General features: G+C 50.2%; 53 protein-coding genes (2 of these 53 cut by a window edge). 6 read left to right on the forward strand and 47 right to left on the reverse strand.

Annotated elements, in window-relative coordinates; all coding sequences use genetic code 11:
- The 11 genes from ACTNDI_RS05755 to argJ form a co-directional block, all read right to left on the reverse strand.
- On the reverse strand, positions 1-155 hold the beginning of the coding sequence (locus ACTNDI_RS05755) for a ComEC/Rec2 family competence protein (protein ID WP_441099816.1). The gene continues 2,350 nt to the left of window position 1, outside the view; only the first 155 of its 2,505 coding nucleotides appear in the window; the start codon lies at positions 153-155; its stop codon lies off the left edge, out of view.
- A gap of 528 nt (positions 156-683) precedes the next feature.
- A complete protein-coding gene (locus ACTNDI_RS05760; RefSeq protein WP_441099817.1) occupies positions 684-1,622 on the reverse strand; it encodes a GerMN domain-containing protein in 939 nt (312 codons plus the stop codon).
- A 16-nt stretch (positions 1,623-1,638) separates the two neighbouring features.
- Positions 1,639-3,084: a sensor histidine kinase gene (locus tag ACTNDI_RS05765; RefSeq protein WP_441099818.1), complete on the reverse strand. Its 1,446-nt coding sequence runs from the start codon at positions 3,082-3,084 to the stop codon at positions 1,639-1,641.
- A 39-nt stretch (positions 3,085-3,123) separates the two neighbouring features.
- On the reverse strand, positions 3,124-3,759 hold the full coding sequence (locus tag ACTNDI_RS05770) for a DUF6320 domain-containing protein (protein ID WP_441099819.1): 636 nt from the start codon (positions 3,757-3,759) through the stop codon (positions 3,124-3,126).
- Between the two features lie 27 nt (positions 3,760-3,786).
- Positions 3,787-5,070: a hypothetical protein gene (locus ACTNDI_RS05775; protein WP_441099820.1), complete on the reverse strand. Its 1,284-nt coding sequence runs from the start codon at positions 5,068-5,070 to the stop codon at positions 3,787-3,789.
- Positions 5,071-5,073: 3 nt separating this feature from the next.
- Positions 5,074-5,715, reverse strand: coding sequence for a hypothetical protein (locus ACTNDI_RS05780; protein ID WP_441099821.1), 642 nt, complete (start codon positions 5,713-5,715; stop codon positions 5,074-5,076).
- Positions 5,716-5,878: 163 nt separating this feature from the next.
- A complete protein-coding gene (locus ACTNDI_RS05785; RefSeq protein WP_441099822.1) occupies positions 5,879-6,568 on the reverse strand; it encodes a response regulator transcription factor in 690 nt (229 codons plus the stop codon).
- Between the two features lie 30 nt (positions 6,569-6,598).
- The gene (locus ACTNDI_RS05790) at positions 6,599-7,384 is read right to left on the reverse strand and encodes a helix-hairpin-helix domain-containing protein (protein ID WP_441099823.1); all 786 of its coding nucleotides are present in this window, start codon (positions 7,382-7,384) and stop codon (positions 6,599-6,601) included.
- Between the two features lie 139 nt (positions 7,385-7,523).
- Positions 7,524-8,711, reverse strand: a complete 1,188-nt coding sequence (locus tag ACTNDI_RS05795; protein WP_441099824.1) for an aspartate aminotransferase family protein — start codon at positions 8,709-8,711, stop codon at positions 7,524-7,526.
- A complete protein-coding gene (gene argB, locus ACTNDI_RS05800; protein ID WP_441099825.1) occupies positions 8,701-9,594 on the reverse strand; it encodes an acetylglutamate kinase in 894 nt (297 codons plus the stop codon). The genes ACTNDI_RS05795 and argB overlap by 11 nt, the downstream gene beginning before the upstream one ends.
- Before the next feature lie 26 nt (positions 9,595-9,620).
- Positions 9,621-10,844, reverse strand: a complete 1,224-nt coding sequence (argJ, locus tag ACTNDI_RS05805) for a bifunctional glutamate N-acetyltransferase/amino-acid acetyltransferase ArgJ (protein ID WP_441099827.1) — start codon at positions 10,842-10,844, stop codon at positions 9,621-9,623.
- Between the two features lie 403 nt (positions 10,845-11,247).
- Between argJ and ACTNDI_RS05810 the strand changes: the two genes are divergently transcribed.
- From ACTNDI_RS05810 to ACTNDI_RS05820, 3 genes are all read left to right on the forward strand, one after another.
- Positions 11,248-11,409, forward strand: coding sequence for a hypothetical protein (locus tag ACTNDI_RS05810; protein ID WP_441099828.1), 162 nt, complete (start codon positions 11,248-11,250; stop codon positions 11,407-11,409).
- Positions 11,410-11,616: 207 nt separating this feature from the next.
- A complete protein-coding gene (locus ACTNDI_RS05815; protein WP_441099829.1) occupies positions 11,617-12,855 on the forward strand; it encodes an argininosuccinate synthase in 1,239 nt (412 codons plus the stop codon).
- Positions 12,856-13,099: 244 nt separating this feature from the next.
- Positions 13,100-13,741, forward strand: coding sequence for an orotate phosphoribosyltransferase (locus tag ACTNDI_RS05820; RefSeq protein WP_441099830.1), 642 nt, complete (start codon positions 13,100-13,102; stop codon positions 13,739-13,741).
- Between the two features lie 108 nt (positions 13,742-13,849).
- Here ACTNDI_RS05820 and ACTNDI_RS05825 read toward each other — a convergent pair whose 3' ends face one another.
- The 7 genes from ACTNDI_RS05825 to ACTNDI_RS05855 all read right to left on the reverse strand — a co-directional run bounded on the left by ACTNDI_RS05825 (position 13,850) and on the right by ACTNDI_RS05855 (position 21,922).
- Positions 13,850-14,416, reverse strand: coding sequence for an HD domain-containing protein (locus ACTNDI_RS05825; protein ID WP_441099831.1), 567 nt, complete (start codon positions 14,414-14,416; stop codon positions 13,850-13,852).
- A 179-nt stretch (positions 14,417-14,595) separates the two neighbouring features.
- The gene (gene guaB / locus ACTNDI_RS05830) at positions 14,596-16,056 is read right to left on the reverse strand and encodes an IMP dehydrogenase (RefSeq protein WP_441099832.1); all 1,461 of its coding nucleotides are present in this window, start codon (positions 16,054-16,056) and stop codon (positions 14,596-14,598) included.
- Positions 16,057-16,319: 263 nt separating this feature from the next.
- The gene (locus ACTNDI_RS05835) at positions 16,320-16,820 is read right to left on the reverse strand and encodes a DUF6106 family protein (RefSeq protein WP_441099834.1); all 501 of its coding nucleotides are present in this window, start codon (positions 16,818-16,820) and stop codon (positions 16,320-16,322) included.
- A 267-nt stretch (positions 16,821-17,087) separates the two neighbouring features.
- On the reverse strand, positions 17,088-18,926 hold the full coding sequence (locus tag ACTNDI_RS05840; protein ID WP_441099835.1) for a DHHW family protein: 1,839 nt from the start codon (positions 18,924-18,926) through the stop codon (positions 17,088-17,090).
- Positions 18,927-18,938: 12 nt separating this feature from the next.
- Positions 18,939-20,303 carry an MBOAT family O-acyltransferase gene (locus tag ACTNDI_RS05845; RefSeq protein WP_441099836.1) on the reverse strand — a complete coding sequence of 455 codons (1,365 nt, stop codon included), beginning with the start codon at positions 20,301-20,303 and terminating at the stop codon, positions 18,939-18,941.
- Between the two features lie 15 nt (positions 20,304-20,318).
- On the reverse strand, positions 20,319-20,810 hold the full coding sequence (locus ACTNDI_RS05850) for a DUF4358 domain-containing protein (RefSeq protein WP_441099838.1): 492 nt from the start codon (positions 20,808-20,810) through the stop codon (positions 20,319-20,321).
- 170 nt (positions 20,811-20,980) lie between these two features.
- The gene (locus ACTNDI_RS05855) at positions 20,981-21,922 is read right to left on the reverse strand and encodes a GDSL-type esterase/lipase family protein (protein WP_441099839.1); all 942 of its coding nucleotides are present in this window, start codon (positions 21,920-21,922) and stop codon (positions 20,981-20,983) included.
- 516 nt (positions 21,923-22,438) lie between these two features.
- Between ACTNDI_RS05855 and ACTNDI_RS05860 the strand changes: the two genes are divergently transcribed.
- Both ACTNDI_RS05860 and ACTNDI_RS05865 read left to right on the forward strand, forming a co-directional pair.
- On the forward strand, positions 22,439-23,551 hold the full coding sequence (locus ACTNDI_RS05860) for an ABC transporter ATP-binding protein (protein WP_441099840.1): 1,113 nt from the start codon (positions 22,439-22,441) through the stop codon (positions 23,549-23,551).
- Between the two features lie 339 nt (positions 23,552-23,890).
- Positions 23,891-24,958 carry a PucR family transcriptional regulator gene (locus tag ACTNDI_RS05865; RefSeq protein ID WP_441099841.1) on the forward strand — a complete coding sequence of 356 codons (1,068 nt, stop codon included), beginning with the start codon at positions 23,891-23,893 and terminating at the stop codon, positions 24,956-24,958.
- A gap of 242 nt (positions 24,959-25,200) precedes the next feature.
- Here the strand turns inward: ACTNDI_RS05865 and groL are convergent, their stop codons facing one another.
- The 15 genes from groL to mtaB all read right to left on the reverse strand — a co-directional run bounded on the left by groL (position 25,201) and on the right by mtaB (position 42,465).
- Positions 25,201-26,826 carry a chaperonin GroEL gene (gene groL, locus ACTNDI_RS05870; RefSeq protein WP_441099843.1) on the reverse strand — a complete coding sequence of 542 codons (1,626 nt, stop codon included), beginning with the start codon at positions 26,824-26,826 and terminating at the stop codon, positions 25,201-25,203.
- A gap of 230 nt (positions 26,827-27,056) precedes the next feature.
- Positions 27,057-27,332: a co-chaperone GroES gene (locus ACTNDI_RS05875; RefSeq protein WP_441099844.1), complete on the reverse strand. Its 276-nt coding sequence runs from the start codon at positions 27,330-27,332 to the stop codon at positions 27,057-27,059.
- A gap of 556 nt (positions 27,333-27,888) precedes the next feature.
- Positions 27,889-28,695: a GTP-sensing pleiotropic transcriptional regulator CodY gene (codY, locus tag ACTNDI_RS05880; RefSeq protein WP_441099845.1), complete on the reverse strand. Its 807-nt coding sequence runs from the start codon at positions 28,693-28,695 to the stop codon at positions 27,889-27,891.
- Positions 28,696-29,252: 557 nt separating this feature from the next.
- The gene (topA, locus tag ACTNDI_RS05885) at positions 29,253-31,391 is read right to left on the reverse strand and encodes a type I DNA topoisomerase (RefSeq protein ID WP_441099846.1); all 2,139 of its coding nucleotides are present in this window, start codon (positions 31,389-31,391) and stop codon (positions 29,253-29,255) included.
- Between the two features lie 292 nt (positions 31,392-31,683).
- On the reverse strand, positions 31,684-32,919 hold the full coding sequence (gene dprA / locus ACTNDI_RS05890; RefSeq protein WP_441099847.1) for a DNA-processing protein DprA: 1,236 nt from the start codon (positions 32,917-32,919) through the stop codon (positions 31,684-31,686).
- Positions 32,916-34,490: a YifB family Mg chelatase-like AAA ATPase gene (locus ACTNDI_RS05895; RefSeq protein WP_441099849.1), complete on the reverse strand. Its 1,575-nt coding sequence runs from the start codon at positions 34,488-34,490 to the stop codon at positions 32,916-32,918. The genes dprA and ACTNDI_RS05895 overlap by 4 nt, the downstream gene beginning before the upstream one ends.
- A 654-nt stretch (positions 34,491-35,144) precedes the next feature.
- Positions 35,145-36,386, reverse strand: coding sequence for a peptidase U32 family protein (locus ACTNDI_RS05900; protein ID WP_441099851.1), 1,242 nt, complete (start codon positions 36,384-36,386; stop codon positions 35,145-35,147).
- A 99-nt stretch (positions 36,387-36,485) separates the two neighbouring features.
- Positions 36,486-37,142, reverse strand: coding sequence for an O-methyltransferase (locus ACTNDI_RS05905; RefSeq protein ID WP_441099853.1), 657 nt, complete (start codon positions 37,140-37,142; stop codon positions 36,486-36,488).
- A 273-nt stretch (positions 37,143-37,415) separates the two neighbouring features.
- A complete protein-coding gene (locus ACTNDI_RS05910; RefSeq protein ID WP_441099855.1) occupies positions 37,416-37,874 on the reverse strand; it encodes an endolytic transglycosylase MltG in 459 nt (152 codons plus the stop codon).
- 35 nt (positions 37,875-37,909) lie between these two features.
- A complete protein-coding gene (locus ACTNDI_RS05915; protein WP_441099856.1) occupies positions 37,910-38,239 on the reverse strand; it encodes a YlbF family regulator in 330 nt (109 codons plus the stop codon).
- A 1-nt stretch (position 38,240) separates the two neighbouring features.
- Complete coding sequence (locus ACTNDI_RS05920; protein ID WP_441099858.1) at positions 38,241-39,908, reverse strand: ribonuclease J; 1,668 nt, start codon at positions 39,906-39,908, stop codon at positions 38,241-38,243.
- A 24-nt stretch (positions 39,909-39,932) separates the two neighbouring features.
- Positions 39,933-40,187, reverse strand: a complete 255-nt coding sequence (locus ACTNDI_RS05925) for a DUF1292 domain-containing protein (protein WP_441099859.1) — start codon at positions 40,185-40,187, stop codon at positions 39,933-39,935.
- A 13-nt stretch (positions 40,188-40,200) separates the two neighbouring features.
- The gene (gene ruvX / locus ACTNDI_RS05930) at positions 40,201-40,653 is read right to left on the reverse strand and encodes a Holliday junction resolvase RuvX (protein WP_441099861.1); all 453 of its coding nucleotides are present in this window, start codon (positions 40,651-40,653) and stop codon (positions 40,201-40,203) included.
- Positions 40,653-40,925, reverse strand: coding sequence for an IreB family regulatory phosphoprotein (locus ACTNDI_RS05935; protein ID WP_441099863.1), 273 nt, complete (start codon positions 40,923-40,925; stop codon positions 40,653-40,655). The genes ruvX and ACTNDI_RS05935 overlap by 1 nt, the downstream gene beginning before the upstream one ends.
- A 202-nt stretch (positions 40,926-41,127) precedes the next feature.
- Complete coding sequence (gene mtaB, locus ACTNDI_RS05940) at positions 41,128-42,465, reverse strand: tRNA (N(6)-L-threonylcarbamoyladenosine(37)-C(2))-methylthiotransferase MtaB (protein WP_441099865.1); 1,338 nt, start codon at positions 42,463-42,465, stop codon at positions 41,128-41,130.
- A 66-nt stretch (positions 42,466-42,531) separates the two neighbouring features.
- Here mtaB and ACTNDI_RS05945 point away from each other — a divergent pair, with 66 nt between their 5' ends.
- The gene (locus ACTNDI_RS05945; protein ID WP_441099867.1) at positions 42,532-42,771 is read left to right on the forward strand and encodes an HPr family phosphocarrier protein; all 240 of its coding nucleotides are present in this window, start codon (positions 42,532-42,534) and stop codon (positions 42,769-42,771) included.
- A gap of 692 nt (positions 42,772-43,463) precedes the next feature.
- Here ACTNDI_RS05945 and thiI read toward each other — a convergent pair.
- The 14 genes from thiI to ACTNDI_RS06015 all read right to left on the reverse strand — a co-directional run.
- Positions 43,464-44,654 carry a tRNA uracil 4-sulfurtransferase ThiI gene (gene thiI, locus ACTNDI_RS05950; protein ID WP_441099869.1) on the reverse strand — a complete coding sequence of 397 codons (1,191 nt, stop codon included), beginning with the start codon at positions 44,652-44,654 and terminating at the stop codon, positions 43,464-43,466.
- 139 nt (positions 44,655-44,793) lie between these two features.
- Positions 44,794-45,951: a cysteine desulfurase family protein gene (locus ACTNDI_RS05955; protein ID WP_441099871.1), complete on the reverse strand. Its 1,158-nt coding sequence runs from the start codon at positions 45,949-45,951 to the stop codon at positions 44,794-44,796.
- Between the two features lie 119 nt (positions 45,952-46,070).
- Complete coding sequence (locus ACTNDI_RS05960) at positions 46,071-46,811, reverse strand: 16S rRNA (uracil(1498)-N(3))-methyltransferase (RefSeq protein WP_441099873.1); 741 nt, start codon at positions 46,809-46,811, stop codon at positions 46,071-46,073.
- Positions 46,812-46,826: 15 nt separating this feature from the next.
- The gene (prmA, locus tag ACTNDI_RS05965) at positions 46,827-47,786 is read right to left on the reverse strand and encodes a 50S ribosomal protein L11 methyltransferase (RefSeq protein ID WP_441099875.1); all 960 of its coding nucleotides are present in this window, start codon (positions 47,784-47,786) and stop codon (positions 46,827-46,829) included.
- A gap of 475 nt (positions 47,787-48,261) precedes the next feature.
- Positions 48,262-49,416 carry a molecular chaperone DnaJ gene (dnaJ, locus tag ACTNDI_RS05970; RefSeq protein ID WP_441099877.1) on the reverse strand — a complete coding sequence of 385 codons (1,155 nt, stop codon included), beginning with the start codon at positions 49,414-49,416 and terminating at the stop codon, positions 48,262-48,264.
- Between the two features lie 105 nt (positions 49,417-49,521).
- Positions 49,522-51,411, reverse strand: a complete 1,890-nt coding sequence (gene dnaK, locus ACTNDI_RS05975; protein ID WP_441099879.1) for a molecular chaperone DnaK — start codon at positions 51,409-51,411, stop codon at positions 49,522-49,524.
- Between the two features lie 38 nt (positions 51,412-51,449).
- The gene (gene grpE / locus ACTNDI_RS05980; RefSeq protein WP_441099950.1) at positions 51,450-52,127 is read right to left on the reverse strand and encodes a nucleotide exchange factor GrpE; all 678 of its coding nucleotides are present in this window, start codon (positions 52,125-52,127) and stop codon (positions 51,450-51,452) included.
- A gap of 182 nt (positions 52,128-52,309) precedes the next feature.
- Positions 52,310-53,404 (reverse strand): heat-inducible transcriptional repressor HrcA, encoded by a 1,095-nt coding sequence (gene hrcA / locus ACTNDI_RS05985; protein ID WP_441099881.1) that lies wholly within the window; start codon positions 53,402-53,404, stop codon positions 52,310-52,312.
- A 545-nt stretch (positions 53,405-53,949) separates the two neighbouring features.
- Positions 53,950-54,309, reverse strand: coding sequence for a cupin domain-containing protein (locus ACTNDI_RS05990; protein WP_441099883.1), 360 nt, complete (start codon positions 54,307-54,309; stop codon positions 53,950-53,952).
- Between the two features lie 96 nt (positions 54,310-54,405).
- Positions 54,406-54,894 (reverse strand): deoxycytidylate deaminase, encoded by a 489-nt coding sequence (locus ACTNDI_RS05995; RefSeq protein WP_441099885.1) that lies wholly within the window; start codon positions 54,892-54,894, stop codon positions 54,406-54,408.
- Between the two features lie 131 nt (positions 54,895-55,025).
- Positions 55,026-55,655, reverse strand: a complete 630-nt coding sequence (gene upp, locus ACTNDI_RS06000) for a uracil phosphoribosyltransferase (protein ID WP_441099887.1) — start codon at positions 55,653-55,655, stop codon at positions 55,026-55,028.
- Positions 55,656-55,853: 198 nt separating this feature from the next.
- Positions 55,854-56,288: a ribose 5-phosphate isomerase B gene (gene rpiB / locus ACTNDI_RS06005; RefSeq protein ID WP_441099889.1), complete on the reverse strand. Its 435-nt coding sequence runs from the start codon at positions 56,286-56,288 to the stop codon at positions 55,854-55,856.
- A gap of 74 nt (positions 56,289-56,362) precedes the next feature.
- The gene (locus ACTNDI_RS06010) at positions 56,363-57,439 is read right to left on the reverse strand and encodes an L-threonylcarbamoyladenylate synthase (RefSeq protein ID WP_441099891.1); all 1,077 of its coding nucleotides are present in this window, start codon (positions 57,437-57,439) and stop codon (positions 56,363-56,365) included.
- 3 nt (positions 57,440-57,442) lie between these two features.
- Positions 57,443-57,671, reverse strand: partial view of a hypothetical protein gene (locus ACTNDI_RS06015; protein ID WP_441099892.1) — the end only. Its footprint extends 422 nt past the window's final position; only the last 229 of its 651 coding nucleotides appear in the window; its start codon lies beyond the right edge, outside the window — the gene reads right to left on this strand; the stop codon is at positions 57,443-57,445.

Below are 57,671 nucleotides of genomic sequence, written 5' to 3' on the forward strand. Positions count from 1 at the left end.
TCTCCGGAGCAGCTGGCAGTCGTTCCAGACTCAAGAACGCTTTGCGCGCTCTCCGGAATCTTAGGGCGTCCAAAAACAGGGATTCCTGCAAAGCGACAGAACAGAATCCCCAGAATCAGCAGCACACAGGCAATACAGACAGGCCGGTATTTCAAATTCCATCACCCCCGATTCCATCATCGTGTCATTACACCGATGCCTTGAAAAAATGTGAAAATGAAAAGCTGCGGAAACGAAAAAATGTCAAAACATAAAAGCAGAAATAAAAGATCAAATTGGAACATATGAAATGCACGAAAGAAACTGCAGCGCAATGATAAAAGCCGCTTTCATTAAGAAAACAAGGGAAGAGAAGAAAAAGAGAAAAAAGAAAAGCAGAAAACGAAAAACAAAACGAAAGCAAAACAAAATTGAAAAGTAATCAGAACGGCTGATGTGTTGACATAAGTAAACCATAGCACCCGGCCGTAAAAAACGCAATATGCGATTCTCACAAAACCGCAGCAATCCGTAACTTATACAGTGTGTGGCACAATATATCATATGGCCGTCTACCGCATAAGTACAGCCGCAATGTTCTTGGCCCACGGAGAGCCTTCTCACCAGTGGGCAAGAACATTAACGATGACAACAGGTATGAGCATGAAGTGACGCGTCAGCGGCACGAGAATACAAATATGCCGTCACGAAGAAATCAGATCCTGGTTTCTGGTATACTGCACACTCAGATCCATGCTGTTGCGAAAAACGGTGTCACTTTCGCCGTCGATCGAGAACTGAACCTTCTTGGTATTACAGGTCTCCGCCAGTGAATTCACAATAGCATAGATGGGAATCTCCTCACTGATACTCAGAATTGAATTCTGAACACTGTCATCAAAATTCACGTAGCAGATTCCCGCCTGCGAAATAACACTGAGCACCTGTGTGTCCGTGGAAAATACCGGATAGTGCCCCTCCTCAGAAGGGCCCTGAATCAGCTCTTCCACAACAGCCTTTTCCACCGGCTCATTACTGCTGTAATAGACCTTCCTCGTTTCCGGAAGCAGCTTCGACCCGGTCTGATCCGTAAAATACAGCGTCATTTCCATCTCCTGGTAGGCATTGATATTCTTTCCGGCATTATCCACAAAACTGTCATCCGTCAAAGCGCCAACCGCATTGCCGCTGCTGTCCGTAAGATCTTTGCCGTCCACGGTAAACAGGATTTTGTCGACACCGTCAATCTGGGCAAAGCTCCGCACGAGGCCGCCTATGCAAAGCACTTTCCTCGTCTGCGCCTGGTCCTGAAAGCCCGCGCCCAGGTCAAGCGTGAGTACCTGATCACTGAGCTTATAATTCTGAATCTTCACTCCGTCCGGCAGAAGGAGAACATCCCCCTTATTTTCCGGCTTCTGTGCCTGCAGGGCAATCATCTCAACAACCTGTCCTTCTGTATCCGGTTCATTGAAGTGATATTCCACCCAGTTGATCCGGTCCTCGTCCTGATTCAGATAATAAAGATACGTCTTCTGAGCAGAAGCGCTGGGCTGAACGCCCGATGAACTGCTGACCGTCGATCCGCAGCCCGCCAGAGAGGCGATAAGGCTGAGAATCATCAGGCAGCTGAGAATCTTCTTCATTCGTCCATTGCCTCCTTTAAACGATGTGAACCAGCGGAATCCGTATGGAAAAAGTGGTTCCCTCTCCAAGCTTGCTCTTGACACGGATTGCTCCGCGATGCATGACGATAACCTTCTTTGTGATCGCAAGTCCCAGACCCGTTCCTCCGATCTCACGGGAATGGCTCTTGTCCACGCGGTAGAAACGCTCGAAAATATTGTTCAGGGATTCCTCCGGTATTCCGATTCCGTTATCTACGATCGTCGTATAACAATATTTCCGATCCGCATTCAAGGAAACTCTCACCCATCCGCCCTCCGGCTTATTGTATTTAATGGCATTTTCGATAATGTTTGTAAATGCCAGAGAGATTTTGGTCTCATCCACCTGGGCTGTTATCGGACGGAAGCTGTCAAGAATCAGTTCCACATGAGCCTTATCGGCGATTGGTTTCAGCCGCTTGATAATCTGCTCCAGTTCTTCATTGATATTCACATCCGTAATATTCAGGTCTGCGGATTTCTTGTCCATTTTCACAAGCGCCAGAAGATCCGTGATGATGGAGTTCTCCCGGTCTATCTCCGCCGAGATGTCCTTCATGAAATCGCGGTACTCCTCAATGGGAGCATCCGGGTTCTGATTCAGAACATCCGCCAGCACCTTCATCGAAGTAAGCGGCGTCTTCAGCTCATGCGACACATTCGACACGAATTCCTCACGGCTGTCATCCACCGTCTTCACCCTCGCCAGCATCCGGTTAAAGGCATCAGTGATCAGTTTCGTCTCGCGATAATCATTGACGGAAATGCTCTCGTCCTGATACCCGTCCGTAATTCCCTCAATCGATCGGGTGATTTTCTGCAGAGGCTTGACAAGCATTCCCGAAAGAATATAGCCGAGAATCAGGATAACGACCGTGATAATTGCGAGAATCATCGTACCCCGTTCCTCCAGAATTCCCTTGCTGATGCTGATCTCCGTGGTTGATACACTGACCAGCAGGACTCCGGTCGTCTCTGCGTCTCTGCTTTTCTTGTCCGGATCCTTGATCCGGAACGTCAGCTCAATGTACTTGTTTGCCTTGTCGTAATGACTGGTTTCCTTTCCGTTCAGGCAGTCCGTAACCTCCTGTGACAGAGAATATTTCCCGTTGTCAATATTAAAGGTATCCATGACGATTCTGCTGTCGCGGTTGATGACGAGGATTCGTCCCCCGTAGATTCCGGTGAGCATATTGAACTCCCCGTTAATCACATCATCACTGGTATCGGACAGATAATTCCGGTTAAAAAGCTGATCCACCAGTATTTCGCATTGATTTTTGACCATCACGGTTCTCTGGCTCACCGCGCGGTTCTCATAGCTCTGTACGATAACACTTTCCACGATAATGGAGGGCACAATGCCCATGATAAAAAGAAGTATCATGATATAAAACCGGATACTTCTGTAAAAAGCAAAATGCTTTATCTTTTTTTTCATAAAAAACTCCAGGTCCTGACGTCTTCTCCTGATATCCGGTCAGATGTTAAAGTATCTGGATGACGCCGATGTGAAATCCTTCCAGCGGAAAATCAGAATCCCGAGAAACATCAGGATACAGGCCGAACTGCTGATTACCGCAGGTATCTGAAAACAATTTATATGTTTCAGCAGAAAAATCCACTGCAGCTGTGAAAGCACCGTATCCATCAGAAGATAGAGTACAAATTCCTGCAGTGCCATTTTCAGCCCCATACCGATCAGTATTGTAGTCACCATAACACCGACGAAGGCGACCGGCATGACCCAGTGGATCGACCACTTATGCCACCCCGTTACCGCATCGATCACAAGACTCAGAAAAATACCGATAATCACCTGCACCTGCATGGTTTTCAGCGCATTGTTCCTGTAGTACATGGTCACGCAGATATCCATAAAGCCTACCACCGCACTCAGTACCGAGAGCGGAATCCATGACGGAACACCTCCCATTATATAAATCATTGCCCCGTCCGAGATCAGGAACACAATCAAAAGGAAGGCTGCAAGTTTCACCGCACTGAGACGGCTGAATTTTCTCTTCGGAAGCGACGGAAAAGCCGGATTTTCCGGTTCCCCCGAAAGCGGTCCTCCGCAGAGCGGACAGCAGCGCTTGTTTCCCCTGATCTTCACGTGGCATCTGCCGCATTCCTGCATTCCTCACACCCCCTCGTCACAGTCATTACTCGCGATTTCCACCGGAACCCCCAGCTGTACCAGCCTGCGGAAAAAATTCATGGCAACCGGATGTCTCTCAAAGCTGGAGACAACACCGAATACCATCCAGTCCTCATATGTGCTGACGCACAGAAATACCGTCTTGCAGGACATAAAACTCGAGAATTTCTCAACATACGGAGACATTTCTGCGGGAAGTCTCACAACACCTACGTTTGAAACTGAGGTTGTAACTCCTGTATTCATCCGATATGCGATTCCCTGCAGTGCCACATTTTTGATAAACAGAGGAATCACGCGTACCGCAAGATTATGTTCCAGCGCAGAATAAGAATTCATGGTCTTCCGGACGTTCTCCTCCGTCAGCTGTTCTGAAAATTCTCTGCTGACCGGATCCATAATGCTCTTCAGGGTACCATCATAATCGCCCGCATAGTAAACCACCTGGATGACGCCGAAAAAGTTCCGGCTCGTCTCTGACGGGAAAAACTGACGAAGATTGACCGGTACGCTGACCACGATCGGACGATTATACTCCGAATGCTTCATCTCCTTCAGAATAGCCTCAATCCAGAGGGCAGTGGTCAGAATACCGACGGTCGCATGGTTCTCATGCGCAACCCTGAGAATCTCTCTGACAGAGACTGTTCCCTCCAGAAGATGTTCTTCCAGATTTGCGTCCTGAATACCCCTGATCTGGTAGGCCTTCACCGGAAACATCTCACGCAGATAGTTTCTCTTCTTCCGTTCACCCTTTTCATAATACTTGCTGAAAGCGTCAAGCTGTTTCTCCATCACCGATCCCTGATCTGACCGGGAAAGAGACCGGTCAAGACCATGCCTCAAAATCAGGTAATTGGTCACAAGTGACTCAATAAACATGTATCCCCCGGTTCCGTCGGAAAGGACATGAAAAATCTCGACATTGATTCTTCTGTGAAAATAGCTCACCCGGTACAAAAAATTTTTCTTCCCGGGAATATAAAGTGCCTTCAGCGCCGGTATATCTTCTTCCCGTACTTTTTCACATCCCGGAAGCTGGTCCATATAATACCAGAAGATCCCCTTCCGCAGGCAGCAGTTCATATACGGAAATTCCCTCATGGTTTCTTCCAGCGCCTTCTGAAGGATCTCCGGATTCACCTCTTCCTTCAGCTCACAGACGAGCCGGAAAACCCTGGTATCCGCGCCGACCATGGTCGACGGTATCAGCTTTGCCGCATTATCCAGCCGATACCATTCCCCTGCTTTATGTTCTTTCTCCATATATCAACCTCTGTTCTGCACAAGATTAATCCCGTTTCCGCCTCCCGCTGTGTTTCCGGAAGTATTCGAGCTGTCTTCCTCCGTATAAATATTCCCCGATTCATCCATCCAGTTCCCGGATCCCAGCGGAGAATATACATTCTGATTCTCGTCGTACCACGCAACTCCGCTGTCGTAGGTAACCGTCACCGTATTGCCGTTCCCGTCGGATAGCACTGCAGTATCTCCCTTTACGGCAGAATCGTCCGTCCCGCTGTCCGAGGAAGAAGACGATGACTCCGCACTCTCTCCGGAAGAATTCCTGTCAGAATTACCAACGGAAGGCAAAGAAGCGGATGATGCAGCAGAAGATGTCTGCACCATTTCTCCGGATCCCGCTGTTCCGACTCCGGCAGTGGAATCAGAAGAGTCCGCAGCAACCGCCTGAAGGATGCCCTGACTGCTCTCAGAAGATGCCACTGCGTCCTCTGATCCGACAGATACCGACGCCGATGTGCTCTGTACCGCCTCTCTGTTCTCCGGAGAGCTGTTTCTGCCAGAGGGAGATGCCATATAACGGATAAAAAGTATAACCATCACAGCGATCAGAATTGCCATGATGATCCTGAGCGGTCGGTTGTTAAAGATTCGTTTCCTTCCAGTCATTCGTTTCTCCTCCAATAACTGCTGAATGCTATTATAGCAAAGCCGCGCCGCATCTTCCATACGGAAGCCGCGCTCTGACAGAAAGTCCCACCGTTAACCTCTGCCAACGGTGGGAACTTTACTTCTGCCGCCTGCCCGTGGAAAGCAGGTCTGCCCTTGAATTTTATGCCTGAAAATAATAGCCGACCCCCCACTTCGTGTGAACGTACCGGGGTTCGGATGGATTGTCCTCAATCTTCTCGCGAAGCCGCCGGATATGGACGTCCACCGTCCTGACATCACCCGGATACTCATATCCCCACACGATATTCAGAAGATTATCACGGCTGTAAACCTTGTTCGGATTAAAAGCAAGAAGCTGCAGTACATCGAATTCCTTCGCGGTCAGATTGACCTCGCGGTCTCCGATAAAGACCCGGCGGCTGTCAATGTCCAGCCGCAGATCCCCTGCCTGAATGATCTTTGTCTTCTCCTCGGTCTTTTCCGTTTTTCTCGTTCTCCGGAGGATTGCCTTGATTCTGGCCTTAACCTCAAGAATATTAAACGGCTTCGTGATGTAATCATCGGCTCCGTATTCCAATCCCATGATCTTGTCCATATCCTCACCCTTCGCGGTGAGCATGATAATCGGAACATTGGAAAACTCCCGGATCTGCTGACAGACCTCAAGGCCGCTCATTTTCGGAAGCATCAGATCCAGAAGTATGATGTCATAATCATTCTCCTTCGCCAGATTGAGTGCCTCCTCTCCATCGTAGGCGCAGGACACCTCATACCCGTCCTGTTCCAGCGAAAACCGGATACCCTTTACGATAAGCTTTTCATCGTCAACTACCAGAACCTTATTTGCCATCTCCAGACCCCTGCCTCTAAATGTACATTTTCATACCACAATATCGTCCCGAATCTTCGCAAAAGCCTTTTCCTTGATTCCCTCGACATTCATGATGTCCTCGATTCTGGAAAAGCTCCCGTGTTTTTCGCGGTACGCCAGGATCGCGTCTGCCCGCGCAGCACCGATTCCATGTAATGTCATCAGTTCTTCCCTGCCGGCCGTGTTGATATTGACCTTTGCCTTCCCGGTTCCGCCTGCAGACAGATCTTCTCCCGAACCTGCGCTCTGTTCTGCCGTTCCGGCACCGCTGCCGTTCTTCGGAAGTTTCTCTGCCTCTTCTTTCGTATACACGGTGATCTGCTGTCCGTCAGCGACCTGTGCCGCCTGATTCAGGCTTCGTCCGTCTGCTTCTCCGGTCATTCCGCCGGCCATCGCAATCGCCTCGTACACCCGGCTTCCAGTCGGAAGTTCATAGACACCAGGCGCATTCACGGCTCCGCAGACATAGACATAACACATTTCCGATGTGCTATTCCCCACTCCTGCCGCACGTGCCTCGCCGGAAACATCATCCGCTTCGCTGGAAGCGCCATCCGCTTCTCCTGCAGAAAGTGCTTTGCCGGATGTTTTCTCTTCCGTAGCGGATGATCTGTCTGAACCATCCTCCCGCGAAGGTAAGCCATCTAACCGGCCATTTGAAGATTCAAGAACAGCAGACCCGTATCGATAGATGCCCTCATCCTCTCCACAGCCTGATAGAAGAGCCGCGGCTGTAAACGCGACAAAAAGCAGAACGGAAGCATTGCGGATCCGCTTTCTGATTTTATTTATCATTTGTATCTCTCCGATCATCGTCATTTCCTGAATGTTTCCGATAAAGAGATACCCGACCATAAATATTGTAGCGAATTTTTGTAACAATTACAAGAGTAAAGACTCAGAAGAAGACTTTCGCGAAAGATTCAGAAGCGTTTTAAAACGAAGCTTCCAGTCTCCGAATCATTTCATCAATATCTTCCCTCTCGATGATGAGCGGGGGAACCAGACGGATCACATCTGATCCCGCTGAGATAACCACAAGCCCGTTCTTCAAGGCGTTTCCGACGATTTCACCCACCGGTCTTCCTGTCACAACAAGCCCCTGCATAAATCCCCTGCCGCGGCGCGCCGAGAGAAAATCATATCTGTCTACAAGTGCGTCAAGCTGCTGCTCCAGGTATGGAGTCAGCTTTCTCACATGTTCGACAATGTGATTTTTCTCGAACAGGTCAAATACCGTGCTGACCGCACGCGTCGCAAGAGGATTTCCTCCGTAAGTGCTGCCATGGTCGCCCGGTACCAGAGACCGTGATGCCGCCTTCTCGTTCAGCACAAAGCAGCCGACGGGAACACCGCAGCCAAGTGCCTTGGCACAGGTCATGATATCCGGCTGTACGCCGAATTCCTGCCATGCCCAGAGATTGCCGGTACGACCCATTCCGCATTGAATCTCATCCAGAATCAGCAGAATATCATGCTCATCGCAAAGCTTCCGGACTCCCTCAAGGAACTCCTTTTCGGCCGGATATATGCCTCCCTCCCCCTGCACAGTTTCCATGATAACCGCACAGGTCTTGCCGTTGATGCACTCTTCAACGCTCTTGAGGTCATTGAATCTGGCAAAACGGATTCCGCCGATCAGCGGCTTGAACGGTTCCTGATAGGAGGTATTTCCGGTGACGGAGAGTGCGCCAAGGCTTCTGCCATGGAAGGAATGCTCCATGGCAATGATTTCATGATCCGAACTCCCGTCCCTGAGCCATGCATACTTTCTTGCGGCTTTGATCGCGCCCTCGATTGCCTCTGTTCCGGAGTTTGTGAAAAACACCTTGCTCATGCCGCAGGACTGCGCCACTTTTCTCGCTGCTTCCGCCATCGGAACATTGTAGTACAGATTGGAGGTATGTATGATATGGTCGATCTGATCCTTCAGTGCGTCATTGTATTCCCGGTTTCCGTATCCGAGGCCGAAAACAGCGATGCCTGCCGCAAAATCCAGATATTTTTTCCCGTCCGTGTCATAGAGATGAACCCCCTCACCTCTTTCGAATACTACCGGAAAACGGTTGTACGTGTGAAGAACATATTGATCGGTTTCCTGCATAATTTCTTCAGTCTTCATGATTAAATTTTTCCTCTTCATTTCTCAGAATTGCGGTGCCGATACCCTTGTTTGTAAAGATTTCCAGAAGCAGACAGTGCGGAATTCTTCCATCCAGAATATGCACCCGGTTTACTCCGTTATTGATGGCATTGATACAGTTCTGAAGCTTCGGGATCATTCCTCCCGCCACATGGCCGCTTTCCATCAGGCTCTTCGCTTCATCGATCGTGAGAAGAGAGATGAGTGTGGACGGGTCATCCTTGTCATAATATACGCCCTCAATATCACTGAGGAACGCCAGCTTCTCCGCCTTCACCGCTTCCGCGATTGCGCTGGCCGCATCATCGGCATTAATATTGTAGGAATGATACTCGTCGTCGGCGCCAACCGGACAGACAATCGGGAGAAAGTCCTTTTCCAGAAGATCGTTCAGGATCTTCGGATCCACCTTGCGAATATCGCCCACGTAGCCGATATCCTCACCGTCGGAATACTTCTTGTCAACCTGAAGAAGTCCTCCGTCCTTTCCACTGATTCCTACAGCCTTTACGCCAAGGCTCTCAACCATGCTCACCAGTTCCTTATTCACCTTGTTCAGAACCATTTCGGCGATCTCCATGGTATCCTCATCTGTCACACGCAGTCCATTGACAAACCTCGGCTGCATGCCGACCTTTCCGACCCACCTTGAAATTTCCTTTCCGCCGCCATGAACGATAATCGGTTTGAATCCGACCAGCTTCAGCAGAACCACATCCTTGATGACATTCTTCTTCAGCTCATCGTCGATCATCGCGCTTCCGCCGTATTTTACCACTATAATCTTGCGGTTGAATCTCTGAATATAGGGGAGTGCCTCGATGAGAACCTCCGCCTTGTCTAAGTATTTCTGATTAACCATCTTTCACCTCCGGAGCCATGCAGAAATCAGGATCTGTAATCTGCGTTGATCTTAATATAATCATAGGTGAGGTCACAGCCCCAGGCTGTCGCCTCCTCGCTTCCCATCTTGACGTCTGCAATACACGTTACCGCATCCTCAGAGAGGATCTTTGTCGCCTCATCCTCGCTGTAGCCCGTCGAAACGCTGTTCTCTACGATTTTAATCCTACCGGCTTTGCTTTCAAAATAAAGATCCACATTCTCCGGATCAAATTTTGCACCCGAATATCCCATTGCGCAGAGGATTCTGCCCCAGTTCGCATCTCTTCCGTAGATTGCCGCCTTCGTAAGGTTTGATGTAACAATCGATTTCGCCAATGTTACAGCCTGATCCTTCGTCTTTGCGTGCACAACCTTTACTTCGAAAAGTCTGGTTGCTCCCTCTCCGTCGCCCGCAATCATCTTCGCAAGTTCACGGTTCACCGCAAAAAGCGCCTCGACGAATTTATCATAATCCTCTCCACGGGAGGTAATATCCGGATTCCCGGCAAGACCGTTCGCCATGATCACGCAGGTGTCGTTCGTGGAGGTGTCTCCATCAACCGAAATCATATTGTAAGTATCCTTCACCACCGTTGACAGCGCTTCCTGAAGCATCGTCCCGGAAATCACCGCATCCGTGGTGAGAAAAGAAAGCATCGTGCACATATTTGGATGAATCATGCCTGCGCCCTTGCACATTCCACCGATGGTCACTGTTTTTCCGCCCAGTTCGATCTGCACCGATACCTCCTTCGGATGCGTATCCGTGGTCATGATGGACTGTGCCGCAATAGAAGCCGCTTCCCGGGAATTGTCCAGCATCGGAGCAAGAAGATGGATTCCCTTTTCAATGACATCTACCGGGATCTGCGCTCCGATCACTCCGGTCGAACCGATCAGCACCGAGTCCACAGGAATATCAAGCTCTCTTGATGCTGCCTCAGCCGTTTTCCGACAGGCCTCATAGCCCTGTGCACCCGTAGCCGCGTTTGCGATTCCGCTGTTGATCACAACCGCCTGCGCGCTCTTGCTGTCATGCACCACATGCTGATCCCATTTCACCGGAGCCGCCTTGACAAGATTCGTCGTAAAAGTACCCGCAACAACACAGGGCACAATACTGTAAATCATCGCCATATCCTTTGTATTTCCCTTTTTAATGCCAGTGTGTCCGCCCGCAGCCTTAAATCCCATAGCGGCTGTAACACCATCATGTCCGATCTTCATATAAAACCTCCTCCTTGTCGATTCTCTGTTAAGAATAAACTTCTTTTTCGGATATGTAAAGAGCGAATTATGCATAATTATGCATTAAATTTTAAATTTATGCATATTATTTCAACTTAATGCATTTAGCTCTTGCATATCATACACAAGTGATGTATATTCGTGTATAAGCTCTTCGAAACGCAAACAGGCTCGTCGCACGCGAAGCGCGCGTAAGAGACTGTATGCGATTTCGAAGGCAACAGGTATGAGCGTGAAGCCGTGTGAAACACGGCGAAAACGCTCATGCCTGTAGGATTGCGAGAGTGCGAAGCACGGAGCAATCCGTAGCTTATACACGATACACTTCAACTTCAATAAGTCCAGTCGCAATGTTCTTGGCTCACGGGGAGCTTGCTCACCAGTGAGCAAGAACATTAGCGACGACAACAGGTATGAGCATGAAGCGGTGCGAAGCGCCGCGAGAATGCGAATGTGCGCGGGCAGTGAGCCACATCCGCTCACGCAAAGTGTGAAGCGGTGGGGCGAACGCCGCGACAGACCGACGAAGTCGGTCACCTGTTAGCGGCACGAAAGCTGCGAAGCAGCGAAGTGACGCGGGGACTTATACACGAGAAAATGCTTGTTCCGTCCCCGGCGACCCGGTATAATGAGAATGTTCCGTGTTCCGGTCCATGTACAGGCCCTTCCGCTTCTGTACAACCGGCATACCGGCTGCATCCGATAAAATCGGTAATTTCATATTTGATATATATAAAGGAGGAAATTTCCCATGAGTGAAAAGGTTGTTCTTGCATATTCCGGCGGTCTGGATACCACAGCGCTGATTCCCTGGCTGAAGGAGAACTTCGGATATGAGATCATCTGCTGCTGCATCAACTGCGGACAGGAAGAAGAGCTGACCGATGACAATCTGAACGAAAGAGCGCTGAGCTCCGGAGCTTCCAAGCTCTACATCATCGATGTCATCGACGAATTTGCAGAGGATTACATCATGCCCTGTGTCAAGGCAGGTGCGGTCTATGAGCACAGCTATCTTCTCGGTACCTCTATGGCACGCCCGCTGATCGCGAAAAAGCTTGTTGAAGTAGCGCACAAGGAAGGCGCAACCGCCATCTGCCATGGAGCAACCGGAAAGGGTAATGATCAGATCCGTTTTGAGCTCGGCATCAAAGCCCTTGATCCCACAATTAAGATCATTGCCCCCTGGCGCATGACCGACGTATGGACCATGCAGTCCCGTGAAGATGAAATCCAGTACTGCAAGGACCACGGCATCGACCTTCCTTTCTCCATGGGCAAGGGCTACAGCCGTGACCGGAATCTGTGGCATATCAGTCACGAAGGTCTTGAGCTGGAAGATCCTTCACAGGCACCGAACTATGATAAACTTCTGGTCCTGAGTGTTACTCCCGAAAAAGCACCAGACAAGGTCACCGACCTTACCCTTACCTTTGAAAAGGGTGTCCCGAAGGCGCTGAACGGCAAGGAAATGAAAGTAGCCGAGATCATCGAAGAACTGAATAAACTTGGCGGCGCAAATGGAATCGGCATCATCGATATCGTGGAGAACCGTGTCGTCGGAATGAAATCCCGCGGCGTCTATGAAACCCCGGGCGGAACAATCCTGATGGCCGCTCACGATCAGCTTGAGGAGCTCGTGCTTGACCGTGAAACCATGGAGACAAAGAAAAAGCTCGGAAGCCAGCTGGCACAGATTGTTTACGAAGGAAAATGGTTTACTCCTCTTCGCGAAGCCATCAGCGCATTTGTTGAGTCTACCCAGAATGTCGTAACCGGCGAAGTAAAGCTTAAGCTCTACAAGGGCAACATCATCCGCAACGGAACGACTTCTCCGTACAGCCTCTACAACTCCTCCCTGGCGTCCTTCACCACCGGAGATCTTTATGATCACAGTGATGCAAGCGGATTTATCAATCTCTTCGGACTGCCGCTGAAGGTACGCGCCCTCATGATGGAAGATGTCAAGAAGCAGAATAAAAATAAATGAATCACTGCAAATAAATAGCAGATTCATCCAATGGGGACTGCCGCTCATATGGCAGTCCCTTTTTCCGTAATATTCGCAGGCGGGAAGGCATATTTAACATTAATCCTTCGTTTTTTCTGTTTTTTTTGTGCAACTTTAGTATTATCTATGGTATAATCGTTGTATGAATCCTCAGCTTATAGAGAAAGATTCGCAGAATACAGAAAGCTGATATCCGGCGGCTGTAAGAGGAAAGGAGCACAATATGGACAAAAACTATGTCAAAATACCGGCGGTTATGAATTCGAATGTATCCTTGAAGGTGATCCGGGGTCATTTTGCGACCTCACACTCCCATATCAACTGTTTCTTCGATATCACAACCATGAAGACCCGTTGCAGCGAGGCGCACAACGTCGCATCTCTTCTTGCCATGCACTACTCCGTTGATACGCAGGTTGATACAATCATCTGCATGGATGGCATGGAGGTTATCGGCACATACCTCGCGGAAGAGCTTACAAAATCCGGAATTCTCTCTATCAACGCACACAAGACCATCTATGTTGTCTCCCCCGAATACATCGCATCAGGACAGATCATTTTCCGCGACAACATGCAGATTGCGCTCCGCGGCAAGCACGTGCTGCTTCTCCTGGGCTCCATCACAACAGGCCGTTCGCTGGCAACGATTCTCGAGAGTGTCCGCTATTATGGCGCAACCGTCAGCGGCGCATGTGCCATCTTCAGCGCAGTGGATGAGGTCAAGGGAATCAAGGTCGCGGCAGCCTTCCATGCGTCCGACGTTCCCGAATACGAATCCTACAAGACCAGTGAATGTCCGCTCTGCAAAAAGAAGGTTCCGATCGACGCTCTCGTCAACAGCTTCGGTTATTCTCTGCTCTGACAACGAGATAAAACACGCTGCGCGAGTTTTATCTCGCTATCGCGACGCTCGCGTAAAAAAGGCCCATATCCTTCGACGATATCGTCCGGATATGGGTCTTTTCATTACTTATTCCGCGTCTGCCGCCTGTTCCTTCGACTGAAGCCATTTCTCGTATTCCGGATCTCCCGCATCCAGATACATCTCCCGAAAGATCTTCTTGCCGCATTCTGTCCGGAATATTTTGCTGTACGCGCTCTGGATTCCGGCAACGGAAGAATGATCCTCGTACAGATTCACCAGAAAATCTGCCTCAACAAGAATCTGGTAATCCATTCCGTCAATGTCTTTATAGGTGTGATGATGACCGATCAGATAGCAGATCCTGTCAATCTCATCCTTTTCAAACCCGATCTTCTCCAGAATAGGCTTCGCCTCGGCCGGTCCGTACTTCTCCTGCAGTTTTCCATCGCTCTTTCCGCACAGGATCTCCGCCCTGTGAATTCCGATATCATGAACATAAGCGGCAGCCTCAAGAATCAGCTGCGTCTTCTCATCGAGACCTTCGCCCCGCCCGATCATTGCCGAGAAAGCATGCACCTTGATCAGATGCTGAATCCGCATTGGATCCCTCCGGTCATAATCGATCATTGCCAGACATAATCTGTCGAGCATCTTCCTGCTGTCTGCTTTCATATAGGCCTCCCTTGAATTCTATTTTCCTGAAACACTGATCCTTTGTATAAAAAAACAGCAGAACCACATTTCTGCGCCATTCTGCTGTCCATTATCCATCCGGACCAGATGATCACAGACGTCCACGCCCGTAACGACGGACACAGATCGCTGTGCATTTGGCCCGTTCACTTTCAGAATCAGTTATCGATGCTGTAGTTCGGAGCCTCCTTTGTGATATGAATGTCATGAGGATGCGACTCCTTGAGTGCCGCGGAAGAAATCTTGATGAACTTTCCGGTTTTCTGCAGTGTCGGAATATCTGCCGCTCCGCAGTAGCCCATACCCGAGCGAAGGCCTCCGATCATCTGGAAAATCGTATCCTCCACAGAACCCCTGTATGCCACACGGCCCTCTACGCCTTCCGGCACGAGCTTCTTCGCGCCCGCCTGGAAATAACGATCAGCGCTGCCGTGTGCCTGAGACATCGCTCCCATGGATCCCATGCCGCGGTATACCTTGTACTTTCTTCCCTGGAACAGCTCAAATTCGCCCGGAGCCTCGTCACATCCGGCGAACATACTTCCCATCATGCAGACATTACCACCGGCAGCAATCGCCTTCACAATATCTCCGGAGAACTGGATACCGCCGTCCGCGATGATCGGTGTGCCGGTTTTCTTTGCCTCTTCATAGCAGTTCATGATCGCAGTAACCTGCGGAACACCGATGCCTGCCACGACACGGGTGGTACAGATCGAACCAGGTCCGATTCCTACCTTGACGCAGTCCGCGCCAGCTTCGATCAGATCATGTGTGGCCTCCGCTGTCGCAACATTTCCTGCAATAACCTGAAGATCCGGATATGCGCTTTTAACCATCCGAAGACATTTGAAGATATTCGCGGAATGGCCATGTGCGGAGTCGATGACCACGCAGTCCACATGTGCCTTGACCAGCGCATCCACCCGCTCCAGGACATCATCGGTAATGCCGATGGCAGCTCCGCACAGAAGACGTCCGTATGCATCCTTTGCGGCATTCGGATATTTAATCTGCTTCTCGATATCCTTGATTGTGATCAGGCCCTTCAGATTTCCCTCATCATCGACGATCGGGAGTTTTTCCTTCCGTGCCTTGGCCAGAAGACTCTTCGCCTCTTCAAGCGTAACACCCTCTTTTGCCGTAATCAGATTTTCTGAAGTCATCGATTCCTTGATCTTCTTGCTGAAATCAGTTTCAAACAGAAGGTCACGGTTTGTAATGATTCCGACAAGCTTCTTGCCGACCGTGATCGGCACACCCGAGATGCGGTACTTCGCCATAAGCGCGTTGGCATCCGCCAGCGTATCCTCCGGGGAAAGATAGAAGGGATCTGTAATGACACCGTTTTCCGAACGTTTTACCTTATCGACCTCGTCTGCCTGCTGTTCGATTGTCATGTTCTTATGGATGATTCCGATACCGCCCTGTCTGGCCATCGCAATCGCCATGCGATGCTCGGTAACCGTATCCATACCTGCGCTCATCATCGGGATATTCAATTTGATCTTCTTTGTCAGATATGTGCTCAAATCCACCATATTCGGTGTAACCGTTGAATACTGCGGTACTAAAAGCACATCATCAAATGTAATACCCTCTCCGATAATCTGTCCCATAAACGTTCTTCCTTTCTTCTATCTGACTGTTAATGTGAATAAAATAACTATACAGATCAGAGCCCTGCAAAGAGCAGAAGTCTGTGACGAAACGAAATCTTAGATATGCATGAGAAAATCGCAATCATATGTCTGCCGTCTGCACATGTTCTGAATAATTTGAAAAAAGTTTAGCAAACCGCACACTGAAAGTCAATGCCCTGTGCGGATAAAAAAGGCTGCCACGCCGGACCTGTCCCGGTCCGGGCAAGCAGCCTGTTCGCTCAATTTGTGAAGAAACGGCTCGGAGCCCGCATCCGCATATCCTTAAGCATGTCTTCACTCGGCGATATAAGAACCTTCTGTCTTTCCTGATTTGAGGAGATCACAAACGCCCAGGCATTTTTCTCGTCCTCCGGCGTACCCGATGTATAATCAACCACCTTCACATTTTTAAAACCGGAGAGATGATCCGACCCCACCGGAGCGATAACCTCTGCTTCACTCAAGTCATAGGAAGCGCCCTTCTTCCTCGACTGTTTGGAAAAAATCCTGTCAATATCCAGCACTCCGTTTACATAGGAGTACTCATATTCTACGCTCTGTCTGGGAATCAGCCAGATATCGAGCAGAATCATACCAAATCCCGCAAGCAGAAACGCAGGATGCACCATAATTCCGGAAACGAACATCAGGATCGTAAGCAACACAAAGAAAACCTTAATGAACCGGTTCTTCATGGTTGGCTGTACGGAAATCAGTTTTTCCTTAAATAAATCACTCATACCTTTTCTCCTGTCACTTTGGAATTCTCAGATGCCATTATCATAGCATTTTTTGAAGCGAGATAAAACACGCTGCGCGAGTTTTATCCCGCTATCGCGACGCTCGCCGCACACGAATACTTCGCATTCGGCTGCGGCTCACTGTTCGCGTAAACGAGATAAAACACGCTGCGCGAGTTTTATCTCGCTATCGCGACGCTCGCCGCACACGAATACTTCGCATTCGGCTGCGGCTCACTGTTCGCGTAAATAAATGTCAGCACGGATTCACCCGGCTGCGCCCGGAGCACTCCCTGTATTCTGTGATGAAAAAGCGCTGACGGTATTTTCAGAACCGGAATTGTCTCCCTCGCTGGAAGAAGTACTGGTCAGCAAACGATCCGCGGAAGAGCTGCCGACTGTCTCAGAGGAGGATGAAGACACGGAGGAACTGTTCACACTTTCCGTTCCACTGCCCCCATTTTCCGCTCCACTGTCAGATACAGAAGAAGCATTTAAGGTGTCCGCAAGATTTGTGTCCGCCAGCAGAGTGTCTGCGCTATAGAGGAACAGCACATCTGTGATTCCGTAAGAGGTAATGGCAGTCTCGATATCGTCGTAATAATATCTCGGGTCCACCATGATAATGCTCTGAAAATACGGATACAGAAACTGCATGAAGCTGTTCGCATAGGAGTCCTTGAATACCAGCAGATTTCTTCCATTGTTGGCGGTCGTCCGAATCTCTACCACAGGATGATTTCCGCCGAAGAACACCTGATACTGATCCTTTTCCTTCAGCTTGTCACTCATAAACATGGATGTGCTCTTCTCGCCCGTGTCAGGATAGGTCACGTAATACTCCACATCTGTTCCGTCGGGCTGATAGATTTCAATTGAATCCCGCGAAATGTGACGCCCGCTTCTCGACGCCAGAGTGCCCTGGAAGGAATCCGACACCGTGTAAATCGTGTTATCTGTGATCGGTGTGTCAATCCCGAGCTGATTTGCGGCGCCCAGAAAGACTTCATAAGCACCCAGGCTGGTCCAGTGATGGTCTGTCTTATAGTAGATCTTCTGATCCTTATTCTTCTGCATCACACCGATGGCGTCAATGCTCTGTATTTTGCTGTCCAGGCTATTCTCAAATCCGCGGATATCTGAGATCTGATCCTCTGCCGGAGCATTCCGGGGAAGCTTGTCCGTGAGTATGCTTGCCGCATCCGGAATCATCAGAAGGTTCATGTTCAGATCACTGTGTCTTCCGGAAAAATCATTGATGGCAGTTTCTGTCGCGTTAACTGTTTTCTGGTCCGGCACGACCGGCTTCGACAGAAGATATCCGTCTTTTCCGAAATACACATTCTCAGATTCCCGGTTTCCCAGAATCATCGTACCCAGAGAACGGATATTCATCCATATATCCCGGCCGACAAATTGATCCGATTCATAGCTGTTGAAGTCACGGAAGAAATCGCCGTTAGCGAGGGATGCCGCCGAAATTTTCGGCAGCTGAGCAAGGTTTCTGTTCTCGTCCGGTGAAAACTCTCTGCTCGGCACGATCAGATTCACGACAAAAATAACCGCGACAGCTCCGAGAAAAATCCGGGTGAGCAGATCGTAGAAATATGCTTTTTTCTTCCCTTTCCGCAATTTTGGTTTCTTCGGCACAAGACCGGGAACTTTCCTTAGTGCCTCGCGATATCTGCTTTTCCTGCCGCCAGCCGCGTTTCCGCGCCTCTCCGCCGCTCCGGCTGACGTCCTGCTTCTTCCGCCGTCTGCCGCATTTCCGCGCCTCTCCGCCGCTCCGGCTGACGTCCTGCTTCTTCCGCCGTCTGCCGCGTTTCCGCGCCTCTCCGATGCTCCGGCTGATGCCCTGCTTCCTCTGCCGCCTGCCGCGTTTCCGCGCCTCTCCGCCGCTCCCGCTGACGTCCTGCTTCTTCCGCCGCCTGCCGCGTTTCCGTGTCTCTCCGCCGCTCCGGCTGACATCCTGCTTCTTTCCTCCTCCGCTCTTCCGGAAGTTCGTTTCGAACTGTCCGGCCTGGTCTTCATACGCAGTGGCAGATCATCCAGATAGATCGGCGACGAGTTACCTTTCTTATTGTTATTATCACTGTAATCCGTCATTATCTTCACCTTTCAGAACCTGAAATACAGGAATGTAGAATATGTGGACCCGACCATATTTGCCACGCAGAAAATCAGCAGCACCACATGAAGCGCAGCCGACAGATAGATCATGTTTTTTCTGCCCCTGTATACCAGAGTGTCATGAAGCCTTGTCAGAAGCGGGCCGCAGCAGATCAACGCAAGGATCAGCAGAACCAGATTGCTCGTCAGGTAATAGGCACTGGCTCCATTTGCAAAACCGAGCCCGTCCGCTCCGAACATCTGTCCGAGATAGTGGAACGCCCCTCCGATCGACGGAGTGAAGAAAAAAATCCACCCAACGAAGGCAATCAGATCGGTCAGAAGAATTCGAAGCCACTTCGGGATCAGAAGCCGTTTCTGGCCGATCGCAAATTTTTCCAGAATGACAAAGAAGCCGTGGTAAATACCCCAGAAGAGGAAATTCAGAGTATTTCCATGCCAGAGTCCGGTCAGAATCCAGACAACCGCGAGATTGCGGAACTGTTTCTCACGGGAACAGCGGTTTCCTCCCATCGGAATATAGACGTAATCGCGAAACCAGGCGCCAAGCGATATATGCCATCTTCTCCAGAAATCCGTCACTCCGTCTGACAGATATGGATAATTGAAGTTCTTCTCTATCCGAAAGCCGAACATCCCTGCAAGGCCGATCGCCATATCGGAATATCCGCTGAAGTCAAAGTAAAGCTCCAGAGAATAGAAAATCATGCCCAGCCATGCCGTCAGGCCGGCCATCTGACTCAGACTGCTGATCTGATGAAAAGCGGTGCTCAGATTGTCAGCAATCAGCACCTTCTTAAACAGGCCGATGATAAACAGATGCATACCGGATGTAAAATATCTGTTTTTTGCCGTTTTCTGCACAAGCTGTTCCCGGAAATCCTTGTACTGCATAATCGGACCAGAGATGAGCTTAGGGAAGAACAGGATATAAAGCATCTCATTCAGGACGTTCCCGTCATCCTCTACCCTTCCGTAATAAATGTCGAAAACATACGAGAGCGCAGAAAAAGTATAGAAAGACATTCCCACGGGAAGAGCAAGCCTGCTGTACTTGAAAATGCCCAGTACCGCGACATCCACAACTACCGCGACAATGACAGTCACCTTACGCCGCAGCCCGTTCCCTGCATCCGCGGACAGCATTCGGATCTGCTGTCCAGAGATATAATTGAACAGCACCGATATCACGAGAACCAAAACGCTCGGAGCATCTCCCCACACATAAAACAGAACGCTGAAAATCAGAAGCGCTGCCTTGCGCCAGATACTTTTCTCTGCCGGTATCAGATGATATACAAGAAGCGAAACCGGCAGGAATAAGAAAATAAAACTTAGTGTGCTGAATGTCATATCACGGTCTCCCCCTTACAGAGCGTTCTCAAATTCCTGCCCGATCTCTCCCGCCTTATCCGCAGAAACAAACAGTGCGTAATTTCCCCGGATAGAAATGATGCTTTTCTCAAGCATGGCATATTGATACGTTCCGTAGCCGTTAAAATTGTTCATCTGTGTCTTTTTTCTGGACTCCATAGCGCTCCGCACCATTTCCTGATCGCCCGTATCCTTCAGCCTGACCAGGAGAATTTCCTCCGCTCCCATGTTTGTCTTTGGATAATAAAGCCGTATGCCGTCAAACCGGGCCGGATCCAGTCCGTACAGCCGGCGGATCATCTGGTTGGATCCCTCCTGCATCTTAGACATATCCGCATCCGCTGTCACCGCATCCCACACCGTATCAAAATCAGCCTTGCTGATCCGGTTTCCCGTAAAGCTGTGAACCAGAAATACAACGATCAATACCACAAGAATCCATTTGACAATTTCCAGAGCTGTCAGCCTTATACTTTTTGTCTTCATACCTATACTGAATCCCTTATCTTCTATACTGAATCCCTTATATGAATCCCATATCGGAATTTCCTGTCTGAATGCATTTTGTAAAGTCAGCTGAGCCGAGATCAGGGCTGTAAGAACCAGAACTACCTGCACCACAACCGTCTACGTTCCGCCAGGCTGTTTTTCCGGCTTCACGAAGAAGTACTGCTGCTTTTCCCCGAAGAAGAAGCTACATTCTCTGAAGACGCAGAGACGATACTCTCTGACGAAACCGCTGCATCGTCATCCGAGGAAGATACCACATCCTCCGATCCGTCTCCCTGCGCCTGCTGATCATCATAGACACTCAGCATCATCTGTGTCGCCCACAGCGGATAAAAATCCCGCTGGACATGAATTGAATCCGGATCATACAAATCCTGATGCTCACTCACCAGACCATCGACATCAACCCAGCCGAATCCTTTTTCCTTTACCATCTGGTGGACTGCGTCACTCCATTCCGGAATATTACCCCACGCTGGGGTAGAATCAATTGCGGGCTGTTGTGCCGGAATGGTGGAATTGACAAAAATGGACGTATTCGGCAGCTTCTTATGCAGCTCATCCAGTATCGAAGCGTAATCCTTTACATAGTCTTCCTTTGTGCTCCAGAGTCCGATAGAAATATCATTCAGGCCATAGCAGAGGAACAGATTCGCCGGGTTCAGCTGCACCAGCTCATCCTCATGATCTTTAATATTGGCAATGGTATTTCCGGCATCCGCCAGAACGCGGGACTGGGGAAGAAACTCAAAGGTGTAGAAGCCGACCGCTCTGGAATCCCCCATAATCACGGAATCTCCGAACAGACTCCACACATCGATGGTTCCATCCTCCAGCTTCTTCTGCATCTCGGCACGTTCCGCCTGCATTTTCGCCTTCTTCTGCTCGGTCAGAATCTGCTCCACCGTTTTCGGGTCCTTGCTTTCCTGCGCTTTCAGAAACGCCACTCCCTCTTTGATCTCTGCGGTTTTCTTACTGCGTCCACCGCCGGCTGCTGCCGCAATAATCGCAGCCACAATGCCGATGGCAATGACTGCCACAATCACAAAACGTCTGGAACGGAATCTCCCGTTTCCGCGTAAATTCATAACCTCTTCGTTCTCCTTCCCCTTCACGTTTACCCAAACAATAATTATATCGGAAATACTATCTAAAAATCGGATGAATATGTTTCAAATTCGTTAAGTTTTCGTAATATTTCGTATCTCAAGTTTCTGATACACAGATGTTTTTTATTATACCATATCCCCTGACATCTGCGGATTCTGATTTCCCCATCCTTCATAATTTCTAGCGTCATCGGTCCTTATTGATAAATTGCACAAGAAAGTGCATGTATTCTCGTCACTCTGACGAAGGTTCCGTCAATTCAATACCCAATACGACGAAACCTGCCCCAAATAATTGTTGACAATACCGTAGCAAAAAAAAAGCCTTTCACGTATACTACTGATCGTAAATAAAAACCGTTCACATTTTGTTGTCTCTCCGGACAGCGACAGACGTCTCGCAGAGTTTTCTCTGAACAGCAGCCGCGCACCGCAGAACAGCAATCCTTATTATCAGAAATTCAGAGATTCATTTTATTTAAGGAGGACAGGACAATGTCTAGTTTGAGTCTGGAGCACATCGGAAAAAAGTATCCCAACGGCTTTGAAGCTGTTAAGGATTTCAATCTTGATATCGCAGATAAGGAGTTCATCATTTTTGTAGGACCTTCTGGATGCGGAAAATCCACTACCCTTCGTATGATCGCCGGCCTTGAGGACATCACCTCCGGCACATTGAAAATCGGCGACAAGGTCATGAACGATGTAGATCCGAAGGACCGCGATATCGCCATGGTTTTCCAGAACTATGCTCTGTATCCGCATATGACCGTTTACGACAACATGGCTTTCGGACTTAAGCTTCGTAAGGTTCCGAAGGATGAGATCGACAAGAAGGTCAGAGACGCAGCCAAGATCCTTGATCTGGAGCATCTGCTGGACCGTAAGCCGAAGGCTCTGTCCGGTGGTCAGAGACAGCGTGTAGCCATGGGACGTGCTATCGTTCGTAATCCCCGTGTCTTCCTGATGGATGAGCCGCTCTCCAACCTGGATGCAAAGCTCCGTGTTCAGATGAGAACCGAGATTGCAAAGCTGCACGACAGACTGGGCGCAACCATCATCTATGTAACTCATGACCAGACCGAGGCTATGACCCTTGGTACCAGAATCGTTGTTATGAAGGAAGGCGTCGTTCAGCAGGTTGATACTCCTCAGGTTCTTTACGATGAGCCTTGCAATCTCTTTGTTGCCGGATTCATCGGTTCTCCGCAGATGAACTTCCTTGATGCAGTTGTCGAGGAGAAGGCCGGAACTATCCAGCTGAATTTCGCAGGTCAGAGATTTACTCTTCCGGAGAAGAAGGGCAAAGTCCTCAAGGAGAAAGGCTACGTAGGAAAGACCGTTGTTGCAGGTATCCGTCCTGAGCATCTGTCTGACGATCCGGAAGTCATCGCAAAGAATCCGGGTGAGGTATTCTCCGCAAAGATCAACGTATATGAGCTTCTCGGCGCGGAAGTATTCCTGTACTTCGATTATGACAACACAGCTATGACGGCTCGTGTAAATCCGAAGACACCGGCGAGAACAGGTTCTGAGGTTAAATTTGCGATCGACATGGAAAAGCTTCATGTATTCGACAAAGAGACCGAACTTGCCATCGTTCATTGATTCCATATTACTGATCAGAATATCTGACACAAGAGCACTCCGCAGAGGTGAATCTGCGGAGTGCTTTCTTTTGCAGCTGCAGCGATTTTTTCTGTCTGACATACCGTTCATCTACTTGATTCGAAAAAGTTATTATTCTAAAATAAACAGTATACAGAAGTCTTCCGGTCTCTGAAGCTCTGTGCGAAACCGGAGGCAATGAACAGGATTTGATAAACCGTCATAATAAAATTCAAGCGAATCTGAGAATAGAACGGATCATAGAATCTTCAATAAAATTTTAAATAGAATCACTTAAATAGAATCTCAAAGGATTGCATTTCACGAGAAGGGGTCTTTATGATTAACAGTAGAATTTTAAGCAAAGCCATACAGCAGCTTCAAGATATTACCGGAACCGAACTCACACTTTATGGCAAAAACGGAAGCAGAATCACCGGAGATACAGCTGCCGGTGAAGAGGAGGACACTTCCGTCCGTGAACTGATCCGTTCAGCCGCAGACAGCATGACAATCGGCGGCACCACCTACCTGAAGGTCTATGACGATGATATGCCCGTGTACTATCTTGCTGCGGCGGGAGGGCAGAGCCCGGAAATCACCGGCAGAATCGCGGTCAGCGAATTACAGAATCTTCTTTCTTTTTCGCATGAGCGGATGGATAGAAATCACTTCATACAGAATGTTCTTCTTGATAATCTGCTTGCCCCTGATATTCATTCCGAGGCAAAAAAGCTGAAAATCCGCGAAGATGTGAACCGGATTGTATATCTGACTGAGACAAGCGAGAAGGACACGGATCTTGCCCTCCAGACGCTGAAGGCCATGTACGCCTCCACCGGCAACGAATTCCTGACCATTGTCGATGCCACCCATATAGCAGTCGTTTCCGAAATCACAGGTCCGGATGACGCCGCAAAGACCGCACATACGCTCTCTGACATGCTGAACGCCGAGGCGATGATTCAGGTAAGGGTAGCCTACGGCCTTCCCACCAACCTCCTCGATCACCTGTCGCAGTCCTATAAGGAGGCACAGCTTGCTATCGATGTGGGACGAATCTTCTACCCGGATCTTCATGTGATCTCCTATGGCAATCTCGGCATCGGACGGCTGATCTTCCAGCTTCCTCACTCCCTCTGCGAGCTGTTTCTTCGCGAAACCTTTGATCATGATGTTTTTGCAGAGCTTGATGAAGAAACCCTGACAACAATCCGGCAGTTCTTTGACAATAACCTTAACATCTCGGAGACTGCGCGTCAGCTCTATATCCACCGCAACACCCTTGTGTACCGCATTGAAAAACTCCAGAAAACGACCGGCCTCGATATCCGTCGTTTTGATGAGGCGATGACCTTTAAAATTGCCATGATGGTCAATAACTATCTGAAGAATACGCAGAAATAACGCGAAAAAAAGCCAATAACCCGATCGAACACGAGGGGGTGATTTTCCCCCTCGTCATAGCGAGATAAAACACGCTGCGCGAGTTTTATCTCGCTATCGCGACGCTCGCCGCACACGAATACTTCGCATTCGGCTGCGGCTCACTGTTCGCGTAAAAAAACCGCCGCACTTTCGTTTACGCGAAACGTGCGGCGGCATTTTTCATTTATATCATCCCGTTATTCAGATTCCGGTGGACAGGATTACATCATGCCCATTCCCGGATTTCCGCCTGCCGGAGCAGCCGGAGCCGGCTCTTTAATTGTAGATACAGCAGCCTCAGTAGTAAGCAGAGACGATGCAACGGATGTAGCGTTCTGCAGAGCGCTTCTAGTAACCTTAGCCGGATCCAGGATACCTGCCTCGATCATATCTACATACTCTTCATTGTAAGCATCAAATCCAACGCCTACCTTGGACTCTCTTACCTTGTCGATGATCACTGCGCCCTCAAGTCCTGCGTTTGCAGCAATTGTTGCCAGAGGTGCTTCAAGTGCCTTCATGACAATCTTTGCGCCTGTCTTCTCATCGCCCTCAAGGGTATCAACAAACTTTGCCAGTTCCTTGGATGCGTGTACATAAGCAGAACCGCCTCCGGCGATAACGCCCTCTTCCACAGCTGCTCTTGTAGCGTTCAGAGCATCCTCCATGCGGAGCTTTGCTTCCTTCATCTCAGTCTCAGTAGCAGCACCGACACGAATAACCGCTACGCCGCCAGCCAGCTTTGCAAGCCTCTCCTGAAGCTTCTCGCGGTCGAAATCAGATTTTGTCTCGGCAATCTGAGCCTTAATCTGAGCAATACGGTTCTTGATTGCTTCCTTGTCGCCAGCGCCGTCGACAATAGTTGTGGTTTCCTTCTTAACCTGAACAGTTTTTGCCTTGCCGAGCATATCCATGGTAGCATCCTTGAGCTCGATGCCGAGGTCAGAGGAGATAACCTGTCCGCCGGTCAGGATTGCGATATCCTGAAGCATCTCTTTTCTTCTGTCGCCATAGCCCGGTGCCTTCACCGCACATACCTTGAAGGTTCCACGGAGCTTGTTGACAATCAATGTGGACAGCGCCTCGCCCTCAACATCCTCAGCGATGATCAGAAGGCTTGCGCTGGACTGAACGATTTTCTCAAGAAGCGGAAGGATATCCTGAATGTTGCCGATCTTCTTGTCTGTGATCAGGATATACGGGCTGTCCAGATCTGCCTCCATTTTCTCCATGTCTGTTGCAAGATATGCGGAAACATATCCTCTGTCGAACTGCATACCTTTTACAAGGTCAAGCTCTGTCTGCATTGTCTTGGATTCCTCGATGGTGATAACGCCGTCATTTGTTACGGACTCCATCGCATCTGCAACCATATTGCCAACGGCTTCATCTCCGGATGAAACAGCGGCTACTCTCGCAATCTGCTTTTTGCTGGTAACCTTCTCGCTCATCTCCTTGATCAGGTCTACCGTCTTGTCTGTAGCCTTCTTCATGCCTTTTCTGAGAACGATCGGGTTAGCGCCTGCAGCCAGGTTCTTCATTCCCTCATTTACCATTGCCTGCGCAAGTACGGTAGCGGTTGTGGTACCATCTCCGGCGACATCATTTGTCTTGGACGCAACCTCACGAATAAGCTGAGCGCCCATGTTTTCAAAACCATCCTCAAGCTCGATTTCCTTAGCGATCGTAACGCCATCATTTGTAATGGTCGGTGCGCCATAGGACTTATCCAGAACAACATTACGTCCCTTCGGTCCCAGAGTCACCTTAACTGTATTTGCAAGCTTATCTACGCCAGCCTGAAGAGCGGTTCTGGCATCTGCGCCGTATTTAATTTCCTTAGCCATTGTATATTCCTCCTGTATATTTCTGTTCTCTATCTGTCTGTCCAGTATTTTTAATTTCCTGTTTCCGACAGACACCCATTCAAGTATAATTCCACATCATTATCTGTTTCACAGCCGATTTTCGTATCCGTCGTCAGTCATCCGATAACCGGCTGTCATCTCAGACTTCAGTATTCCTAATAACCGGCTGTCGTCTCAGACTTCAGTATTCCTGATGATCGGTTTCTGTATTAATCCTCAATAATCGCGAGAATATCTTCCTGCTTTGATACGATATATTCCTCGCCGTCAGCCTTAAAATGAGTTCCTGCATACTGAGCAAAAATAACCTTGTCGCCCGGCTTTACTTCCATCTTTACTTTATCGGTTCCTGGTCCTACCGCAATTACAGTTGCCTCCTGCGGCTTCTCCTGCGCTGCAGATGTAAGAATAATACCGGATTTTGTCTTCTCCTCTGCTTCAACCTGTTTCAGTACAACTCTGTCACCAAGTGGAACTAACTTCATAATCTTCAGCCTCCTTATATGGATTTCAATCTTTCACTAATTCTTATGTTTATTAGCACTCATTACCTTTGAGTGCTACTCAACGATATTAATAATAGTTTCAAAAGCTCTATTTCGCAAATCGGTTTTATAACACTGTATCTCGTTATTGCTCGTTATTTCTTCATATTTCTCCTATTTTCTCACTAATTTACTGTTTTTTATTTCAAATCCGATTTCAACAAAAAACGATCCGGTCTGCTTCCCGATTTCAGCGAAACAGGATCCGGTCTGCTTCCTGATCTTAGCGAAACAGGATCCGGTCTGCTTCCTGATCTCAGCGAAACAGAACCCGGTTTGTTTCCTCACCAAAATCATTCTTGCACGAAAAATACCGCGGCTCTGTATGCCGCGGTATTTTTCGTGTATTCTTTCATTATGTAATGAGGCCTGTTTCGTGAGAGTTCCTGTTCCGTCCGATTATATCTAGTAAAGTCCATTTCCAGCTGCTATTCCCGAATATGTCCCGCCTCTTCACGCCGTATGCAGACTTCCGTCTCTCCGGCAGACGAATCAATCAGGCCTTGGCCTTTTTGGCGTTTTCCTGCGTTCTCTTTTCTTTAATCTCAGCCAGTTCGTCGAATATATAATCGTTCAGCACCTTGATGTAGGTGCCTTTCATTCCGCTTGATCTTGATTCAATGACGCCGGCGCTCTCAAATTTACGAAGCGCGTTGACAATAACAGATCGTGTGATTCCGACGCGGTCCGCGATTTTGCTTGCGACAAGGATTCCCTCTGTGCCATCGAGTTCATCAAAGATATGGATAATCGCCTCCAGTTCAGAGAAGGACAGTGTGCTGAACGCAGATTTCACCACCTGGATCTTGCGATTCTCCTCTACATTTTCCTCATTTACAGAACGCATCATCTCGAGCCCGACGACTGTAGTCCCATACTCACTGACAATGATGTCATCGATATCATACTGCGGTTTATACCGGTACATGAAGACCGTTCCGAGTCTCTCACCGGCAATCTCAATCGGGTTAATAATTGCGGTATAGTTCTCGTACTTCTCGCCCTCGAAGCCGAGGGTATTCAGATTGACATTTTCCTGCGTAGAAAGGACATTCAGAAAACGGTCATTCAATAAAGGATCCACGTGCGTTCCAACCTCATCTGTGATCAGCTCGCTGATCTCATCAACGCCGCTGCAGGTTGACACTCCGAGGACCTTTCCCTTCCGGCTGATGACGAGAATATTAGACTGGAGGCAGTCCACCAGCACATCGCAGATGTCATTGAAGACAACCTTCGTTGAATTGTTGTTGTGAAGCAGTTTGTTGATCTTTCTTGTTTTGTCAAGCAGCTGTACGCTCATTACAATCTCCTTTCGTACGATGAGAAGTTTCCATACCAATATCGACAACATATATAATACAGACACAAATCATTCAGCAGATGTTGTTTCGTCGGGATAAAACCAAAAAAGAATTGAACATATAAATAGAATCTACTATTCAACTAGAAGAATAGTAGCACAGCTTTTTTCTGAAATCAATAACAACTCATATATTTTGTCGAAATGTTCGACCATTTTTGTATAGATTCACAAGAATGCTTTTCGGAAAATTACGAAACATGTACTAAAACACCAAGGCATTCCCTTGAAATATATATATTTATTCATCGAAACTTCGATTCCGCATCCTGTGTCTGCAAAAATTCTCATAAAAAAGATTACGAAAACAGGCGAAAAAAACTGTCCTCTCTGCAAAGATATCTGACAATCCGCGTCAGAATCCAGTCACAGGAGGACAGAATCACTTAATCATTCACTAAAATCGGTGTTTCACCGCTATATCCTTCGTTTGCTTTCCTTCCGGCTCAGTCAGTTCCACTCAATCCTTACAGATCAGTCATTCTGACTCCGTCATTTCAAAGGCTTGCCGCAGCAGACACAGCCTCCTCAGGCTTTCCCGACGCCGCCTTCGCGGTATCCGGATCCTCCTGCTTTGGCCTCGGCATGACGTATCCGCATTCCTTGTCTGCGCACACAAGCCGGCTTCCCTTTTCGAGCATATAGCCGCCACATTTCGGGCAGCGGATATTCGATGGCTTCTGCCATGTCATGAAGTCGCAGTCCGGATTATGCTCGCATCCGTAATAGATCCGGCCCTTTCTGGTCTTCTTCAGGAGAACCTCTCCGCCGCATTTCGGGCACTTCACACCGATCTTCTCCAGATACGGTTTTGTATTGCGGCATTCAGGAAAACCGGGACAGGCAAGGAACTTACCGTGCGGGCCATATTTGATCACCATGTGCCGTCCGCAGTTCTCGCAGATGACATCGGTTACTTCATCCTCAATCTTCACCTTCTCCAGTTCTTTATCAGCCTTCTGCACAGCGGCATCCAGATCCGGCCAGAAGTTGCGCACAACCGTTTTCCACTCAATCGTGCCATCTCCGATTGCGTCCAGGAGCTGTTCCATGTTGGCGGTAAAATCCACATTCACGATGCCCGGAAACGCCTCCTTCATCAGATCATTTACCGCTGTTCCCAGCTCTGTGATGTAAAGGTTCTTCTTCTCACGTGTCACATAATGGCGTGCAATGATTGTTGTGATGGTGGGAGCGTAGGTACTCGGCCGTCCGATTCCAAGCTCCTCCAGCGTCTTGACGAGAGAAGCCTCGGTATAGTGAGCCGGGGGCTGCGTAAAATGCTGTTCCCTGTCGAAATTGATCAGAGAGAGCGTGCTCTCCTTCGTAATTCCGCTCAGATGATCATTCTCAAGCTTTTTGTCATCGTCCTGTGTGTACACCGTCATGAATCCGGCGAATTTAATCCTTGACGAGGACGCGTGAAATACATACTTTCCACCGGTTATTTTCACCGTGTTCGTCTCGTAACGGGCAGAAGCCATCCGGCTTGCCGCAAATCTCCGCCAGATCAGCTGGTAGAGACGGAACTGATCCCTGGAAAGGAACTCCTTCACAGACGATGGCGTCCTCGTGATATCCGTCGGTCGTATTGCCTCGTGCGCATCCTGTGCGTGCTTGTTCTTGTTCTCCGTCGTGCTTCCGTCCGACAGGAACTGTTCCCCGTACTGCTCCCGGATATATTCTCTCGCCGCCTGATCCGCTTCTGTCGAGATACGGGTGGAATCGGTACGCAGATACGAGATCAATCCCACCGTACCGCCCTTTTTCAGATCGATTCCCTCGTACAGCTGCTGGGCGATCTGCATCGTCTTGTAAGTGGACATGTTCAAGGTCTTTGAGGCTTCCTGCTGAAGCGTACTCGTCGTAAAGGGCAGCGGTGCCTTCCGGCTTCTCTCAGAGGTCTTCAGCTCACTGACATGATAATCCGCATCCTTCAGACTATCCAGAATTCCCTGAAGCTGTTCCTCAGAGGATATCTCAATCTTTCCCTGCTGGTCTCCATAAAAATGAGCAGTCAGAGGTTTCTTCTCTCCGCTGACCTTGAAATCCGCATCCAGCGTCCAATACTCCTTCGGGATAAATGCGTTGATCTCCTCCTCACGGTCTGCTATGATCCGCAGCGCGACAGACTGCACACGGCCGGCAGACAGTCCCCGCTTGATTTTCTTCCAGAGCAGCGGACTGATCTCATATCCTACCATACGGTCAAGGCACCGCCTCGCCTGCTGCTCATCCACGAGATTCATGTCGATATCCCTGGCATTCTTTAAAGAGGATTTGACTGCTGTTTTCGTTATTTCATTAAAGGTAATCCGGCGCATCTTCTTCGGATCCAACCGAAGGGCCTTTGACAGATGCCATGAGATCGCTTCTCCTTCGCGGTCAGGGTCTGTCGCGAGGTAGACTTTATCTGCCTTGTCTGCCGCCTTGCGGAGGGAAGCAACCAGTTCTCCCTTGCCCCGGATCGTAATATATTTCGGTTCAAAGTCATGCTCCACGTCAATGCCAAGGCTGCTTTTCGGCAGATCCCTGACATGACCGTTCGATGCCAGGACATTATAATTCTTCCCGAGAAATTTTTTGACAGTCTTAACTTTCGTCGGTGACTCTACAATCACAAGATAATTTGGCACGTATACACCTCCATAAGCATTACCGGCGCTTTATGAGCGCTACGATTAGCACTATAACTCAAATAATTTGACCGTGCAAGCCCGAGTTGTCTTTCAGGTGTCTTTCATGCCTTGTAAATCGCTGTCAGAACGAACGGAATATGTCAGCCGCAGGCTGAACGAGATAAAACACGCTGCGCGAGTTTTATCTCGCTATCGCGACGCTCGCCGCACACGAATACTTCGCATTCGGCTGCGGCTCACTGTTCGCGTAAATATGCTGCGGACAGCTCCGTGTCGCCCGCTGAAAAATTCAGCTTCTGCTGTAATACCCCGCCGGAGCCTCATGCACATATCCGGAAAAGGTCAGCTGCACCAGTACTCTTGTCAGCTGCGAGAGCTCCATGCCGGTTCTCTCCTGCAGCGTATCCAGGCTCTGAGGATCATAGGAAAGCTTGCCGAATACCTTTTGAAAATCCTCTGCATCCTCGTACTTCTTTGACAGCCTGCGCGGTGCTTTTTCTTCTGCCGTTCCTCCTTCTCTCCGCCCGACACCATTTTCCTTTCCTTTCTTCTCTTCCTCTTTCTTCCCCCCTGTCATCCCCTCTTTCTTTCCGTCTTCCTGTCTGTCTTCCTTTCCATTTTCCTGTCTGCCTTTCTTTTCAACTCTCTCTTCTTCATTTCTGCCTGTATTCTTCTCTTCACGTGACCTTCTGCTGCCCGCAATTCCCAGTTCCTCCAGTATGACCTCCGGGTCCCATGCAATGCCGGCGCCCTGGGCGATCAGGCGGTTACAGCCACGGCTCAGCTCATCCAGGTTCCTCCCCGGAACCGCGTATATGGTTTTCCCCTGAGAAAGCGCATAATCCGCAGTAATCAACGAGCCACTGCGAAGCTTTGCTTCTACGACAAGAACCACATCGGCGAGCGCACTGATAATCCGGTTGCGAATCGGGAAATGCCAGGCTGCAGGACCATCACCCGGCTCAAACTCGGACATAATACCTCCACCCTCACGGATAATCCTTCTATATATATGGTAGCTTTCCTTCGGATAACACACATCTACACCGCAGCCCAGTACCGCAAACCCTTGTCCTCCCGCCTGCAGAGCGCCATGCAGCGCCCACGAATCCACGCCATATGCCATGCCGCTGATAATCTGTACACCTTCCGCGGCAAGCGCTTCGCCAAAGCGGATTGCCTCTGCCCTGCCGTACGGGCTGCACATCCTCGCCCCCACGATCGCGACCGTCTTCTTTCCGGGATCCGGAAAATTTCCGACAAGATACAGACCTGACGGCATCCTCGGATAATTACGCAGCTGCTCCGGATACTCCTGATCCTCACGCGCCACATATCTGATCTGTTCCAGAATCTCCGGATTCTGCTCCCTGCGGAATCTGGCGTTCATATTCTTCTGATCTGACTGCGTTTGCACGTTCCCCCGACTTGACTGTGTCGCCATTTTCCCGTGATCCGGCTGGCTCATCATTTTCTCGTCATCCGGCTGCCTCACCATTTTCTCACCGCCCGATACCATCCTCATCCTCCCTTCTGCCGTTTCGACGGCACCCTCATGCCCGGCATCTGATACGCTGAGGCGGAAGAAAAGCTGTCACTGCATCGCAGGCAGATTGCCTCGCTGATATGAGCATCATTGATCCGGTCGGTTCCCTCGAGATCCGCGATTGTCCGCGCCACCTTGATGACATGATGATACCCTCTTGCCGAAAGTCCCAGTTTGTCAAAGGCCAGTCGTACTGTCAATTCCGCCTCATCCGTCATCTCACAGTGTTTTGCGATAGAGGACGCCGTCAGTTCACTGTTAAACGTCACTCCCGTTCCCCGATAACGTTCCTTCTGAATTTCGATCGCACGCATCACCTTTTTCCTCATACTGGAAGAGGAAACCTCGAAATCTCCCTTTTCCGTAAGCGACTCGTAACTGACAGCCTGCACATCGCATTTCAGATCGATACGGTCCATGAAGGCCTTGCTCAGTTTTTTCTGATAATCCAGGACATCTCTGTGGGTACAGATACAGCGGTTCATATCCGGGAAATACCCGCAGGGGCACGGATTCGCCGCGGCTACGAGCAGAAAGGATGCCGGATATACACAGGTGCCTCCCAACCTGGAGATCGTGATCTCGCGGCTCTCAAGCGGCTGCCGCAGCATCTCCAGTGTGGCAGGCATCATCTCCGGAATCTCATCCAGAAACAGGACTCCTCGGTGAGCGAGTGTTACCTCGCCGGGATGCGGGTAAAATCCTCCACCGCAAAGCGCAGTCGGCGTAATCGTGTGATGCGGTGCCCGAAACGGTCTTCTGCGAATCATCGAGACCCCGCGCGGCATCAGACCGACCACACTGTAGATCTTGGAAACCTCCAGGCTTTCCTCCTCTGACAGCGGCGGAAGAATGGTAGGTATCCGCTCCGCCGTCATGGATTTCCCGGATCCGGGCGGCCCTGACAGAAACAGGTTATGAAAACCCGCCGCTGCGATCAAGGCAGCGCGCTTGACCGTCTTCTGTCCGTGAATATCACTGAAATCAATCGTGTATTCCTCGTCTTCCGGAACACGATTTCCCGGAAACGATGACGGAGCTCTTCCATGACTGAAGGCAATCAGTTCCGAAATGTTTCTCACGCCTACAATCCGGATACCATCTACAGCACTACCCTCCGCGGCATTTTCTGTCGGAACGATACACAGCTCACATCCGTTTTCCTTTGCGGCGATCACACTGGGCAGAACTCCTGGTATTTTCTCAATTGTCCCGTCCAGATGAAGTTCCCCGAGCACCATCGCCTTTCGGAACGCTCCCTTCTCAATATATCCCAATGCCTCCAGAACCGCGGCGGCGATCGGCAGATCAAACCTGGTCCCGTCTTTTCTGATGTCTCCCGGCGCCAGATTGATCGTTATCCTCTTCGGAGCAAGCACTATACCGATATTGCGGAATGCGGTCCGAACCCGTTCCTGTGCCTCTCTGACCTGAGAAGAGACGCTGCCGACAATCGCGAAATAAGGCATCCCCTCGCTCACATCCGCCTCTACCGTCACGGGAACAGCCTCCACGCCGGAAATTGCAGATGATACTATGCTGCAAAACATACAAATTCCTCCTCTCCGCAGGCCTGTATCTGACAGGCATTGCCGAAAAATGCAGCAACCGGACGAATCGGACCTGCAAGATAAATACGAAGCCCGGTAAAAACACTCCCCGTTTGCGACAAAATGAACGGTATTACAGATACCGGGCAACACTGTTTAATTAAAATAAAAATGGAATAGAATAGAATGAAATGATGTAAGTGTTCTTTTTTCAGAAGCAGGATAAAAATCGAAGAATAGTCAAAAAAGGATCGAAGAATCCGAGAATCAAAGATAAAACAAGAGAAAATAATAGGAAAGGACTCAAGCACAAGGGTTCAATCACAGAACCGATGACGACGGGCAAGATCCGTCAGAAAGAATTGTTATATATATATAAATAGCACAAAACCCGCCTGCTGTAAATCGTTAACTTGGGAGCGGACAATAATGTCATTAACTCGGGAACGAACAATATTGTCCGCTCCGCAGTTTATGGTTCCATGTTCTGTATCCCGTTACGGGCTTTCCGCAGTAAGGCTTTGTCCTGATTCCGTGAACACCAATGCTGGAACACATGTCGTTGCCATCCGTCGCGGTCGGAAGATCCGAGCTTTTTCTGATTCCGTGAACAGCAGTGCCGCAACACGGCATTTGCTGTTCACATGCAGCAGATCACTCTGCTTCTTTCTTCATGCGAAGGATATCGTTGACATCCGCTTTCTGCCCGAGGTCAACGTGCAGTTCCTGCTGCGGATGCGGCGCCGAGTCCATGGACTCGCCGTTTTCGTTATAAATTGCCCGAACAGTCACCTCTACATTCCGGCCGTCCGGCTTCATAATCTCAATCCTGTCTCCGGTCCGGAATTTGTTCTTCTGTCCGATCACAGCATATCCATTTTCATCCGTCGCGGATACGACACCCAGATACGTGTAGTTTGTGATATAGGTGTTGCTGTCATAGATCTGGTCCTCTTCGGACGGTTTTCCGTAGAAGAAGCCGGTCGTGAACCTGCGGAACGTGCAGTCCGCGATCTGCTCCTGATACCAGGGGAGATTTTTCTCATAGAGCGCGGGATCCCTGGCATAGTCGTCGATTGCCTTGCGATAGGTGCGGGCAACCGTCGCGACATAGAGGGCTGTTTTCATTCTTCCCTCGATCTTGAAGCTGTCAATACCGGCAGTCATCAGATCCGGGATATGTTCAATCATACACAGATCCTTTGAATTGAAAATGTACGTGCCGCGCTCATTTTCCTCGATCGGAAGATACTCTCCCGGCCGGCTCTCCTCCATGACCGCATATTTCCACCGGCAAGGATGGGTACATGCTCCTCTGTTCGCGTCTCTGCCCGTAAAATAATTCGACAGAAGGCATCTTCCCGAATACGATATGCACATTGCTCCGTGAATGAAGGTCTCAATCTCCATGTCCTTCGGAATCTGTCTGCGCATCTCGCGGATCTCCTCCAGGGACAGTTCACGGGCAGTTACCACTCGTTTTGCCCCCTGCCGGTACCAGAACCTGGCAGATGCCCAGTTGGTATTGTTTGCCTGTGTGCTGATATGCCGCTCGATCCCTGGGCACTCTTCTCCCGCGATATCGAAAATACCCGGGTCCGCGATGATCAGCGCATCCGGCTGAAGCTCGTTGAGCTCGCGCAGATACAGACGGACGCCCTCCAGATCATCGTTGTGTGCCAGAATATTCACCGTCACATGTACACGAACTCCGTGTCTGTGCGCGTAACGGATTCCTTCCGCCATATCCTCGTGATTGAAATTTTTTGCCTTGGCCCGAAGTCCATAGACATCTCCGCCGATATAAACCGCATCCGCGCCAAAAGCAACCGCTACCTTCAGCACCTCGAGACAGCTCGCCGGGATCAGAAGCTCCGGCTTTCCGTTTGCAAGCATAAATAATCTCTCCTGTCTTTGATCTCTGACACAAGCCCTGTCCGCAAGAGAAAAATCTCCCGTGCGGACCTGTCAGGCGAAATCCGCCGCCGTGTCAGTTTAAATTTCCTCCGGCTGCTTCATGACGGAGATGGAGATACCATCTCCGAGCGGGACGATACTCGTCTCCAGACTCCTGTCATCTTTCAGAGCCCGGAGATAATCTCTCATCCGCTTATAAATCGTTCGCTTTCTCCGCTCCACAATATAATGAGACTCGATAATATCTCCCTCCTGGAGAACGTTATCCGAAATCAGAACGCTTCCCGGACGCATCAGCCGGAGCACTTCCGGGAGGAAATGAATATACTGTCCCTTAGCCGCATCCATGAAAATGAAATCATACGGCCCCGCAAGCGTCTTCAGGACATCTGCCGCATCTCCCTCCAGAAGAGTAATCCGGTCCTCATATCCCGATTTTCGAAAATTCTCGCGCGCGACAGGGATCCTCTTCTCATAGTTCTCAATCGTTGTGATCCTGCTAGATTCCGGCCCGCAGGCGGCCATCAGGATCGTAGAGAAACCGATCGCAGTGCCGACCTCAAGGATCCTCTGAGGCCGCTGAATCCGGAGAAATACTTTCAGGAAGCTCTGCATCTCCCGGCGGATAATCGGGACATTATCCTCTGCCGCCGTCTCCCGGAGTTCTTCCAGAAAAGGGGTAAGCCCATGATCCAGAGAATTGATGAAGGTTATCATCCGTTCATCTACAATCATTCTGTCACCTCCCACAAAAGGGCCGCCGCACGAACTTTTCGCTGTTTCCGAGCGTCTTTCGTGCAGCAGCCCTGTCTTATACCGATAAACCGCACGCCCGTCCGGCGCGAAACAGTCTTCAGTCTGCCTGTATGTATCATCCGGCAGCTGTCATACCATCATGACAGCAATGCTCAGCTCCGGTGTCTCTATGTCGGACTGCCGCGTTATGCGCCGATGCACCTTCTGTCCCCGGCGCCCATCATGGACCGCCTATGACACAGATATACACCGTTATTGCGCTGATGTTGATTCCACGCTGTCAGCCGAAACATTATCCGGAGTGTCAGAGTCCTCCTCCTGCGCAAGGACCGGGAACATATCATCCGCAGTCATGGACGTTCGAAGAGTGTATGTTCCGGGCAGGATCTCCCCGTGATAACCGGAAATCAATTCCTGAACCACAAATGCGTTTGCGCTCTCATTCAGAAGCCCGTTGGAAATCAGAAGCTTGCCGATCTGCCGCACCGACATATCATCTGTAATCGTTACGGTAACCGCCCGGCCGTCTCCGGAATCCACAGCCTTCTCATCAAAGATTTCATAGCCGAGCGAATAAGCCTGTTTCCCCAGATAGACCAGAATCATGATCAACGCGATAATGACAAGAATCCTGACAACACCCTTTATTCCACCCAGTGCAAGACGATATCCCAGGCTGTCATCCTTCTCTTCCCTTTTCCCTGCTGCCATTAAAAACTCCTTACCTTCCTGAATCGCCGTCCGGTTCACATGGGGACTTCTACATGGACTTCCCGGTTAATCGCGTTTATGACACGCTGAACCATTCTGCAGACAGCGCTCTCAGCATCCAGATAATCCGCTGCAATCTCATTGCGCAGGAGCGGCGAATACTCATTAAGCACATAATCCGTCTCGTCATAGAGATCTCTGCCTGAGGTCTGCATCTCGTAGACCTTACGCCTGTACTCGTTGATTTTCTGCCTGAGCTCAGGCATCTCCTTCAGCTGGTTCTCAAGATTCCGGTACCTGATAAAGTCCTCACTCTGTTCCAGAGCCTGAATGAGCTCCTCCGCCTTCTCCTTCACGCTGTCCATCTTATGCCTCCATAATGATCGGCAGTATCATCGGATTGCGCTGCGTACGCTTCCATACAAAACTTCCCAGTGAATCCTTGATTGCCGACTTCAGCTTTCCCCAGTCGGTGATGTGATGTTCCAGGCAGTCGTTCAGAGCGTCCTCAACGATCAGTCTTGCTTCATCCATCAGATCCTCAGACTCCCTTACATAGACAAAGCCTCTGGACACAATGTCCGGACCGGCAAGAAGCTGTCTGCCGTATTTCTCAAGGGTGAGAACGACAATCAGAATACCATCCTCGGACAGATGCTGTCTGTCCCGAAGGACAATATTTCCGACATCACCGACTCCGAGTCCGTCAACCATAATCTCGCCCGTCTCAACCTTACCGGTCACCCTGGCTGACTTCTGATCCAGCTCAAGCACATCTCCGGTTTTCATGACGAAGATATTTTCCTTCGGAATGCCCAGCTGAAGTGCCAGATTCTTCTGCGCTATCAGATGGCGGTACTCGCCGTGGACCGGAATTGCGTACTTCGGCTTAACCAGGGAGTAAATCAGCTTGATGTCCTCCTGGCAGGCATGTCCCGATACATGAACATCCTGGAAAATAACCTCCGCGCCTTTTTCATACAGCTCATTGATGACATTGGAGACCGCCTTCTCATTTCCGGGAATCGGATGAGAGGAGAATACAATCAGATCGCCGGGCTTAATTGTCACCTTCTTGTGGATGTCCGCCGCCATTCTCGACAGGGCTGCCATAGACTCTCCCTGGCTTCCGGTGGTGACAAGCACCATCTGACTGTCCGGATAATTTCTCATCTGATTGATATCGATGAGCGTATTCTGCGGCACATTCAGATATCCGAGTTCCTGTGCGATGGAGATGATATTCACCATGCTTCTGCCTTCTACAACGACCTTGCGGCCGAATTTGCAGGCGGAATTGATGATCTGCTGCACACGGTCAACATTTGAGGCGAATGTGGCAATGATCAGACGCTGATTCCGATGTTCGGAAAAAATCTGATCAAAGGTTCTGCCGACCGTACGCTCTGACATGGTATAGCCGGGCCGCTCCGCGTTTGTACTGTCACACATCAGCGCGAGAACGCCCTTCTTTCCGATCTCGGCAAAACGCTGCAGATCAATCGCATCACCAAATACCGGTGTATAATCCACCTTGAAATCGCCGGTATGCACGATCGTCCCGGCGGGGGAATAGATCGCAAGCGCCGCCGCGTCCTGAATACTGTGATTCGTCTTGATGAATTCAATCCGGAAATGTCCGAGATTGATCGACTGTCCGAAACGGATCGTCTTCATCTTCGTACTCTTAAGCATGTTGTGCTCTTCAAGCTTGTGGCTGATCAGACCGATCGTGAGCTTGGTCGCGTAAATCGGAACGTTAATCTCACGCAGCACATACGGAAGTGCACCGATGTGATCCTCATGACCGTGGGTGATCACAAACCCCTTCACCTTGCGGATATTCTGCTTTAAATAAGTAATATCCGGAATAACCAGATCAATTCCGAGCATATCGTCATCGGGGAAGGCCAGACCGCAGTCCACCACCACAATGCTGTCCTCGTATTCGAATGCAGTGATGTTCATGCCGATTTCTTCCAGACCGCCCAACGGAATGATCTTCAGCTTACTCGTATTTTCTTTTCCTTTCAAATTATACCTCCGTTCATTTTTTATTCACTCAAAAGACACGTCGTCCATCATCTGCTCGAAAATGCGTGCCACCGCCTCGTACTCCACATCATCTTCGACCATCACATACCGTGCTTCCGCCTCGCCGTCTTCCGAGAGATCCTTCATAATATAGGCGTTTGCCTCCTCGCCGTCAGAATCGGTCACGAGAAGATAATCCACGCCGCCTACCCGCGTTTCTTCCTCGACGAAAAACTCCTGCTTTTCTCCGTCTTCCGTTTCAAATAAAATTTTTTCCATAGAAATCCGATGCTTATCCTCTATCTGTTTCCGTTGTTTCCTCTCCGCCGCAGTTGTCGAGCCATTCCTGCAGAATGATGCCGGCAGCGATCTGATCGATCACCGCCTTACGGTTGTGCCTGCCCCGGACGTTCATCTCGTCAAGGATCTCATCCGCCGCCACGGTCGTAAGCCTTTCGTCCCACATGATCACCGGAAGTCCGGTTCTCCGGTGCACAAGCTCACCAAATTTCGTTGCCTTCTCAGCACGCTCTCCGGGTTCGTCATTCATATTCAGCGGAAGTCCGACCACAATCTTCTCCACCTGATATTCTCTGCAGATTTCTCCGATCCTGGCGAGCGTCTGCCGAAGCTTGCTTTCTCTGTGACGGACAATCGTCTCCACTGCCTGAGCTGTCAGACCGAGCGGGTCACTGACTGCCACGCCTACCGTTACAGACCCGTAATCCAGTCCCAGGATCCGCATTATCTGGTCTCTTTCCAGGACTCGTTCCGGATGTACTCCTTAAGAAGTTCCTCGACCAGCTCATCGCGCTCTACTTTCATAATCATGCTTCTGGCACCATTATGACTGGTGATGTAGGTCGGATCGCCTGACATGATATAGCCGACGATCTGATTCACGGGGTTGTATCCCTTCTCCTCCATTGCGTGATATACAAGATCCAGAACCTTTTTCACGGAAATCTCATTCTCTGTATTTACTCTGAAAAATTGTGTGTTGCCCAAATCTGTCATTCTTATTCACATCCTTACTTATTTCTGCAAAGAACCGCCCAACTGCATCCGGCGTCACAAGCTGTATAAGCTTCACACCTCCCGCACGCGTCCGAACACTCGTAATGATTCATTATAAACCAGATGTCCCGGATTGGCAACCCGGCAGCACATCTTTCCTGATTCCGGAAAGTCCGCCGTAAAAGCTCGCAGCAGATCCTGCTCACACCGCAAGCAGGTACTCCTCTGACACAAGCGCCTGCGGTGTAACCACCATCATCTGATTCGTAAGATCTCTGGTATCGGCGAGCAGTATCTTCTGATACTCTCTTCCATGACCTGTCCAGTATTTCCTGCCATCCAGCTCGACCTGCTCTTCAAACAGAACCTCCACCGGCATTCCAATATAATAATTCAGAAATTCCTTTCTGCGCCGGATGTCTGTCTCCCGAAGCACGGCCCCTCTCTGCTTTTTGACCGCCTCCGTGTTCTGTTCCTTCATCGCGGCCGCCCTGGTGCCCTCTCGGCGGGAGTATGGGAAAATATGTGTCTCAAAAAAATGTACCTCTGACACAAATCTGCGGGATTCCTCAAAATCCTCCTCTGTCTCCCCGGGGAAACCGGTAATAATATCTGTCGTAATCGCGGGATGCTCGTAATACTTTCTCAGAAGCCGGACTACTTCCATGAACTGTTCCGGGGTGTAATGACGGTTCATGTCCCGAAGCGTCCTGGCGCATCCACTCTGAAGGGAAAGGTGGAAATGCGGACAAACCTTGTGCAGCCCGCTCAGACTTCGGATTACATTCTCGCTCATCGAACCGGGTTCAAGGGATCCCAGACGGATTCTTTCAATTCCGCTGACATCGTGAATAGCGCGCAGAAGCGCAACCAGATCCTCTCCTTCTCCCATATCCCTTCCATAGGAGCACAGATGAATTCCCGTGACCACGATCTCCCGCACCCCGGAAGCCGCAAGCCTCACGACCTCTTCCCGCACATCCGGAATCTTGCGGCTCCGCACACGGCCTCTGGCATAGGGGATGATGCAGTAGCTGCAAAACTGATTGCAGCCGTCCTGCACTTTGATAAAGGCTCTGGTATGCTCCTCCGTGCGGTCGATCTGAAGGTTCTCATACATCCTGTCCACGGACCAGTCGCTGGTATCCAGCTGCTTTTCGCCGCTGCTTCTGAACTGCTCCAGTTCACGAATCAGATCTTCTTTGCGGTTGCTTCCAATGACGAGATCAATGGCAGGATCCTTCTCAAGTTCCTCCCCTCTGACCTGTGCGTAACATCCCACGGCCACCACGATTGCGTCCGGATTCATTTTCTTCGCCTTATGCAGCATCTGCCTCGATTTCCGGTCCGCAATATTGGTCACGGTACATGTATTGATCACATATACATCCGCGCCGGGTTCAAAGGGCACGATATCATATCCGGCCTTCTCCAGCATCTGCTGCATCGCCTCCAGCTCGTAGGCATTTACCTTGCACCCCAGATTATGAAGAGCCGCCTTTTTTCCTCTTGACACCTTGACTTTTCTCCTGTTTACCATTAAGATTATTTAAGCAAATGCTTAAGAAAACTACTGCAATTTCGATATAATAAGGGAGGATATTAAATGCAAACGGTACAGATTTCATTAAATTCAATCGATAAAGTAAAGAACTTTGTAAACGCCATTTCAAAGTTTGACTTTGACTTTGATCTTGTGTCCGGCAGATATGTCATCGACGCGAAGTCCATCATGGGTATCTTCAGCCTTGATCTTTCCAAACCGATTGATCTGAACATCCACACGGAAGGCTCCGAGCTTGAGTCTGTCATGGAGGTTCTTAAACCGTATCTGATCGAGCAGTAATCCTCTGCCCACTTCATCCGGCATATATCGGAAATGACGGGAACATCGGAAGATGCAGGAAGCGCAATCGCGCTCCCCTGCATCTTTTTTCGTGTATAAGTCCAGTCGCAATGTTCTTGGCCCACGGGGAGCTTGCTCACCAGTGGGCAAGAACATTAGCGACGACAACAGGTATGAGCATGGAGCGGTGCGAAGCACCGCGAGAATGCGAATGCCTGTTAGCGGCACGGAAGCTGCGAAGCAGCGAAGTGACGCGGGGACTTATACAGTATCATAGTTTGAACAGCTCTTCGAAAACGCAGACAGGATCGTCGCACGCGAAGCGCGCGTAAGAGACTGTATGCGATTTCGAAGGCAACAGGTATGAGCACGAAGTGACGCGCAAGCGGCACAGAAGTGCGAATATGCGCGGGCAGTGAGCCACAGCCGCTCACACATAGTGTGAAGCGGTGGGGCGAACGCCGCGACAGACCGACAAAGTCGGTCACCTGTAGGATTGCAAGAGTGCGAAGCACGGAGCAATCCGTAGCTTATACACTTTGTGATACAATATGTTCTTGGCCCACGGGGAGCTTGCTCACCAGTGGGCAAGAACATTAGCGACGACAACAGGTATGAGCATGAAGCGGTGCGAAGCACCGCGAGAATGCGAATGCCTGTTAGCGGCACGGAAGCTGCGAAGCAGCGCCATTTTATTCCTCTCCATTCACCACAATCGTCTCCGTCGTCTCAACCGCTTCTTTCATGAGCGGTTCGATTACATCATCCAGTTTATGTTCCGAGCGCTCGATGACCTTCAGAATCGGATGGGTCACGGGATGCTTTGCGACAAAGATCGTGCAGCAATCCTCGTAGGGAAGGATCGAAGTATCAAAGGTCCCGATCTGCTGTGCCCGATCCACGATCTCCTGCTTGTCAAAGCCAATCAGCGGACGGTAAACGGGAAGCGTACACACGGCATTGGTACACAGAAGACTCTGTGCCGTCTGACTGGCAACCTGACCAATACTCTCTCCCGTGATCAGTCCCAGCGCACCGTCCTGTCCGGCAAAAATTTCCGCGATCCGCATCATGTATCTTCTCATGATAATCGTGAGTTCCTCGTGCGGACATTTTTCATAGATTGCCATCTGGATATCCGTGAAATTCACAATGTGAAGCCGGATCTGTCCGGCATATCTCGCCACGAGCTTTGCCAGATCAACGACCTTCTGCTTTGCCCGCTCACTGGTGTACGGCGGCGCATGGAAATACACCGCATCAATCTTTACTCCGCGCTTTGCGATCATATATCCCGCAACCGGAGAATCAATTCCTCCCGATAACAGAAGCTCCGCGCTTCCGTTCGAACCTACGGGCATTCCGCCCGGCCCTGGTATTGTCTCAGAGTAGACATAAATACTCTGCCGCACTTCTACGGAAAGCACCACATCCGGATTGTGTACATCAACCTTCATCCACGGGCAGCCGAGAAGCACCGCCTCACCCAGATCTGCATTGAGTTCCATGGAATCATGAGGATATTTCTTGTTCGGCCTTCTGGCAACTACCTTGAATGTTCTCGGTGTTCCCTCCGGATAGACGGTTCTCACAAACTCCGCAACCTGTGCCTTGACGTTGTCGTAATCCATATTCTCGATGATCAGAACCGGGCTGATACCCGCGATCCCGAACACCGTCTTCAATGCTTCTATCGCGCCCTCATAGTCGAAGCCACCATCAGCACGGACATAGATTCTTCCCATTTCTCTGGTGACATCAAAGGTTCCGTCTACTCTCTTCAGCGCTCTGACAATATGGTGCACAAGCGCATCCTCAAAGAGATGTCTGTTCTTTCCCTTAATACCGATCTCCGCGTATTTGATCAAAAATGCCTGATACATAAATTTTCTTTCCCTTTTGCCTTCCTGCACACGCGCTGCTGCCCGCTCTCCCGAAACACGCATCGCGTATCATCTCACAGTGAATCTTCTGATTCGCATCCCCACCGGTCAATTTATGGCGAATCCTCGTCTCCACATCTTATTTTCTGGTGAATCTCCGGAGCTGCGGCACCACTTCATGCAGTACCCCAATGGTGTAATCAATCTCCTCCATCGTCGTCAGTTCACAGAAGCTGAACCGCACCGAAGACTCCATGATTTCTCTCGGTGCATGAATTGCCTCCATGGTTGCGCTTCCTCCCCGCCTGTGACTGGAGCATGCACTCCCCGCAGAAACGCTGATACCTCTGGATTCCAGGGTATGCAGAAGCACCTCACTGCGTATTCCCTCGAATGAAATATTCAGAATATGCGGAGCACCCTGCCGGAGATCTGCCGGTCCGTTGATATGAATCTTCCCGAGATCCGCTACGCCTTCTGCCAGATGTTCCTTCAGACTGTACATATGCTCCGCGTTTTCCCTGAGCGATGCACAGATTTTCTCCGCGGCGGTACCCAGTCCCGCGATCCCCGGAACATTGTCCGTTCCGGAACGCATTCCGTTCTGCTGTCCGCCTCCATAGATCAGTGGATTTATCTTCACCCGCTGATCAATGTACAGAAAGCCCGATCCCTTTGGCCCATGGATTTTGTGTCCGCTGACGGAGAGCATATCAATCTTCATTCGTTTTGGATAGATCGGATACTTTCCGAAGGACTGAATCGCGTCTACATGGAAAAAAGTACCCGGATACCGGCTGCGCAGCATTTCGCCGATTTCCGCCACGGGCTCCACGGACCCGATCTCATTATTCACCATCATGACGGACACCAGTATCGTATCCTCCGTCATCGCCTCCTCCAGATCATGAAGATCCAGAACGCCGTCTCTGCCAACCGGAAGCTTGACAATCTCATAGCCCATAGCCTCCAGTGCCGCTGCCGGAGCCGCAATCGCCGAATGCTCAATCGCTGTAGTGATAATCCGTCTGCCTCTGCGCCTGTTCGCGAGCGCCGTCCCGAACAGCGCCCAGTTATCCGACTCCGTGCCGCCGGATGTAAAATAGATCTCGCCCGGCTTTACCTTCAGAATCCCGGACAGAATTTCCGCGCTTTTCCGGATATATTTTTCCGCATCAACGCCTTTCTGATGCATGGAGGAAGGATTGCCGTAATCCTCCAGCATCGTTTTTCTCACGATATCCGCAACCTCCTCATAACAGCGGGTTGTTGCCGAATTGTCAAGATATGCTTCCATGTTACCGTTCTTTCTATATTATCATTGTCACTTTATACCGCGGTTTAGACAAATATTTGTTCGTTTATCTCAGTAAACCACCATACGTTACATCGTGCCGCAAACTGTATAAGCCCCCGTCAGTCTCTTTCCAGAAGATACATCAGGATCGACAGCATGGTCATTCCTGCAGTCTCTGTTCTGAGAATTCTCTTGCCGAGCGTAATGGTCGTAAACCCGTTCTTTCTCGCATCCTCAGCTTCCCGCTCATCGAACCCGCCTTCCGGGCCAATCAGGACGCCCACCGACTGTCCCGGCCGTATGCCGGACAGAACCGACCGCGTCTTCTCCATTCCGCCCTCCATTTCATAGGGCATCAGCCGGACATCAAGGCTTCGGGAAAATTCCAGAGCCTCCCCGAACGTCATGATATCATGAACCTCGGGGATGATGAGACGTTTTGACTGCTTGGCAGCACTTTCCGCAATCTTGTTCCACCGGGCCACCTTCTGCGCTGCCCTCTTCCCATCCAGCTTCATGATACACCGCCTGGACGAGACCGGAATCACCGAATATGCTCCCAGTTCGACCGCCTTCTGAACAACGGTCTCCATTTTATCACCTTTGGGAAGACATTGAAACAGGAAAATCCTCGACGGGAGTTCTTTTCCGGGCAGCTGTGCGTCCAGGATCCTGCAGACCACTTCTTTCTCCGAAAGAGAAACCACCTCACAGGTATACTCCCACTCATCCTGGCAGGAGATCAGAATCGTTTCGCCCGGACGCATCCGCAGCACATTACGAATATGCTGTACATCCTCTCCCGTAATATGGACCAGACCGTCTTCAATCTGTGACCGGTCCGCAAAAAATCTGTACATATCTCCGTCCCTGCCTTAATCCGGCTTTCTCGCGGTAATCGATACCCACTCACCCTGCTGCGTCTGCTCCACAATTTCAAGCCCCGCCGCCCTGCAGGCATCCAGAACCTTGTAGGCCTGATCCTCAAGAATGCCCGAGGTGATGTAAATGCCGTCCTTCTTCATCGCCGGCACAACCGCCGGAGTCATCGGAACCAGGATATCCGCCAGAATATTCGCCGTAATGATATCATACTTCCCATATCCCGCTTTGTCCCGCGTCTCCTGGTCATCGATCATGTTGCCGATGATCATGTCAAAGGCGCCGTCCGGTATATCGTTTGCCTTCCGGTTATCCTCGACCGCAGGCACTGCGCAGGGATCCAGGTCGGTTCCAAGCACATGTCCTGCGCCAAACTTGACTGCGACAATTCCGAGAATTCCACTTCCCGTTCCCACATCCAGCATCTCCATCCCCGGCTTCACGTATTTCCGGAGCTGACGAATACACAGCTGCGTCGTCTCATGCATTCCGGTTCCAAACGCGGTGCCGGGATCGATGTGAAGGATCATCTTGTCCCTGTCCTCTTCCTTCACCTGCTCCCAGGATGGAATGATCAGGATATCATCCACATAGAACTGTTTGAAATACTGCTTCCAGTTGTTGATCCAGTCCTTATCTTCCGTCTCGGACTCCTCGATCGTTCCCTCCCCGATATCGGTGTAGGAACGCAGTTCGTCCAGAGCTTCTCTTGCCTTCTGAAGGACAGCTTCCGTATCTGTCTCCTCCGGGTCCAGATAAAAATTCAGATACGCGATGCCGTCATCGTCGGGCAGATCAGGCAGAATATCCACAAACATCTGCTCCTTTTCTTCTCTGGTAAGCGGCTTCTTGTCCTCAATCTCAGCGCCTTCAATGCCACAGTCATAGAGCGTTGCAATGACTATATCCTCCGCGTCTTCGATTGTCTTTAAACGGTATTTCTTCCATTTCATCTCTGTAAATCCTCTCATTCATCGACACGCTTACCGGATTGCCCGGATGCGCAGTATAAAAACAATTCCCGATAGATCAACCGTTTCCTCTCAGGACATACACCGTGTACGGATCCATGGCAAACAAAAAGAAGCCGCCAAAGAAAAATGCTTTCTCACCGGCAATGCGGTTTGTATGGACCCGATGTCGGGGTATAGATACCGCACGGTCTTTTTCGTCTCTTGAAGTATAACCGTATTTTCACTTCTTGAAAAGGAATATTTCCTGAAAGAGCGATTTTCCTGAAAGAGCGGTTTTCCTGAAAGAGCGGTTTTGAAATGAGAATGAATAGAGAAATACCTCCTCCCGGACTGCAAGGAGGCTGCCGTACCGGCCCTGCTCAGACCAATGCGACAGCCTCCTGATCATCCGGCTGTATACACCGGAAATCCGCTCTTCACTATTACCGTTTATGGCACGATTATCGTATGGGCGTTACTCTTTTTTCCGCCCGAATCTTACCTTTTTCTTTTTCGGCTCTTCTTCGCTTCCCAGAGAATTGCCGCTTTCGGCATCAAATTCTCTCAGAAGCTCCTTTGCCTCTTTTGAAAGATTTGTGGGTGTCTGCACAATCAATGTCACATATTGATCGCCCCGCACATTTTTGTTGTGGATCGATGGAACGCCCTTTCCTCTCAGCCGGATTCTCGTCCCCGTCTGAGTTCCCGGCTTCACCGTATACACCACATCGCCGTCCACCGTATTCAGCCGGATATCCCCGCCCAGTGCAGCCTGCGCAAAGCTGACCGGTGCTGATGAATAGATATCCACACCGTCACGCTGAAAAATCGGATGTGGAGCAACCGCTACCTGCACAAGCAGATCCCCTCTCGGGCCTCCGTTTACGCCTGGTTCTCCCTTGTCGCGGATGCGGATGCTCTGTCCGTCGTCAATTCCGGCCGGAATATCGACCTGAATTTTCTTTCTGGAGGAAGTGAACCCACTTCCATGACAGTCTGGGCATTTATCACGGATGATCTTTCCGGTTCCTCCGCAGTGCGGACAGGTCTGGATATTCTGAATCATACCGAACATGCTCTGCTGGGTCTGCCTGATCTGACCGGTTCCGTGACAATGGGGACAGGTCTCCGGTGAAGTTCCGGGTCTTGCCCCTGAACCGCCGCACGTCTTGCAGGTATCCTTCAGCGTCAGCTCAATTTCCTTCTTGCAGCCGAATACAGCCTCCTCGAATGAAATGTGCACAATAGCTCTCAGAGATGCGCCTCTTCTGGGGCCATTGTTTGTGCTGCTTCTTCCGCCGCCGCCGAAAATATCGCCGAAAATGTCGCCAAATCCACCGGATCCGAAAATGTCATTGAAGTCAAAGCCTCCGAAACCGCCGGCACCACCGGCGCCGCCATTCTCAAAGGCAGCATGGCCGAACTGATCATACTGTCTTCTCTTGTCCGGATCACTCAGAACGGAATACGCTTCACTGGCTTCCGCAAATTTCTCGGCCGCATCCTTATCTCCGGGATTCATGTCCGGATGATATTTTTTTGCAAGCTTACGATACGCCCGCTTGATGGTCTCCTCATCCGCATTCCTGTCGACCCCCAGGACCTCGTAATAGTCTCTCTTTTCAGCCATTGATTTTCCTCACAATCTGCTTCTGTTTCTAAAAATCAGAGAACGAGTTCCGGCCGAACGGATCGAAACCCGTGACCGGAACATCGCTGTCTCCTGTAATCTGAATCAGACTTCCTTGTAGTCTGCGTCTACGACGTCATCGCCGCCGTTATTGCCTGCGCTGCTTCCGCCCTGAGCGCCGCCCTGCGGGCCTGCGCCTGCGCCCGGATTCGGGCCGCCCTGATTCTGCTGCATGTTCTCGTACATCTTCGTGAACAGAGCCTGTGAAGAATTCATCAGTTTCTCCTTCGCCGCCTTGATGTCCGTTACCTGCGCGTCAGTCAGGCTTCCGTCTGCCGGAGCCTTCGCGAGCAGATCCTTCAGTGCGTTCAGGTCTGCCTCAACGCCGCTCTTCTGATCCGCCGGCACCTTGTCGCCGACTTCCTTCAGAGCCTTCTCTACCTGGAATACCGTCGAATCCGCTTCATTCTTCGTATCTACGGCTTCCTTTCTCTTCTTGTCCTCAGCCTCGTACTGCGCTGCCTCTTTGACTGCCTTGTCGATCTCCGCGTCGCTCATGCTCGATCCGGAAGTGATCGTGATGTGCTGCTCCTTGCCGGTTCCGAGATCCTTTGCGGATACGTTTACAATGCCGTTCGCGTCGATATCGAAGGTTACCTCGATCTGCGGAACGCCACGCATTGCCGGCGGGATTCCGTCCAGACGGAACTGTCCGAGGGACTTATTGTCTCTGGCGAACTTACGCTCACCCTGTACGACGTTGATATCCACTGCGGTCTGATTGTCCGCTGCCGTGGAGAAGATCTGGCTCTTCTTCGTCGGGATTGTGGTATTTCTCGGAATCAGCGGTGTCGCGATTCCTCCCATGGTCTCAATGGAAAGGGTCAGCGGTGTGACATCGAGCAGAAGCACGTCTCCGGCTCCAGCATCTCCGGCCAGCTTGCCTCCCTGAATCGATGCGCCGATTGCCACGCACTCATCCGGGTTCAGGTTCTTGCTCGGCTCATGTCCGGTCAGCTGTCTTACCTTGTCCTGTACCGCCGGGATACGTGTGGAACCACCGACCAGAAGAACCTTCGCAAGGTCAGATGCGGTAAGTCCTGCGTCGTTCAGAGCAGTTCTTACCGGCTCCGCGGTCGCCTCCACAAGATCTGCGGTCAGCTCGTCGAATTTTGCCTTTGTCAGGTTGAGATCCAGATGCTTTGCGCCGTCCGCCGTAGCGGTGATGAACGGAAGGTTGATGTTCGTGGTGGTCGCGCTGGAAAGCTCGATCTTTGCCTTCTCTGCCGCCTCACGGATTCTCTGCATCGCCATCTTGTCGCCGGAGAGGTCGATGCCTTCCTGCTTCTTGAATTCACTTACGATATAATCGGCAACTCTCTTATCAAAGTCGTCGCCGCCCAGATGGTTATTGCCGGCGGTAGCCAGTACCTCGATGACTCCGTCGCCGATCTCGATGATGGACACATCGAAGGTGCCGCCGCCGAGATCGTATACCATAACCTTCTGCTCTTTCTCATTGTCCAGGCCGTAAGCCAGCGCCGCTGCTGTCGGCTCGTTGATGATACGCTTTACATCAAGTCCGGCGATCTTGCCGGCGTCCTTTGTCGCCTGACGCTGTGCGTCATTGAAATATGCCGGGCAGGTGATGACGGCCTCTGTGACCTTTTCTCCAAGATAGCCTTCCGCGTCACTCTTCAGCTTCTGCAGAATCATCGCGGAGATCTCCTGCGGAGTGTAGCTCTTGCCGTCAATGGTGACTCTGTAATCGGAGCCCATGTGACGCTTGATCGATGAAATCGTATGATCCGCGTTTGTAACTGCCTGACGCTTTGCCGGCTCGCCTACCAGACGCTCTCCTGTTTTTGTGAACGCAACAACGGACGGGGTCGTACGGCTTCCTTCCGCGTTCGCGATAACGGTGGGTTTTCCACCTTCCATAACGGCTACACAGCTGTTTGTTGTACCAAGGTCAATACCGATAATTTTTCCCATTCTATTTTCCTCCTGATCGGATCTGTTTTTCTGTAATGTCAGTTGGCCACCTTCACCATACTGTGACGAACTACGACATCCTTGTACTTATATCCCTTCTGAAGCTCCTGTGTGATGATGTTTTCACCGACATCCGGGTTGTCCTCATGCATCACCGCATTATGAAGATTCGGATCAAACTCGGCGCCCTCCGCCTCGATGGTCTCAACGCCCATATCTGTCAGGATCTTCGTCATCTGCTTGTAAATCTTGTTCATCCCCTGAACGAACGAATCCGACTCATCCGCTCCGGCAAGTCCTCTTTCAAAATTATCGACCACCGGAAGGATCTTCTCGATAACATCTCTCGCGCCCATATCGAACATCTCGGATTTTTCTCTCTCCGTGCGCTTGCGGAAATTGTCGAACTCAGCCATCTGACGCTGCAGTCTGTCGGTGAGTTCTTCAATCTTCTCATCCTTCTTGTCCTTTTTTATCTTTTTCCCGGAACCGGATCCTTTCGCATTATCACCATTTTCCACAGAGCCGTCGCTTTTCGCCTCATCCTGCTTCTCTTTGGAATCAGATTTCCCGGCTTCATTCTGCCTTGCCTTCTCTTGGGTCTGATCCGCGGCTTTTCCGTTACGAACTCCGTCTTCCTTTTCTGTCTTCTCTTCCTTCATCGTATCTGCTTCTGCTGTACGTTTCTCTGTATCTTTTGCTTTTTCTTCGTTCATATGATTATCCTTCTTCATGGCTCTTTTTTCCTCTGCTTTCGGGTCTGCCCCGTCGGCGCCCCGCCTGCTGTTATTCACGTCTGCCATGTCTGTCCCGCCTTTCTGTTTTTATTGCTTCTAAATCTAATGTGAATCTCCGCATGGATTAATCACTTCTTCGTGTACTCCCGGATCCCGGTCTGCTAGGACTCTGTGCTGTCATCGATAATGTCATGATCGGACGAGGTCTCGAGCTTGGCGTCTCCGTTTCCAAAGAGAGCATTCATCTGTGATTTCAGCTGCTTCAGATTTTCTACTACTTTCTTATAATCCATTCTCCGAGGGCCTACAATAGCGACCGTTCCTTTCATCCCGTTTCCAAGATTGTAGTTTGCGGTGACAACGGAGCAGTCCTTCATGCCCTGAATCGGGGATTCGTTCCCGATATAGGCGGTGATCCCGTTCGAGGCTTCCTCGCCCGGAGCCGTCTCGCGGATCATCTCAGCCAGTTCCTTCTTATCTCCGAACGCGGTCATCAGCTCCTTGGCTTTTTTCGAATCCGCAAGTTCCGGATAGTCGAAAATATTTGTCGCACCGCTCAGATAGATCGGCATGTCCTCCTCTCCCGGCTGTATGGTCTCTGCCACTGCATCGATCACACTGCTGATGACTTCGCTATGAATGCCTGCCTGCTGCTTCATCCGAGTGATCATGTCCAGATTGATCTCGCCGATTGTCTTTCCGTTCAGCTCGTTGTTCAGAAGCAGATTCAGTTTCAGAATATCGTCTTCATCAATAGATTCCTTGAGGTCAATCATCTGGTTTTTGACCAGATTCCCCTGTGCCACCACTACCGCGAGAAGCTGTTTCTCATTGATCCGGGACAACTGAATGAACTTCAATGAGTTCTGATGATACGACGGTCCCGCAATCATTGTCGCATAATTGGTGTTCTGTGCCAGCACATCCACGACCTGCTTCAGTACCTTCTCCATACGATCCGTTTTCTGAATCATCAGCGTCTGTGCTTCAGCATCCTGATTTGTTTTCTGTATCAGCTCGTTTACATAAAGCCGATATCCCTTATCGGAGGGAATCCGTCCGGACGAAGTATGCGGCTGAATAATATACCCCATTTCCTCCAGATCCGACATCTCATTTCGGATGGTCGCGGAGCTTAGATTCAGGTCTGTGTATTTGGAAATTGTCCGTGATCCGACAGGCTCTCCCGTCTCCAGGTATGTCTGGATAATAGCCTTTAGAATCGTCTTTTTTCGTTCATCCAAATCTTCTCCCACTCCTTGGCTCCTTTCTTCCTTCTGAGGATTGATCTCCGGCAGGATCGTTCCCTTTGCCGGTTTGTCAGCACTCTAAATTGCAGAGTGCTAACGCCTATGTTTCATAAGATAGCACTGCATTATTTTTTTGTCAACTACTTTTGCTGTTGCGCGGTGAATGCGCGGTGAATTGAGCGCGGCGCTAATGGCAAATTATTTTCGGGTTAATTCTTATGGCAATTCATCGCAAAAAATATTTGAACAATCCTCCGGAAGGAATGACCTATCAGAAAATCCAACACTTCGCATTCGGCTGCGGCTCACTGTTCGCGTAAAAAAAACAGGCCGTCACAGTTCCCTGTCTGCTCCAGCCTGCTGCCTGTCGGCATATAATACCGCGCAAGAGCGCAGCTTTATCCCTTGTAATGCTTCTGTTGAATCATTTGTAATGCTTCTATTAAAATGTCAGGGACTTGTCACTGCTTAGTATGTAGTATGGCATGTGTTCCTCGCCATATGTCACGTGTCAGATGTCCTTCGCCGCACTGACCACGTATCTGTTCCTGTCAGTCGTTCAGATACCCGGCTTCATTGTAGATCAATGCCATGAACTCCAGATCATCGTCCGAATTGTTCTCCATGCTGTGATACTGTCCGACCTCAATCACGCAGACGTCTCCGGCTGACACATGATAAATCCTGTGGTCATTATCAATAAAATCACCGTGGCCCTTCAGAATATAGTAAGGCTCCGTGTCATGTACATGCTGATGCCAGCCTACGCTTGCGCCTGGCGGAAGTGTAACCTTTGCGTACATCCTTCCATGCCCCATAAGCTCCTCCCTGGACACAATATGGGAAACCTTTGCTCTTCCTCTTCCTCCTGCAAGGCCATCTACATAAGTAACGTTCTCTTTACGGACCATTTCCTGTCCCCTCCTGTCTGGTTTTTAAAGCCGATGCACTTGTCCTTATCCTGAATATTGAACCCTGACCTGTATGTGTTGACATTCTGTTTTTTCTCAGACACGGATTGTGAGTATCCTGCCCGAGGAGTTATATTTTTCAAACTCTACTCCAGCTGCCTGAAACATCATTTTCGATGCAATGACGGAAGGTGTTTTGTCATACTTGTCGTCATCATAGATAACCTTCCGGATTCCCGCCTGGATAATTGCCTTCGCACATTCATTACACGGGAAAAGCGAGACATACAGCTTTGCCCCTTCGAGACTTCCACCCCGGTAATTCAGGATCGCGTTCAGCTCGCTGTGCGTCACGTAGACATACTTTGTTTTCAGCGGATCCTCGTTGCTTCTGGCCCACGGAAAGGCATCATCGGAGCAGCCTCTCGGAAATCCATTATAGCCGATGGAAAGAATCTTGTTGTCCTGGCTCACGATACAGCATCCCACCTGGGAATTCGGATCCTTGGAACGCATGCCTGCCAGCTTGGCAACTGCCATAAAATACTCATCCCAGGAAATATAATCTTTTCGCTTATCTGACATCGTTCCTCCAGCATTCTGTGTATAAGCCCTTCGAAAACGCAGACAGATCGCCTGTAGGATCGCAAGTGTACGAAGCATGGGCAATCCGCAGCTTATACCGTGTGTATCCCCGTTCACAACATGTCGGCGCTTTACTTTGTTCCGAAAATTCTGTCTCCCGCGTCGCCGAGTCCGGGCACAATGTATCCTTGTTCATTCAGATGATCGTCCAGCGCGCCTACCACGATGGATACATCCGGATGTTCCTTCTTCAGGCGCTCCAGTCCCTGCGGTGCCGCAATGATACAGAGAAAATGAATTTTCTGGCATCCATGCTTTTTCAGCTGACGAATCGCGTCACAGGCAGAGCCTCCGGTCGCCAGCATCGGATCTACCACAAAAACCTCACGTTCTTCAATGTCGGAGGGGAGCTTGCAGTAATACTCCACCGGCTGAAGAGATTCCGGATCTCTGTACATGCCGATGTGTCCGACCTTTGCGGCGGGGATCAGCGTCTGGATACCGGAAACCATTCCCAGACCCGCACGAAGAATCGGTACGATGGCCAGCTTCTTGCCGGCCAGTCTCTGAACGGTTGTTTTTGTGATCGGTGTCTGAATCTCTACGTCCTCAAGAGGAATACTGCGTGTTGACTCATAGCACTCCAACATGGCAATCTCGGAGATAATCTCGCGAAATTCCTTGGTCCCCGTACTTTCCTCGCGGATGATTCCGATTTTATGCTTGATCAGCGGATGATCCATAATAATTACTTTTCCCATTTTTCTTCCTTTCCACTCATATAACTGCAAGACACAGGTTCCTCACAAACGATCTGTCTCCATCCGGACACAGGTGCAGCATTCTCCGGCGAATTACCGCTTCCTTCCGGCATCCAGGTCCTTTGCATTACTGTTTCCACGAGTTGTGCCTCTGCAACATGCAGCGGGCTCTCTTCCGGCAATCCGATTTTCGCCTCGTTACTGTTCCTCTTCAATCTTACGGATCCTTCGGATATGTCTCTCCCCCTCCGAGAACGGTGTGTCGAGGAACGCGTCTACAATTCCGCACGCAACTCCGGGTCCCGTGACTCTTCCGCCCATCGCAAGGATATTTGCATCGTTATGCTCCCGCGTTGCCCTCGCCATATACTCGTTCGTGCAGAGTGCGCAGCGGATTCCCTTCATCTTATTTGCAGTGATCGAGATGCCGATTCCGGTACCGCAGATCAGGATTCCCTTCTCGCAGCTTCCATCCTGAACAGCGTGCCCGACCTTGTGGGCATAATCCGGGTAATCGACAGATTCTTCGCTGAAACATCCAAAATCCCTGTATGCGATTCCCTTAGCATCAAGATGAGTTTTGACCTCCTGCATCAGCCGGTAACCGCCATGGTCACATCCAAGTGCTATCATTTTGTCCTCCTTCTCTGCAGCACGCATGTGCTGATCTGTATCTGCCTCTTTCTGAAAACCCGGTCAGGCACCTCTCACGCCTGAATCACTTCATGGCCGGCCGCCTTGATCAGACGATTCATGATTGCCTGACCCATTCTCGGTGTCTCAAAGGATTCTGTATAGATATAGTCAACCCCGTCAGCATCGAAGTCCCGCAGAATCTCATATAGATGGTGCGCAATCGTCCTGTCGTCTGCCCTGCTTCCAATACAACGGATATCTCCTTCTGTGTACCTGTCCCGGCTCTCCTCTGTGCAGATGATACCGACACGAAAGCCCTCTGAAAGCCTCTTTTCGGTAAGCTCCCGGATTTTTGAAAAAACAGCCTCCGGCTGTCCCTCTACGATCGCAAGATCTGCCTTCGGCGCATAATGCTTGTACCGCATGCCCGGCGCCTTCGGCCGCACATGAATATTCTCGGACATGATACCAGGGTCAACTGTGACCTCTCCGATCACCTTCTCCAACATCTCCTGATTCAGAAAACCCGGACGCAAAATGACCGGATGTCCCTCACTGAAATCCACAATCGTAGACTCCAGACCGATATTCACCTGACCTCCGTCAATGATCATATCGATCTTGCTGCCGAGATCCTCCTCCACATGACTGGCGAGCGTCGGGCTCGGTCTTCCGGAGGTGTTTGCGCTCGGCGCGGCAACATATCCGCCTCCCTGACGGATCATCTCCCTTGCAATGGCATTGTCCGGAAAACGGACCGCCACCGTATCCAGCCCTCCCGTTGTCTCATAGGGAACCAGATCGGTCTTCTGAAAAATCATGGTCAGCGGTCCCGGCCAGTATCTCTCTGCCAGTCTCCTCGCTCCCTCCGGGAACTCACGGATCAGCGGAAAAAGATGCTCCAGATCAGCGATGTGTACAATCAGCGGATTGTCCGAGGGTCTTCCCTTCGCGGCATAGATCTTTCGGGAAGCCTCAGGATCCAGGGCATTTCCTCCAAGTCCGTAGACCGTCTCCGTCGGAAATGCGACAAGGCCTCCCGCTCTCAGAATTCTTCCCGCCTCACGAAGGGCATCCATATCCAGGTTATCTTCCGTCATCCTGACAATTTTTGCTTTTCCAGTCTGCATGGATCGGTTCACTTCCATCCTTTAATAATCATCTTCGCGAAGCGGCAGGTCACAGTTCTCCCCTATCTCCGGGCTTTCGTTCACAATATCCTGAATCGTCTTGTAGGAATTCATGAACTGCTTCTGCACGCGGTTGAAGATCTCGACAACATTTGCAAGCTCTTCCTGGACAGCTTCATACTTCTGTTTCCCCTCGCGGTTGATCTCATCAACCTCCTTCTGCACACCCGCCAGAGTTTTCTGTGCCTCT

Origin of the sequence: Bilifractor sp. HCP3S3_D3 (assembly GCF_052063915.1) — a bacterium.
Classification (GTDB): Bacteria; Bacillota; Clostridia; order Lachnospirales; family Lachnospiraceae; genus Bilifractor.

Bases quoted from the DNA above. Each gene is read 5' to 3' on its own strand.
- ACTNDI_RS05760 (WP_441099817.1), bottom strand. From the start codon at position 1,622: ATGAAGAAGATTCTCAGCTGCCTGATGATTCTCAGCCTTATCGCCTCT.
- ACTNDI_RS05765 (WP_441099818.1), bottom strand. From the start codon at position 3,084: ATGAAAAAAAAGATAAAGCATTTTGCTTTTTACAGAAGTATCCGGTTT.
- ACTNDI_RS05775 (WP_441099820.1), bottom strand. From the start codon at position 5,070: ATGGAGAAAGAACATAAAGCAGGGGAATGGTATCGGCTGGATAATGCG.
- ACTNDI_RS05780 (WP_441099821.1), bottom strand. From the start codon at position 5,715: ATGACTGGAAGGAAACGAATCTTTAACAACCGACCGCTCAGGATCATC.
- ACTNDI_RS05785 (WP_441099822.1), bottom strand. From the start codon at position 6,568: ATGGCAAATAAGGTTCTGGTAGTTGACGATGAAAAGCTTATCGTAAAG.
- ACTNDI_RS05790 (WP_441099823.1), bottom strand. From the start codon at position 7,384: ATGATAAATAAAATCAGAAAGCGGATCCGCAATGCTTCCGTTCTGCTT.
- ACTNDI_RS05795 (WP_441099824.1), bottom strand. From the start codon at position 8,711: ATGAAGACTGAAGAAATTATGCAGGAAACCGATCAATATGTTCTTCAC.
- argB (WP_441099825.1), bottom strand. From the start codon at position 9,594: ATGGTTAATCAGAAATACTTAGACAAGGCGGAGGTTCTCATCGAGGCA.
- argJ (WP_441099827.1), bottom strand. From the start codon at position 10,844: ATGAAGATCGGACATGATGGTGTTACAGCCGCTATGGGATTTAAGGCT.
- ACTNDI_RS05815 (WP_441099829.1), top strand. From the start codon at position 11,617: ATGAGTGAAAAGGTTGTTCTTGCATATTCCGGCGGTCTGGATACCACA.
- ACTNDI_RS05820 (WP_441099830.1), top strand. From the start codon at position 13,100: ATGGACAAAAACTATGTCAAAATACCGGCGGTTATGAATTCGAATGTA.
- ACTNDI_RS05825 (WP_441099831.1), bottom strand. From the start codon at position 14,416: ATGAAAGCAGACAGCAGGAAGATGCTCGACAGATTATGTCTGGCAATG.
- guaB (WP_441099832.1), bottom strand. From the start codon at position 16,056: ATGGGACAGATTATCGGAGAGGGTATTACATTTGATGATGTGCTTTTA.
- ACTNDI_RS05835 (WP_441099834.1), bottom strand. From the start codon at position 16,820: ATGAGTGATTTATTTAAGGAAAAACTGATTTCCGTACAGCCAACCATG.
- ACTNDI_RS05840 (WP_441099835.1), bottom strand. From the start codon at position 18,926: ATGACGGATTACAGTGATAATAACAATAAGAAAGGTAACTCGTCGCCG.
- ACTNDI_RS05845 (WP_441099836.1), bottom strand. From the start codon at position 20,303: ATGACATTCAGCACACTAAGTTTTATTTTCTTATTCCTGCCGGTTTCG.
- ACTNDI_RS05850 (WP_441099838.1), bottom strand. From the start codon at position 20,810: ATGAAGACAAAAAGTATAAGGCTGACAGCTCTGGAAATTGTCAAATGG.
- ACTNDI_RS05855 (WP_441099839.1), bottom strand. From the start codon at position 21,922: ATGAATTTACGCGGAAACGGGAGATTCCGTTCCAGACGTTTTGTGATT.
- ACTNDI_RS05860 (WP_441099840.1), top strand. From the start codon at position 22,439: ATGTCTAGTTTGAGTCTGGAGCACATCGGAAAAAAGTATCCCAACGGC.
- ACTNDI_RS05865 (WP_441099841.1), top strand. From the start codon at position 23,891: ATGATTAACAGTAGAATTTTAAGCAAAGCCATACAGCAGCTTCAAGAT.
- groL (WP_441099843.1), bottom strand. From the start codon at position 26,826: ATGGCTAAGGAAATTAAATACGGCGCAGATGCCAGAACCGCTCTTCAG.
- ACTNDI_RS05875 (WP_441099844.1), bottom strand. From the start codon at position 27,332: ATGAAGTTAGTTCCACTTGGTGACAGAGTTGTACTGAAACAGGTTGAA.
- codY (WP_441099845.1), bottom strand. From the start codon at position 28,695: ATGAGCGTACAGCTGCTTGACAAAACAAGAAAGATCAACAAACTGCTT.
- dprA (WP_441099847.1), bottom strand. From the start codon at position 32,919: ATGAGGATGGTATCGGGCGGTGAGAAAATGGTGAGGCAGCCGGATGAC.
- ACTNDI_RS05895 (WP_441099849.1), bottom strand. From the start codon at position 34,490: ATGTTTTGCAGCATAGTATCATCTGCAATTTCCGGCGTGGAGGCTGTT.
- ACTNDI_RS05900 (WP_441099851.1), bottom strand. From the start codon at position 36,386: ATGCTTGCAAACGGAAAGCCGGAGCTTCTGATCCCGGCGAGCTGTCTC.
- ACTNDI_RS05905 (WP_441099853.1), bottom strand. From the start codon at position 37,142: ATGATTGTAGATGAACGGATGATAACCTTCATCAATTCTCTGGATCAT.
- ACTNDI_RS05910 (WP_441099855.1), bottom strand. From the start codon at position 37,874: ATGGCAGCAGGGAAAAGGGAAGAGAAGGATGACAGCCTGGGATATCGT.
- ACTNDI_RS05915 (WP_441099856.1), bottom strand. From the start codon at position 38,239: ATGGACAGCGTGAAGGAGAAGGCGGAGGAGCTCATTCAGGCTCTGGAA.
- ACTNDI_RS05925 (WP_441099859.1), bottom strand. From the start codon at position 40,187: ATGGAAAAAATTTTATTTGAAACGGAAGACGGAGAAAAGCAGGAGTTT.
- ruvX (WP_441099861.1), bottom strand. From the start codon at position 40,653: ATGCGGATCCTGGGACTGGATTACGGGTCTGTAACGGTAGGCGTGGCA.
- ACTNDI_RS05935 (WP_441099863.1), bottom strand. From the start codon at position 40,925: ATGACAGATTTGGGCAACACACAATTTTTCAGAGTAAATACAGAGAAT.
- mtaB (WP_441099865.1), bottom strand. From the start codon at position 42,465: ATGGTAAACAGGAGAAAAGTCAAGGTGTCAAGAGGAAAAAAGGCGGCT.
- ACTNDI_RS05945 (WP_441099867.1), top strand. From the start codon at position 42,532: ATGCAAACGGTACAGATTTCATTAAATTCAATCGATAAAGTAAAGAAC.
- thiI (WP_441099869.1), bottom strand. From the start codon at position 44,654: ATGTATCAGGCATTTTTGATCAAATACGCGGAGATCGGTATTAAGGGA.
- ACTNDI_RS05955 (WP_441099871.1), bottom strand. From the start codon at position 45,951: ATGGAAGCATATCTTGACAATTCGGCAACAACCCGCTGTTATGAGGAG.
- ACTNDI_RS05960 (WP_441099873.1), bottom strand. From the start codon at position 46,811: ATGTACAGATTTTTTGCGGACCGGTCACAGATTGAAGACGGTCTGGTC.
- prmA (WP_441099875.1), bottom strand. From the start codon at position 47,786: ATGAAATGGAAGAAATACCGTTTAAAGACAATCGAAGACGCGGAGGAT.
- dnaJ (WP_441099877.1), bottom strand. From the start codon at position 49,416: ATGGCTGAAAAGAGAGACTATTACGAGGTCCTGGGGGTCGACAGGAAT.
- dnaK (WP_441099879.1), bottom strand. From the start codon at position 51,411: ATGGGAAAAATTATCGGTATTGACCTTGGTACAACAAACAGCTGTGTA.
- grpE (WP_441099950.1), bottom strand. From the start codon at position 52,127: ATGAACGAAGAAAAAGCAAAAGATACAGAGAAACGTACAGCAGAAGCA.
- ACTNDI_RS05990 (WP_441099883.1), bottom strand. From the start codon at position 54,309: ATGGTCCGTAAAGAGAACGTTACTTATGTAGATGGCCTTGCAGGAGGA.
- ACTNDI_RS05995 (WP_441099885.1), bottom strand. From the start codon at position 54,894: ATGTCAGATAAGCGAAAAGATTATATTTCCTGGGATGAGTATTTTATG.
- upp (WP_441099887.1), bottom strand. From the start codon at position 55,655: ATGGGAAAAGTAATTATTATGGATCATCCGCTGATCAAGCATAAAATC.
- rpiB (WP_441099889.1), bottom strand. From the start codon at position 56,288: ATGATAGCACTTGGATGTGACCATGGCGGTTACCGGCTGATGCAGGAG.
- ACTNDI_RS06010 (WP_441099891.1), bottom strand. From the start codon at position 57,439: ATGGAAGTGAACCGATCCATGCAGACTGGAAAAGCAAAAATTGTCAGG.